We start from the raw sequence: 57671 nt of genomic DNA on the forward strand, positions 1-57671 counted from the left end.
ATGCTTTGGACAGACTGCTTAAATCGCTTGCGACAAGAGCTCTCTGGAAATGTCTTTACAATGTGGATTCGCCCGTTGGTTGCGGAAGAGCTGGACGATACCCTGCGTCTTTATGCACCTAATCCGTATTGGACGCGCTACATTCAAGAGCATCATCTGGAACTGATTTCAATTTTGGCCGAACAGCTGTCTGAAGGTCGCGTACGTAAAGTTGAAATTCTGGTGGATTCGCGTCCAGGTGCAATTTTATCTGCCAGTGAACAGCCAGCGACGACAACAGCGGCTTTGGAATCTGCGCCTGTGGTTGCGCCAGCGCCGCGTCCTAAGAAAGAAAAAGAAGATTCAGGCAAAAATAGCCGTAAACGTCAGCTGAACCCTTTATTTACCTTCTCGTTATTTGTTGAAGGCCGTTCTAACCAGATGGCGGCTGAAACCTGCCGTAAGGTGTTAACCCAACTTGGGGCTTCACAGCATAACCCGCTATTTTTATATGGTCCGACTGGTCTGGGTAAAACCCACTTGATGCAGGCCGTCGGAAATGCATTATTACAGGCAAAACCCAATGCCCGCGTGATGTATATGACTGCAGAAAGCTTTGTGCAGGATTTTGTCAGTTCCCTACAACAGGGCAAGGTTGAAGAGTTTAAGAAAAACTGCCGTTCACTGGATCTTTTGCTAGTCGATGATATTCATTTGCTCGCAGGTAAAGAAGCCAGTCTGGTTGAGTTTTTCTATACCTTTAACGCGTTGCTGGATGAATCGAAGCAAATTATCCTCACCTCGGATCGTTACCCTAAAGAATTGACAGAACTGGATCCACGTCTGGTTTCACGTTTTTCCTGGGGGCTTTCTGTGGGGGTGGAACCACCGGATATCGAAACCCGAATTGAAATCTTGCTGAAAAAAGCCGAAAACACCGGTGTAGATTTACCACGTAACTGTGCGCTATTTATCGCCCAACAAGTGGTAGCGAACGTCCGTGAACTAGAAGGTGCGCTCAACAAAGTGGTGGCGATCTCGCGTTTTAAAGGAACGCCGATTGATTTGGATGTGGTGCGTGAGTCTTTGAAAGATGTCCTCGCAATTCGTGCCCGTACCATCAGTACTGAAAATATTCAGCGTGTAGTGAGCGAATATTTCCGCATCCCGCTTAAAGAGCTAGTAGGCCCAAAACGTACCCGTATTTATGCCCGTCCGCGTCAGCTCGCAATGGGTCTGGCACGTGAACTGACCGGGGATAGTTTCCCTGAAATTGGTATGGCTTTTGGTGGTCGAGATCACAGTACAGTCATGCATGCCTGCGAAAAAGTGCAGAGCTTGCGTGAAGAAGATCCGATCTTCAATGAGGACTATAAAAACCTGCAACGCCTGTTGCAGAGTTGACCTAAAACGCTCAAATTCTGTTCTTGCTATGCGGCCTGTTTTGCCGCATAGTTAACTGCTAAAAATTCAACTTTTATCTTATTAATCTTCAGCTTTAGAGGAATGTACCGTGCGTTTAAAAATCGCGAAAGAAAGCTTACTGAATGTTCTCTCACATGTCGTAGGAGCGGTTGAACGTCGCCATACCTTAAATATTCTTTCAAACCTGAAAATCCAGGTGACTGCTGAAGCTTTAACCGTCACTGGTTCGGATCTGGAAGTGGAACTGGTTGCCAGCACACAATTGGCTGAAGGTGCATGCTTGCAAGCGGGTGAAACCACTGTTCCAGCACGTAAGATGATTGATATCTGTAAATCTCTGCCATCAGCAGCCCTGATTGATCTGCAAATTACCGATGACCAGCGTTGTATCCTGAAATCTGGAAATAGTCGTTTTGTGCTCGGTACTTTGCCTGCGGATGACTATCCATTATTGAATACTGAAAATACCCAAGGCACGCAAGTGACTGTGACTCAGCGCGAATTAAAGCGTCTGTTTGAAAAAACGGCTTTCGCCATGGCAGTGCAGGACGTACGTTTCTACCTGACTGGTACTTTACTTGAAATTGATGCCAATCAGCTTCGTGCGGTAACGACAGATGGTCACCGTCTGGCACTATGTGAAACAGCAGCACAATCGACAGCAACTCAACCGATTCAAGCTATTGTTCCACGTAAGGCAGTCGCTGAATTGCAACGTTTATTAAGCGTTGAAGATGAGCAGCTTTCTCTGCTGATTGGCCGTGAATTATTGAATGTGACTATTCGTATGGCCAGCCGTGATAAAGAACAGGCTGATATCACAGTTCGTTTCACCACGAAACTGATTGACGGTAAATTCCCGGACTACCGCCGTGTGATTCCACGTGGTGGCGACAAGAATGTGATTATTGCGCATGACGTGTTTAAGCAATCTTTACAACGTGTGGCTATTTTGAGTAATGAAAAACTACGTGGCGTATTCCTGAACTTTAATGCTGGTTCATTACAACTTCGTGCCAATAACCCGGAACAGGATGAGGCGATTGAGGATCTAGCCATCCAGTATGCAGATGCACCACTGGAAATGTCATTCAATGCGCAATACCTGATTGAAGTCCTAGGTGTGCTAGATGGTGAAGATGTATCAATGACCATGACTGAAGCGAATCAGTCTGTACTGGTTCAGGATCCATCTCATATCGATCAGACTTATGTCGTGATGCCAATGCGTGTCTAAGCGACAGCTGAGCTAAGCCAACGCTATGCATATTACGCGTCTTCATATTGAACGTGTACGAAACTTAAAAACGGTTGCACTCCAGGGATTGCAACCGTTTAATGTTTTTTATGGCCAGAATGGTTCAGGCAAGACTTCAGTACTGGAAGCTATTCATTTACTGGCCACAGGACGTTCCTTTCGTACCCATATCCCGAAAAATTACATTCAGCATGGCGCCTCGGATGCGATTGTGTTCGCCCAATCGGAAACTGAAAAAGTCGGCATGCAAAAAATGGCAAGCGGGGAACAGCTGATTAAGGTCAATGGCGATGCGATTGCAACCCAGGGTCAGCTTGCCAAGATGTTGCCCTTACAACTGCTTGATCCACAAAGTACCGATATTATCGATCATGGTGCCAAACCACGTCGTCAACTATTGGACTGGTTAATGTTCCACGTGGAACCAGAGTTTTATCATGCCTGGCAATATTATTCACGCGCCCTAAAACAGCGGAACACTCTGCTTAAATCCAAGCGTTTCTTGAGCCTGTCAGATCTGGAACCATGGAACCAGATGCTAAGTGAATATGGCGAGATTTTGCACTCCCAGCGTGTCGGCATCGTGGAACAGTGGAAGCCATTTTTTGAGGATGATCTCAAGCATCTACTGCCGGATCTGGAGATCTCTCTGGAATACAGTCCTGGCTTTCACAGTGAAAACGGCCTGCTGAATGACCTGACCAATCACCATGACAAAGATGTAGAACGACGCTATACCGAATATGGTCCACATCGCGCAGATTTGCGCCTCAAGACCCCTTTGGGGGATGCTGATGTGATCCTGTCCCGTGGACAAAAAAAGCTTTTAATGATGGCACTTAAACTGTCGCAAATCGCAATGCTGCATTCTTGTAATAAGGAAACTGTGGTATTATTAGATGATGTGACAGCAGAATTAGATTTAACCGCACAACAACGTTTAATTGAGCGATTGAGCCAGCTTGGTAGTCAAGTTTTTATTACCACTTTAGACCATGAATCAGTACAAAAGCACCTACATGATCTGTCTATCTCATATCAGTTATTCAATGTTGAAAACGGTACAGTTCAAGTTGTTGTGCAATAGTTTTTAAATTTTTACCTATCTTTGGATAAACCTATATTTCACTAGGGAGAAACCATGAGTTCAGAAGATCAAGCTGCTTCTCAAACAGAACAAACCACTGAAAAAGCTTATGATTCCTCTAGCATCAAGGTATTACGTGGTTTAGACGCAGTACGTAAGCGTCCAGGCATGTACATTGGTGATACAGACGATGGTACCGGCTTACACCACATGGTCTTCGAGGTCGTAGATAACTCGATTGATGAGGCGCTGGCAGGTCACTGTGATGAAATTTTAGTGACTATTCATGAAGATGAATCAGTTTCAGTATCAGATAATGGCCGTGGTATTCCGACCGACATTCATCCTGAAGAAGGTGTGTCTGCTGCAGAAGTAATTCTAACCATTCTGCATGCTGGCGGTAAGTTTGATGATAACAGCTATAAAGTTTCTGGCGGTCTGCACGGTGTAGGTGTATCCGTAGTAAATGCGTTGTCAGAAAAACTGGAATTAACTATTCATCGTGCCGGTAAAATCCATGAACAGGAATACCGTCATGGTGATCCACAATTCCCGTTAAAAGTAGTAGGTGAGACCGATAAGACCGGTACTCGCGTGCGTTTCTGGCCAAGTGCTGAAACCTTTAGCCAGACCATTTTTAATGTCGACATTCTGGCACGTCGTTTACGTGAACTGTCCTTCCTGAATGCAGGTGTACGAATCGTATTACGTGATGAACGTATCAATGCCGAATACATTTTTGACTATGAAGGCGGTTTGGCTGAGTTTGTTAAGTACATTAATCAGGGTAAAACCCACCTGAATGACATTTTCCATTTCACCACTCAGGCAGAAAACGGCATTGGTGTGGAAGTTGCACTGCAATGGAATGATTCTTATCAGGAAAATGTACGCTGCTTTACCAACAACATCCCGCAAAAGGATGGTGGTACTCACTTAGCCGGTTTCCGTGCAGCTCTGACCCGTGGTTTAAATAACTACATGGACAGTGAAAATATCCTGAAAAAAGAAAAAGTTGTGGTATCAGGGGATGATGCGCGTGAAGGTCTGACTGCAATTGTGTCAGTAAAAGTGCCTGATCCGAAATTCTCTTCACAAACCAAAGAAAAGCTGGTGTCGAGTGAAGTGAAATCTGCCGTTGAGCAGGCCATGAACAAAGCCTTCTCTGAATATCTGTTAGAGAATCCACAGGCGGCTAAATCAATTGCTGGCAAGATCATTGATGCAGCGCGTGCCCGTGATGCGGCGCGTAAAGCGCGTGAAATGACACGTCGTAAGAGCGCGCTCGATATCGCCGGCCTTCCAGGTAAACTGGCGGATTGCCAAGAGAAAGATCCAGCTTTATCTGAACTGTACCTGGTCGAAGGTGACTCTGCGGGCGGTTCTGCAAAACAGGGCCGTAACCGTAAGATGCAGGCAATTCTACCGCTAAAAGGTAAAATCCTGAACGTGGAACGCGCCCGTTTTGACCGTATGATTTCTTCTGCAGAAGTGGGCACGCTGATTACGGCACTCGGCTGTGGTATTGGTCGTGAAGAATATAACCCGGACAAGCTGCGTTATCACAAAATCATCATCATGACCGATGCTGATGTGGATGGTTCACATATTCGTACGTTGCTGTTGACCTTCTTCTTCCGTCAAATGCCGGAACTGGTCGAGCGTGGTCATATCTATATCGCACAGCCGCCATTGTACAAGCTGAAAAAAGGTAAACAGGAACAGTACATCAAGGACAATGATGCACTGGAAACTTACCTGATTTCCAACGCGATTGATGAGCTGGAACTGCATATCAGTGCCGATGCCCCTGCGATTCGTGGTGAAGCTCTGGCCAATGTGATTACAGATTATCAAACTTCACAAAAGAGTCTGGCACGTTTAACTGTACGTTATCCTGCAAGCTTGCTGGATGCGTTGATTTCACTGGAAGCCTTCAAGCTGGATCAGCTGGAAGATAAGGCTTATGTAGAAACTTGGGGTGAATATCTGCGTGCTGCGATTGAAAAAATCCAGCCAAGTTTACGTCCTGAATTGAGTCTGGAACGTTTTGAAAAAGATGTGGATGGCCAGATCGTAGAAAGCTGGTTGCCGCGGATTACGATTTATGTGCATAACCTGCCGCATCACTATCTGCTAGATGCTAGCTTGCTCAGCTCAAGTGAATATGCGCGTTTACTGAAAAATTCGAAAAGCTGGTTCACGCTGCTTGAAGAGGGTGCTTATTTACAGAAAGGTGAGCGCAAGATTCAGGTCAGCAGTTTCCATCAGGTTTGGCAGCACATTCTGCAAGACTCTCGTCGCGGTATGATGATCCAGCGTTATAAAGGTCTGGGTGAGATGAATGCGGACCAGCTGTGGGAAACCACGATGGATCCGGAAAACCGTAACATGCTACAAGTGACGGTACAGGATGCGATTGAAGCAGACCGCATGTTCTCTTGCCTGATGGGAGATGATGTGGAACCACGTCGTGCCTTCATTGAAGAAAATGCCTTGAATGCTGATATTGATACCTGATCTATCGGAATAAATCGAAACGAAAAAGCGCCTTTTAAGGCATTGCTGTCCCACAATTTTTCACAAGAGGAAGCTCATTTGAGCTTCCTCTTGTTTTATGGGTATTTTATCGGGTGAAAATAAAGCTTTTAAAGTTCTTCTTTCAAACAAATTCACTTGAATTATTCTGAGTAAACGTTGAACTGTCCAACCTGTTTTTCCTAAATGTTGAGCGAAACTCACCAATAAATAGGCGATCATCGCAATCCAGATTTGTGTCTGAATTGCGTTCCTGCTGCGGCCTAGAAACGCTTTTAATTTGAGATTCTGCTTAATCGCCTTAAAGAACAGCTCAACTTTCCAACGATCTTTATAAATCGCCGCAATGGTAGAGGCGGCTAAATGAAAGTTATTGCTGAGAAAGCTAAAGTGCTTGCCACTTTGCTGATCTCTATATTCAATTCTTCTTAACACTGGGGCTTTTCTTTTTAGGGCATGTGCGCTATTCAGCTGAATGGTTTCATCTTTTAGAATACCTTTGGATTCAAGCACTGGATGTTGCTGGATCACCTGATACACAGATTTAGGCCTAAAACGTGTGACAAATCCAATGTTTTGAGCAGTCAGATTTGCATACCATTGGTAATCGACATAGCCTTTATCAAAAACTACAATGCTGCCAGCAGGAAACTGGAATTTGCGGCCTTGTACCATGTCATTTTCTTTGCCATTTTCAACTGCAACAAACTCAGGAATATCATTGCTGTGATTCAATCCTATACTGAGTTTCATGCTGGCTTTTGAGTCGTGAACTTTGGCCCATTCACATAAGGAAAGCGACAGGTCAATATGACTGGCATCCAAGGAATACAAGGGATTCTTAAAGCGAAATTTATGAGCTACTTTTGAGTGTTCATAGTATTTAAGCAACTTGTAAAATAGCTGTTGATACAAGGCAGCAGGCTGCTGCTCATTGATTCGTGCCAGCGTGCTTCGGGGAATAGACTTTGCTCCGAGATGACTTAGCTTTTCCTGTTGGCACTCCAAATTGGATTGAATATCTCTCAGACTTTGCCTACAAGAGAATTGAGACATCAATATGGCAATAAACTGATCCCACCGGGAAGCCGCTCTAAATTTCTGTCCAACATGGTGTACTTTAGCAAGTTGTTCAAAATCCTGTCGCACAACAGGTTTAATTAGCTCATGAAATACGGTATTCTGATGTGACAAAACCTGAGTCCTGGTCGTTAAAGTGTTTGTATGCACTCATATTTTAACTGTTAGGACTCAGGTTTTTTTATTTAAAGCAAACTATGGGACAGCAGTGCCTTTTAAGGCGCTTTTTTTACGTAAATTTTCTATTAATGCCAGATGAACTGTTTAGAATAATTTTAATCTAAGCAGTTTTTAGACCAATGATCCGCTGATGCTAGGTTCTAAAAAAGCCTGGTTCAGTAGAATCAAGTCTTATTTATAAAGAGGTTTATCCATGGATAGCCAGCTTGAAGAAATACGTGAGATCTGGGCCAATGCATTCTACAGTGGCGACTATGATGTGCTGCGCCACTACGAACATCAGGACTTTCAGGTGGTTTTTGAACAGGAAGGCCGCGTAGAAGGAAGTTATCTGCGTTATGACCGGATTGCTCATGCGGTACAAAACGGCGTATGGAAACCGCTGAAGCCAGAAATAGAATATGAAGAATACGAGTACAATGAAGACCAGACCGAATGCCGGATCTTGATTGGACTGGAACATAATAAACAGCGTCTTCAGGAGGTCTGGAAGCTAGAGGATAAATGGAAAATTCTTGAACTTAGATTTTTGAAATCCTAAAGTTTCAATGATTTATCAAGTTAATTCGAAATTTTCTAAAAATATTTGAATAGTGTTGTTTAAATCTTACTTAAACCCTGATCAATCGTGTGGATAACTACAAAGTTATCCATATTTTTTTATGTGAATAAGATAGTATTTATCCACAAGTTATATGGCCTTTTTTATATCTCATTTTTTAAATTCAAATTTAATTTCTATATCTTGTGGGTAAGTTTTTTTAAATCTAAAATAGGGTTTTGAATTTAAAAGACTAGCTGGAGCCTATCTTCTCTGTTTTTAAAATTGACCAGTTCAGGTGATTTTTTATCTGTTTTTAATGGAAAAATTATATAAATAACTTAAAAATTAATAGCTTATATTAATATTGTAGATTTAATTAACAATCAGCGTGGAACATGTTTTAATTGTACAAATCTTCACTGTAGCTAAACTACATAATTAATTTAATAATCAAGTGAACTTTCATTTTTTATCAATGAATCATAGGGTTATAGATTTTTCTAACTTTTACTTCTATAGCTTAATACTTTTTTAAGTTTAGTGATCACGTGACCTAGAGCCAGTTCATTTGATAAACAGACAATAGATCTGAGCTTTTAGAAACTGAAAATAGAAAAAATACGGTTTATAAAATGGTGATCAAAAATAAAAAAAGCGCCTAACGGCGCTTTTTATTTTTTTAGTACATTTACGGTGTCAGAATGACTTTACGACAGTCTTCTTCCTTCTTATCAAAAATACGGTAACCTTCCGCAGCATCTTCCAGTTTCATGCGATGGGTAATAATCACATCTGGAGACAGATCTCCATTTTCAATATGTTCGAGCAACTGCGGCAAGTATTTATGCACATGGGTTTGTCCCATTTTAAAAGTCAAACCTTTGTCAAAGGCATCACCAAACAGGAAGCCATGAATTGGACCGGCATAAACCCCCGGTACACTCACCACACCGCCGCGTCGGACTGCTGCAATACATTGTCTGAGCGCTGAACCACTCGAACCTTCTAATTTCAGGTTGGTCATTACGGTTTCCAGAACACTGCCTTTGGCTTCGAAACCAACGGCATCAATAACCGCGTCAACACCACGATAACCTGCTGTATTTTGAATAATAAATTCAGCTGCATCGACTTCATCAAAGTTGACCGGAATGACCCCATAGGTTTGATGAGCAAATCGCAAGCGATAAGGGTGATGGTCTACCATGAAGATTTGTTCGGCACCGAGCATTCGTGCACAAGCTGCAGATAACAGACCGACTGGACCTGCACCATAAATCGCCACTGTAGAACCACGGGTGACTTGAGCATTGGTTACCGCCTGCCAAGCTGTTGGCAAAATATCGGTCAGGAATAATACTTTTTCATCAGGTAGGGACCCGGGAACCTTAAACGGTCCGACATTGCCTTTGGGAATTCGCACATATTCAGCCTGACCACCCGGAACACCACCATACAGATGGCTAAAGCCAAACAAGGCCGCTCCTGGTGGAATCTGTTTTTTATTCAGGATCGCACCACGACCCGTATTGGTATTTTCACAGGCAGCCATGAGTTCATGTTCACAGAAAAAACAGTGACCGCATGCAATGACAAAGGGAATGATCACCCGGTCACCTTTTTTGACTTCTGTCACTGCAGGGCCGACTTCTTCTACAACTCCCATAAATTCATGGCCGAAAATATCACCGTCTTCAGTGGCCGGGATTTTACCCCGGTATAGATGTAGATCTGAGCCACAGATAGCGGTGGCTGTCACCCTTAAAATAACGTCATCTGGTTCCTGAATCACTGGATCTGGAACAGATTCAACTCGTACATCCCGAGCACCATGATAGGTAAGAGCACGCATGCGGATTTCCTCTCTAGTTCAACATAAATAGTCTCAAATAAGGCTGCTGATTATTAAAAAGCCTTTTTATTAGAGCCTTATAACCTGACCTAAAGCTGTAAATTAATGTATGAAATAAGGAAGCCGAGTGTTTAAAAAATAAACTTATATAGGATTTGCGTAATTCACTACAAAATATGTCAAAAAATGGTTTCGACGAAGAAATGAGGGAAAAGACGGACAGAGCAATATATAAAAAGTATAAAAAAAGAGATTAGCTCCAGTTGCAGCTAATCTCTAAGATTTGAATCCGAGTTTAAAACTTAACCTTCCTGAAAAGATTGCTCCAAGCTTTCCAGCTCCATCATCAGTTCTAGCATTTGCTCTTCGGCAGTTTCCAGTTTCTGCTTCAGTTCAGTCTGCTCGTTCATGAGTTTCAGCAAGTCATCTTTACGTGCAGCTTCATATAAAGCACTATCTGCCAGCAATTCTTCAATTTCTGCCAGACGTGGTTGTAACTTGTCGATTTGCCCTTCGCATTTTTCGATATTCTTGCGAATCGGACGAGTCTGCTCACGACGCTGGGCAGCCAGTTTACGCTGTGCTTCCTTATCTACTTTGGCTACAACCACAGGTTTAGCTTCTGTCTCTACTACCTGTGCTTTGGCCAAGGCGTTCTGCGCATTGATCTGCTGTTGACGCGCTTCACGTAACCATTTGGCATAGTCCTGCAGATCGCCTTCAAATTCGGTACAACTTCCGGCATGTACTAACAACAATTCATCACATACTGTCGCAATCAATTGACGTTCATGCGAAACGAGTACCACCGCACCTTCAAAATCCTGCAAAGCCATAGTCAGGGCATGGCGCATATCCAGGTCCAGGTGGTTCGTCGGTTCATCCAGAATCAGTACATTTGGACGCTGCCAAACAATTAAAGCCAAAGCCAAACGTGCACGTTCACCCCCAGAGAAACTCTCACATGGAGTATCCATGCGCTCACCGCTAAAACCGAAACTGCCGAGGAAAGAACGTAAAGAAGCTTCACTGATTTTTGGATCGGCGATGCGCGCCAGTTGTAGCATTGGGCTGGCATTAGCATCCAAAGCATCCATCTGATGCTGAGCAAAATAACCAATATTGAGTAATTCTGAGGCCTTGCGTTGACCATTTAATAACGGCAAATCTCCGACTAAGGTTTTGATCAGGGTTGATTTACCCGCACCATTCATCCCCAATAAACCGATACGTGAATTTGGAGTGATTTGCAGATTAATTTTGCTGGCAATCGATTTATCGCCATAACCAATTTCCGCCTGTTCCAAGGCCAGAAGTGGTGAACTCATTTTGGTCGGTTCACGGAAACTGAAGGTAAAAGGTGTATCCACATGAGCAGGGGCGAGATCCTGCATGCGCTCCAGCATTTTGATCCGACTTTGGGCCTGACGTGCTTTGGTCGCTTTGGCTTTAAAACGGTCAATAAATTTTTGTAAATGTGCCCGGGCTTCCTGCTGTTTCTCAAAGGCCTGTTGCTGTTGCGCCAGACGCTCGCTACGGGTCACTTCAAAAGTTGAATAATTGCCGGTATAGAGAGTCAGTTCCTGATTTTCGATATGCAGAATATGATCTGTCACGGCATCCAGAAAATCACGGTCATGCGAAATCAGTACTAAAGTGCCTTCATAGGCCTTTAACCAGTCTTCGAGCCACAAGATCGCATCCAGATCCAAGTGGTTGGTTGGTTCATCGAGTAATAGCAGGTCTGAACGGCTCATCAGGGTACGGGCCAGATTCAGACGCATCCGCCAACCACCTGAAAAGCTGGAAACATCTAGACGGATCTGATGATCCATAAAGCCTAAACCGGCCATCAACTGAGCTGCTTTAGAGGGAGCGGAATAGCCATGAATCTCGTCAAAACGGCCATGTAGCTGTGCCAGTTCTATATCGGATAGCTGCTCCGGATGTGCCAGTTTGGCCTGTATATCCCAATACTCTTCATCGCCTGACAGAACAAAATCAATGGCCGGCATATCTAGCGCTTTAATTTCCTGAGCCATATGCGCCACAGTCCAAACGGATGGACGAGTCAGCGAACCTTCATCTGCACTGAGCTCACCTAAAAGAGCTGCAAACAGAGTGGATTTTCCTGCGCCATTCACGCCAGTTAAACCAATTTTCCAGCCGGGATGAAGCTGCATGGAGGCTTTTTGAAATAACACTCGCCCACCACGGCGTAACGAAACTTGGTCTAACTGAATCATTGAACTTACTAACAAGGGCAAAAGAGAATGCCGCTATTCTAATGGAAAGCCCGGAGAAAACAAAAAATCTTCGTTGCAGTTTATCCTGTTCAGGCTTTAAAAATTTATAGATTCATATATGATGAACTGTGTTTTGAGTAAATACTCTATTTTATTTAAAAACCGAAAGATAGAGCTATCAAGGTTCATAATAATATTGAGTAGAATAAAAATGAAAAAAGGATTTTTAATTTTATCTGCACTGGGCCTATGGGCTTCGAGTGCACATGCTGCCCCAGTCAATGTCTGTGTATTTGATTTACTGGGAAAATCGGGTGAATCCTTCAAGCTGCTGGAAGAGTGGGCATTGGCCAGCAAGCAGTGGGGGGCTACGGTTCAATTGATTGCTTATCAGGATGAAGCTAAAGTCGATCAGGATGCCAAAGCCGGAAAATGCGATGGCTTCTATATGACGTCCATGCGTGCGCGAGCTTATAACAAATTTGCCGGCTCCATTGATGCGATTGGCGGCGTTCCTAATAATGACATTGCCATGAAAGCGGTGAGTTATGTGCTGGATAAACGTAATACCAAGCACATGACCACTCAGATCGGCAAGGAAAAATTTGAAGTAGCCGGTATTGGCCAGATTGGTCCTGCTTATATCTTTGTCCGTGATCGTAATATGGATAAGTTGGAACATATTAAAGGCAAGAAGTTTGCGGTTCTACATTATGATTATGCCCAAACGATTATGGTGAACCGGGTAGAAGCCGTACCGGTGAATTCGGAAATTTCCAATTTCATCCGTAAATTTAATCAGGGTGAAGTGGATATTGTGGCAGCGCCCGCTTATGCCTTTAAACCTCTTGAAGTGACTAAAGGACTGGGGCAGAAAGGAGCCATGATTAACTTTCCGGTGGTCAATGTCACAGCAGATCTGATTATTCGACCGGATAAATTTCCGGAACAGTTTGCAGCCAATTCCCGACAATGGTTTGTTAAGCAGTTACCACGCAGTTTTTCCATGGTAAAACGGATGGAAGCAGAAATCCCGCGGAAATATATTCTGAACCTGAGTCGTGAGGAACAGGTCAGTTATCAGAAAATTTTGCGTGAAGGACGCATGGACCTAACCAAACAGGGCATCTATGACGCTGGCATGATGACAGTATTAAAACGGGCACGTTGTACTGTAGAAAGAACTAATTTCGAATGCTCAATCAGTGGTGAATAGTTTTAAAATCATGTATATCTTTGTAACTACAGCGAATGAAATGTAATTCAAAGTAGTCAAGTTAAAATATTAAGATACTGATATATTTGTAAAAAAATAAGATGAAAGAAATCAGAAAAAGCTGATTTATCTTTATAGGCCAAAAAGCCGCTTTTATCTGGAGTAAATGCTCTATTTTTTTAAAATAAATTTGCTTAATATTTGACGCGTGTACGGACACTCAGCTAACAACAAGATTTCAAAGGATAACTAAAATGAAAAAAACACTCTTATCATTGGCTGCATTTTCTGCATTTGGTTTTGCAGGTGTGGCACATGCAGAAAAGGTCGATATCTGTGTGTTTGACCTACTTGGTAAATCTGGCGAGTCTTTCCAGATGGCTCAGGAATGGGCGCTGGCAGCAAAAGGCTGGGGCGCAGATATCAATCTGATCGCCCGTCAGGATGAAGCCGTCGCTGACAATGACTTCAAGGCTGGCAAATGTGATGGTGTATTCATGACTGCCATGCGTGCCCGTCAATACAACAAGTTTGCTGGTTCAATCGATGCCTTAGGTGGCGCACCAAGTAATGCCATTGCGCAGCGTGCGATTAGCTTCGCTTTGGATAAGCGTAATGCGGCTAAAATGGTCACGACCATGGGCGGTAAAAAATATGAGGTGGCCGGGATTGCGCCACTGGGTTCAGCTTTTATCTTTGTGCGTGACAAAAATATCAACTCTATTGAAAAAGCGGCAGGCAAGAAGTTCGCCGTTCTTGGCTATGATGATGCGCAAAAAATCATGGTTCAACGTGTAGGTGCTCAGGCTGTAGTGTCTGATGTATCCAACTTCGTGGCCAAGTTTAATAATGGTCAGGTCGATATGGTGGGCGCACCGGCGTATGCGTACAAGCCACTCGAAATCTATAAAGGTTTGGGCAATAGCGGTGCGATGTTTAACTTCCCGGTACTGCATGTTACCTCTGACTTTGTGATCCGTCCGGAGAAATTCCCGGCTGGTTTTGGCCAGAAGTCTCGTGACTGGTTCATTAAAAATCTGCCTAAGAGCATGGCGATGATTAATCGTCTAGAAGCAGGTATTCCAGCGAAATATAAGCTGAATCTGAGCGCGGAAGACAAAACCAAGTACCAGAAGTTATTGCGTGAAGGGCGCATGGATATGACCAAGCGTGGAATTTATGATGCCAGCATGATGTCAGTACTGAAACGTGCGCGTTGCTCTGTCGATAAAGCCAACTTTGAATGTTCGCTTTCTGGCGAATAATTTGATTTTTAAGGAAAAAAGCTTAGATTTATCTAAGCTTTTTTTATATTAAACAAAGTCAGATCTGCCATTGCAGATCATAGCAAAGCAGTTAAGCTGATTAAAAATAATGCTTTCATGTTTGGTATAAAAAACAATAACATGTAGCACTTAAAGCAGATAACAAAAACAAGGCAATCAAGGAAAGCAAAATGATGCAGAGAGGATGGAAAGCCCTGGCTGTAGGTGCAGCACTCGCGGCAGTCTCAGGCCTGGCTCAGGCTAAACAGGTAGTATGTGTATTCGATCTGGTCGGCAAAAATGGCGACGTCTATGCTGTAATGAAAGACTATCAACTGGCCGCAAAAAACTGGGGTGCTGATATCGAGCTTAGGGTAAATACCAATGAAGCTGTCGTCGCAGAAGATTTTAAAGCTGGTAAATGTGATGGGATCAGTGTTACCGGTATGCGCGGCCGTCAGTTCAACCGCTTTACCGGTTCACTCGATGCGATTGGCGCGATTCCAGATTTGAACCTTGCAGTTAAAGTGATGCAAGGCCTGGCGAGTCCGACCTTTGCCAAGCTCATGGTTCAAGGCAAGTATGAAGTCGCAGGGGTGATTCCGGTAGGTGATGCCTTCCTGATGGTCAATGACCGGAGCATTAATACGGTTGCGAAAGCAGCAGGTAAAAAAATTGCTGTACTTGACTATGATGAAGCACAAAAAATAATGGTTCAGCAAGTGGGTGCACAGGCAGTCAGCGCCGATGTGACCAACTTTGGCTCTAAATTTAACAATGGTCAGGTCGATATTATTGGCGCGCCAGCTGCTGTATTTAAACCACTCGAGCTGCATAAAGGTTTGGGCAGTAAGGGCGCCATTGTGAATTATCCGGTGTTGCAGGTCACTGGTAATATCATTATTCGTCCGGATAAATTCCCGGTCGGATATGGACAAAAATCACGTGAATGGGTGAAAAGCCAGTTACCACGTGCTTTTGGGATTTTGGGTAAAATGAAGGCAGATATTCCCTCTAAATACTGGATGGATATTCCGGAGGCAGATAAGCCAGGTTACCAAAAGCTGATGCGTGATTCGCGGATTGATCTGACCAAACGGGGTATTTATGACAAACGCATGATGAAGTTACTCTGGCAATTCCGCTGCAAGCAGAATCCGAAAAACTTCGAATGTGCATTACAGGATGAGAACTATAAACAATCCTGATAAAATTACTCTGATTTGACTTTTAATCTGTACAGACTGACCATATATTGAGTGTGTTATACTTGAAATATGGTCTTTTCTTTTTAAAGACATTCCATTCAACAGAGGAATCCGCCATGAATGCTCAAGCGCTTGTGCTCACCGACAATGCCGCAAATAAAGTACGCCAGTTGCGTGACAGTGAAGGTAACCAAGACTTAATGCTCCGTGTGTATGTCACCGGTGGCGGCTGTTCAGGTTTCTCTTATGGCTTTAACTTTGCGGAAAGCCAAAATGAAGATGATGCAGAATTCGTCAATGGCGATGTCAAAATGCTGGTCGATTCTCTAAGCTATCAATATCTGGTTGGTTCAGTGGTTGACTATGTTGAAGGTCTGGAAGGTTCACGTTTTGTGGTACAAAACCCGAATGCGACCACGACCTGCGGTTGTGGATCTTCATTCTCGATCTAATACATATCAAGTTGAATAAAAAAGTCCTCGTATGAGGACTTTTTTATATCTGAAGAAAGCTTAGCTTTCTAATTTGACTGCTTCAAGCAGGTCAAAAATCACTGTAGTGACATCCTGACTCAGTTCGCGGTTATTAAATATCTCGTAGGCTGTAATAGTAATGTCCGTATCGCTCGGCAATAGACGCTGTTCCTCTTCAATCAAGTCATTGATCGGCAATAAGGTTTGTTTCACTTGCAGATGCAAAATATCCTTAAATTCAAGATTTTCATCATCTAGCTCGATCAGCTGTTCATTGAAATAAGGCAGCAAAATTGAATGAAGATAAGGTTGAATATCCTCGATATCAAAGATCTCGATATCACGGGTTTCATCAATCGTACTAATGTGGTCATTTACTTCAATTAAAATATGGTAGTAACTCACATGAATCTCCAAGAAAGTTGGCCTAAGACGTCCTACTGTTCTTCACAATAACATGAAATGAAACCGCATTGTATTTTTACTAGCCTAAACACATAAATAATTTAGGGAATTAAAACCTGAATTTTATCGGGTATATAACAGGGTCTTGTCTGCTGGACGCAGTTTGAAATCTTGCAGATTCTGTTCACCCAATACCGGATACATCAAGGCTTCCGGATCATTATGATGATAGAGGCCCAAGGCATGGCCCAGCTCATGTGCCAAAGTTAAACGTAAATCATCTTTGGCATCAAACTGGTAAATCTGGATCTTATCTCCCATAAAAATACCCTTATGAAACTGGCGTGGGGGAAAGCGCTGCTGGGCCTGCTGAATATTTCGCTGATGACTTTGCACACTGTTTTGATGAACAGAAACCTGCTGGTTAAATGAGGATAGCTGTTCCTGAAGATAGGCATATTCGCGTTTAAAATTTTCCAGTTTAGGCTTGAGCATTTCCATCTCATACTGAAGCTGTTCACGCTCGGCAGATGAGCTGGCCTGTTGAAGGCGTTGCAATAGGGTTTGAAATTCAAATTCCAGCTGACTTTTTTGCTGAATCAGTCGTTGCTGCTGATCTTCCAGATTTTTCTGCGAAACTTGCAGATTGCTGACTTCACGCTGATATCTGGCTTCATCGGCAAGTAACTTTTTTTCGACCTTTTTAAAGGCTTCATAGTCCTGTTGGCGTTGATCATAGATCAGTTGAATAGCCAGCTGAGCATTCTCATCATAAACCATCAGATCATCACGATTGGTTCCTTCATGCCAGATCTGAATTGCTTCCTGACTTAATTGAATGACTTCATCACGAGTCAGACCAAAACCCGGATCGACCTGATCAATCCGGAAACGTAGGCGCGTATCAAAAGGATGGGTTAAACGATCAGCCAGTGAATTAAATTTTAATTGTGGATGGGTCTTGGTTTGTAGATGCAAAAACAATGACACAATGAAAACGACAATCCCCAGAAAGCTTAAAAGACGCATAGTGTTTTTTAAAATATTGTTTGGCTCAATGTAGCTAAAAAAACAGCAAAATCCTAGCGTCAGAGTGATAAAAACCGTGCTTATGCACGGTTCTGCTCAGGTTAGATTATGATTTTTTACCTTTCCACTGCTCAACCTGTCTTGGCATATTGGAATGATAGATAAAGCCAAGGCCTATACCATTCAATAAGAAGATCATAAATTCAATTAAATATTTCAGGTTATAGGAATGTCTGGTTTGGTGATTAAAGGCATACAGCGTGATTTCAGATTTAAAGATCTGGAAAATAATATAGCTCAGCAATCCAATACCTAGAATGATAAAACCTTTTCCGGAAGGATAGCGCTGAGGTACAGCCAGGATCAGCAACACAATGATGGCAATCAGAAAGCCTAAGGAAAAAGAAGCTTCAATTCCGAAGGTTTGCAGGTAATTAAAAGGCGCCAGTACCACATTCGGCGGTAAGATCAGAAGCAGATTACCCATCGGGTAGAGCAGCATGATCGCAAGCCCGGAAGCCAGAAGAAAAAGCTTAATAAAATTCTGCATACATTTTTATTTTTAAGTTATTTATTTCATTATAGTTTAATTAAAAAACATTTTATTGCCTATGCATTGAGCAAAAAAAAGACCGCATAAAATGCGGTCTTTTTCTCAAAGTGACAAATTATTTTTTGTCATCTTTTACTTCAGTGAATTCAGCATCAACTACGCCGTCATCTGCTTTTTGAGCTTGACTTTCGCCGCCTTGGAATGCATTAGGATCGAAACCTTGTGCACCGCCTTGGCCTTGAGCTGCTTCATAAGCACGTTGGGTGATCGGCATAATAATGTTTTGCAATGCTTCAGTTTTCGCTTTGATTGCTTCAACATCATTTTCTTTCGTAGATGCTTCTAACTCGGAAACCGCAGTTTCGATTGCAGTTTTTTCGTCAGCAGTCACTTGTTCGCCAAGATCTTTTACTGCTTTTTGAGCAGAAGAAACTAGCGCATCCGCTTCGTTACGTGCTTTTGCAAGCTCTTCAAACTTACGGTCTTCTTCAGCATTCGCTTCAGCATCTCTGATCATTGCTTCGATTTCAGCATCAGACAAACCTGAGTTTGCTTTGATCTGGATAGATTGCTCTTTACCAGTGCTCTTATCTTTTGCAGATACTTTCAAGATACCATCCGCGTTGATGTCGAACGATACTTCAATTTGTGGCACACCACGTGGAGCAGGTGGGATGTCGCCTAACTGGAAGTTACCCAACAATTTGTTTTGTTGAGCCATTTTACGTTCACCTTGGTAAACTGAAATATCTACAGCAGGCTGGTTGTCCGCAGCAGTTGAGAACACTTGAGATTTCTTCGCAGGAATCGTCGTGTTTTTCTCAATGATTGGAGTCAATACGCCACCCATGGTTTCAATACCAAGAGTTAGTGGAGTTACGTCAAGAAGAAGTACGTCAGTTTTGTCACCAGACAATACTGCACCTTGAATCGCAGCACCCATTGCGACTGCTTCGTCCGGGTTCACGTCTTTACGTGGCTCACGACCGAAGAATTCTTGTACTTTTTGTTGTACAAGTGGCATACGAGACTGACCACCAACCAGAATCACGTCAGAGATGTCAGAAGTTGAAAGACCTGCATCTTTCAGCGCAATCTTACAAGGCTCGATGGTACGAGCTACAAGATCTGCAACTAAACCTTCAAGTTTTGCACGAGTCACGTTAATCACTAAGTGTTTAGGGCCAGTCGCATCTGCAGTGATGTATGGAAGGTTGATTTCAGTTGCGTTAGAAGAAGAAAGCTCGATTTTTGCTTTTTCAGCTGCTTCTTTCAGACGTTGTAACGCAAGTGGATCGTTTTTCAAGTTCACGTTTTGTTCTTTCTTGAACTCTTCAACCAGGTAGTCAATCAATGCATTATCGAAGTCTTCACCACCAAGGAATGTATCACCGTTGGTAGATAACACTTCAATTTGCTGGTCGCCATCAAGATCAGCGATTTCGATGATGGATACGTCGAAAGTACCACCACCCAAGTCGTATACAGCAACTTTACGGTCACCTTCTTTCTTGTCCATACCGAACGCAAGAGCAGCAGCAGTTGGTTCGTTGATGATACGTTTAACTTCTAGGCCTGCGATTTTACCTGCATCCTTAGTTGCTTGACGTTGTGCATCGTTGAAGTAAGCAGGAACAGTAATCACCGCTTCAGTGACTGTTTCACCCAGGTAGTCTTCTGCAGTTTTCTTCATTTTTTTCAGAACTTCTGCAGAGATCTGTTGTGGAGCAAGTTTCTTGTCGTTTACTTCAACCCAAGCATCGCCATTGTCTGCTTTGATGATTTTGTATGGCACCAGACCGATATCTTTTTGTACTGCCTGGTCTTCATAACGACGACCGATCAGACGTTTAATCGCGAATAATGTGTTTTTAGGGTTCGTTACCGCTTGGCGTTTAGCTGATTGACCAACAAGGATCTCGCCATCTTTGTACGCAATAATAGATGGAGTTGTACGTGCGCCTTCAGCGTTTTCGATAACTTTAACTTTGTCGCCTTCAAGTACTGCAACACATGAGTTTGTAGTACCTAAGTCAATACCAATGATTTTAGCCATTTGGATGTTTCCTCAAAAATTTTTTTGTGATTTACACTTGTTATCCGATATGAGAGCCGTTCAATTTTTTTCAAGTAAATTTTTAGAAAAAATTTCACAAACTCCCGATTTATTTCGCTTAAGCGCCAACCATGACCATTGCAGGACGTAATAAACGACCATTAAGGGCATAGCCTTTTTGCAAGACTGTACCGATTTCATTAGATTTGGCATTTGGATCAATGCCGACTGCTTGATGCAATTCAGCATTAAAACCATTTGCGGTATCAACTGCGACTACACCAAATTTCTCTAGTGTATTGAGCAACGCTTTCAGCGTCAGTTCTACGCCTTCCCGTAACGGGCCTTGTTCTTCACCCGCAGCGAGAATTGCACGTTCCAGGTTATCTACAGTTTCTAACAGCTCCTTAGAGAACTTTTCCAAAACAGTATCTTTATGCTTTTCTGATTCGCGCTGAATGCGTTCTACACTTTTTTGTGCCTCATATACGGCATTTGCAGTACGTGCTTTTTCCAGTTTTAAATCGCCTTCAAGCTGTGCGATTTGTTCCTGTAAAGACTCAACGGTAACTTCAGCTTGTTCAGGTTCAGCTTGAGCTGTTTGTTGTTCCGTTTGCTCTTGCTCAAGTTCTTGAGCTTGATCGTTTTGCTCAGTCGCCATTGATTTACTCCGTTTAAATGGGTTCTTAAACATGTACAGTCCTTGGGCGTCAGAGTTAACTGCGTTAATACTGAACTGCCATGATTGAAATTTTTAATTATTTAAAGAAATCGGGGCAGGGGCAAAAAATTCAAGCACAAGTACAGATTAATTTTAAGATTTATTTGGATTTAATGACTTTAATAAAAGCAGCATCGTATTTTTAGATAGAAATAATAATTTTTATCTGTTTTAAATATTTTTAAGACAGGTGCATCATAGCGTCATTAACAGCGACCTTGTTCTGAGGAGAGAGCTGAACCAGGTTGCTGTTGCCTTATTTTTTAAACTGTTTTTCCAGTCAGATCCCTCACACAGGGTCCGGCTTTTTTTTGTCCAGATTATTTTTTAGACATAAAAGCGATTAATAACTAAGCAATAAAGTATTACACAAAAAATGAGTAACGCTATATTATTCATTTCAGATTCTATCGCTGTAGTTTCTTCTCTTTTTTAGAAATGTGTTTTCGTGGCTTATCTTTTCTCTAGATAAGCCTTTTTTTGCCTGAAATTTGCTACGGTTTTCGACTTATAAAATGGGATCATCTTCATCAAGACTATGCTGATTGAAAACATTTCTTCTATTCAAAGAAAATAGCTTGGATGAGATCAAAATAATAAAACTGCGCCTATAAAAAAGCTCCGATTTAAATCAGAGCCTCTCTTTTTATTTATATTCTACCTAATCGCGACGATTACGTGGTCGCTGCTGTTCCTGTTTACGTCGCTGATCATTCCAGCGTGGATTATTGGAGCGGTTTTGCTGAACCTGTTTACGCTGCTGTTCTGCCACTTTTTTACGTTGTTCCAACTGCTGGCGACGTTTACGCTCGGCCTGAGCCTGTTTCTGACGCTGATTACTCAGATTCTTGCGTTGCTGTTCCAGACGTTGTCGTTCCAGCTGAGTTTTACGACGATCCAGTTCTATTTGCCGACGCCGTTCCTGTTCCCAGTTACGCTGCTGAATATTTTTGCGACGTTCCAGTTCCAGTCTCTTACGCTGCTGTTCGTATTCCCAGCGCTGCCGGTCATAGCGGCGGTCTTGATCATAACGATAGTCATAACCTCGATCGTGACGGTCATAACGTCCGTCATAATAACCATCATCAGGAAAAGCCACACAGCCTACGGCTAAAGCTAAAAATGCAGTGGCTAAGGATACCGTTATTATTTTTATCGCCATAAGCTATCTCCTTTTATACAGACTTCTACATCAAAGTCGCAAAAGTGCTGTAAAAATCTCACTTAAACTATCAATGACATCTGATTAAATTCAGGTTAGCGTATTTGGCAGATGAGCTATGTACATTGATATTAAGACTTATATAAGAATATGGTCACTAAAACCCTGATCATGTAGAAAAAATGAAGAATTATGGGAAAAGGATGAAAACTCATGGGTGCGAATAATCCGGTCACGAAATTTGTAATGGATAAGGGGCAGGGTGCTGCAGCACGTTTGCTGGATTGCCTGCCGAGCTTTGCACAAGAACGTCTGGTAAAAGCATTGGATTATCCTTATGACTATCCTGATTTGGATCCTTATATAAAATGCTTGATGGCGACTCAGATCAAACAGGGACAGCACAGTTTTATTAGTGAAGATGCGGTGCAATCACGTCAACTGTTTGATGAACGCATGAAAGCTATTCAGGCAAAACCGACACCGGTCAAGGCAGTCGAGGATCTGCGTCTGCCATTGCAAAATGGCACTATCTTTGCCCGACATTATCATCCGGCACCACAGAAAAAATTGCCGATGGTCATTTTCTATCATGGCGGTGCATTTATAGTGGGTGGTCTGGATACACATGATGAGTTCTGCCGTTTATTGGCGGTGCATGCCAAGGTGCAAGTGCTCAGCGTGGCTTATCCGCTAACGCCAGAATACAGTCCTTTGCAGATGGTACAGGTCTGTGAAGATGCTCTGGCTTGGGTACATCAAAACATCAAGCAGTTGAAAATCTATAAAAACCAGATTGTAGTGGCAGGGGATAGTGCAGGTGGAAATCTGGCGGCAGTGGTTGCGCAGCGGAGTGCCGATAAAATCTATGCGCCTCGCGCACAGTTATTGCTTTACCCGGCTGTCGATTTTAAAAGCCGTCATCCTTCTTTTTATGCATACAATCAAGGCTTGGTACTTTCAGCTCAGGATATTGATCTGGTGACCAAGCTATATGCTGAAACACATCAAGTCGAACTGGACGATCCGCTGATTTCACCGACCTATGGTGAACTGAAAAATCTGCCACCTGCCTATGTGATCACTGCCCGTCATGATGTGTTACATGATGAGGGTTCAATCTATGCACTGAAGTTACGTGAGAATGGGGTACGAGTGTATTATCAGGAATATACGGATCAGGCACATGGTTTTATCAATCTGACCCCAATTCATAAACGTTCGAAAAAGCAGGTCATCGAACTCAGCAAGAATTTCCGTAAATTTCTAGACAAAAAGATCTGATTCAAAAATAGATGTAAAAAAGGTGTTTCACGTGAAACACCTTTTTTATTTTTTATGGATCTTGGCTTCTGGAAAGACCAGATTAAATTTAGGCACATAAAAGCTTTGTAAATATTTAGCCTTAGAAAAATCCGGAAATATATTCTGAGTATCTTGCCACTCTGCCTGAGTAAGCTTGGATAAATAACCGCGGAATTGAGGGCTAAACTGATAATGTTGGGATTTCCAGGTTTGCCGGATTTTTAGCATGGAGCTTGGAAGATGATGACTATTTAAATAGAAGGAACGAGGAGATTTAGGTTTTTTAAGACGAAGCGTCATGCTTTGCCCACGATAAGTAATGCGGCAAATCGTTTCCTGTCCCTGTTCTTGCCAGTCAAACTCTGCATATTCTTTAGGAATGCCCCACAAGTGCTGACCATGCACAATAGATTCATGAGTAGAGACATAAATTTTCGGAATAGTCGAAAGACGCCGTCTGCTAATTAAAGGATGATCCATAATGAGCAATTCATCATAAGGGCCCACAGGAGAATGATGATAGCGCACCAATAGAACCTGAACGACACGGCCGAGTGGAGATGGCGCAATCCGAAAACCTTGAAATTCACGAATGAAATGAGGGGTAATCCAGTAATTCAGAATAAAACCCTCTCCCTGCAAATGCCAAGGCGGAAATTGATGGATACTTTTCTCCTGTAGTAATGCATGGCTCATTATTATTCTCTTGTCTTTAGTCGGCAGGTCACTGCATTATTAGTCATGAAAGATTAATATGTTGTGAATCTCAACCTTTCTTTATCAGTAGATGAGTTAAAAAAATGTTAAAAAAATCATTATCTGCTATCGCGTTGATCGCATTTAGCTTGCCAAGTTTTGCTGCCAATACCCTGATTGAGATGAAAACCTCATCCGGTAATATCGAAATTGAACTCTTTAATGACAAAGCACCAATTACGGTGAAAAACTTTGAAGAATATGTCAAAAACAACTTCTATACAGGAACCATTTTCCATCGGGTCATTCCAGGCTTCATGATTCAGGGCGGAGGCTTTGATCTCAACATGCAGGAAAAAGCCAATAATAAAGCTTCAATCAAGAATGAATCAGATAATGGTTTGCAAAACAAACGTGGCACTTTGGCTATGGCACGTACTAATGATCCTAATTCGGCTAAAGCGCAGTTCTTTATTAACCTGGTAGATAACAGTTTTCTGGACCGTTCACCAAGAAATGCTGGATATGCGGTATTTGGGCGGGTTACTAAAGGTATGGAGGTAGTCGATAAGATCGCTCAAGTACCTACTAAGAACTATGGCATGCATCAGGACGTCCCGAAAACAGCAGTAAAAATTAACAGTGTGACCATTAAAGCACCAAGCGTGAAAAAGTAAGTGAAAAATAAAACATAAATGTTTTGTTCGTATTTTCTTTGGAATATTATGAACTTATGTGACAAATGGTAGAAAAATGAACCAATTTGGTGCATAAAAATGAAACAGTCATGATTGGTGTGCGTTAAAAGCACTTGCTTGTGTAGGAAATTGCCCTATAATGAGCTCATACCGACGAGATAGACGGAAACGAGCGAAACGCGAAGCGTTGAGTTTATCGAAGTCCAGCTTCTGGCATTGACGAGATGTTAGAAAGATCATTAAGAGATTATGAAGAACAACTTGTGTGGATTTTTACTGGTTGATTGATCGAAATTATTTTCATTGATTGATTGGTTTAAATTACTCGAAGTTTATTTGAGCGAAATTTAAGTCAGAAAATTGATGAGCCAAGTTTAAGAACTTTACTTATAAAGTTTGAAATGATTTTAACTGAAGAGTTTGATCATGGCTCAGATTGAACGCTGGCGGCAGGCTTAACACATGCAAGTCGAGCGGGGATAGGGTGCTTGCACCTGATTCCTAGCGGCGGACGGGTGAGTAATGCTTAGGAATCTGCCTATTAGTGGGGGACAACGTTCCGAAAGGGACGCTAATACCGCATACGTCCTACGGGAGAAAGCAGGGGATCTTCGGACCTTGCGCTAATAGATGAGCCTAAGTCGGATTAGCTAGTTGGTGGGGTAAAGGCCTACCAAGGCGACGATCTGTAGCGGGTCTGAGAGGATGATCCGCCACACTGGGACTGAGACACGGCCCAGACTCCTACGGGAGGCAGCAGTGGGGAATATTGGACAATGGGGGGAACCCTGATCCAGCCATGCCGCGTGTGTGAAGAAGGCCTTTTGGTTGTAAAGCACTTTAAGCGAGGAGGAGGCTTACCTGGTTAATACCTGGGATAAGTGGACGTTACTCGCAGAATAAGCACCGGCTAACTCTGTGCCAGCAGCCGCGGTAATACAGAGGGTGCAAGCGTTAATCGGATTTACTGGGCGTAAAGCGCGCGTAGGTGGCTAATTAAGTCAAATGTGAAATCCCCGAGCTTAACTTGGGAATTGCATTCGATACTGGTTAGCTAGAGTATGGGAGAGGATGGTAGAATTCCAGGTGTAGCGGTGAAATGCGTAGAGATCTGGAGGAATACCGATGGCGAAGGCAGCCATCTGGCCTAATACTGACACTGAGGTGCGAAAGCATGGGGAGCAAACAGGATTAGATACCCTGGTAGTCCATGCCGTAAACGATGTCTACTAGCCGTTGGGGCCCTTGAGGCTTTAGTGGCGCAGCTAACGCGATAAGTAGACCGCCTGGGGAGTACGGTCGCAAGACTAAAACTCAAATGAATTGACGGGGGCCCGCACAAGCGGTGGAGCATGTGGTTTAATTCGATGCAACGCGAAGAACCTTACCTGGCCTTGACATACAGAGAACTTTCCAGAGATGGATTGGTGCCTTCGGGAACTCTGATACAGGTGCTGCATGGCTGTCGTCAGCTCGTGTCGTGAGATGTTGGGTTAAGTCCCGCAACGAGCGCAACCCTTTTCCTTATTTGCCAGCACTTTGGGTGGGAACTTTAAGGATACTGCCAGTGACAAACTGGAGGAAGGCGGGGACGACGTCAAGTCATCATGGCCCTTACGGCCAGGGCTACACACGTGCTACAATGGTCGGTACAAAGGGTTGCTACTGCGCGAGCAGATGCTAATCTCAAAAAGCCGATCGTAGTCCGGATCGCAGTCTGCAACTCGACTGCGTGAAGTCGGAATCGCTAGTAATCGCGGATCAGAATGCCGCGGTGAATACGTTCCCGGGCCTTGTACACACCGCCCGTCACACCATGGGAGTTTGTTGCACCAGAAGTAGCTAGCCTAACTGCAAAGAGGGCGGTTACCACGGTGTGGCCGATGACTGGGGTGAAGTCGTAACAAGGTAGCCGTAGGGGAACCTGCGGCTGGATCACCTCCTTAACGAAAGATTGACGATTGGTAAGAATCCACAACAAGTTGTTCTTCATGACGATGTATCTGAGGGTCTGTAGCTCAGTTGGTTAGAGCACACGCTTGATAAGCGTGGGGTCACAAGTTCAAGTCTTGTCAGACCCACCACTAACGACAAGCAAGCAATTGCAGAGTGAAGAAATCAGAGACATTGACTTATTGATAAGCTGGGGACTTAGCTTAGTTGGTAGAGCGCCTGCTTTGCACGCAGGAGGTCAGGAGTTCGACTCTCCTAGTCTCCACCACTCATTGCGATGCAATGAGTTAAACATTAAGCAAACGGTTTGATAGCTTATAGAGCTTAGTAAGAAAGCGGCGTATAATGCGCGGCATTGTTATTAATCTCTGTGATTTATCACAGTAATGCAGTCCGACGAGGATGCATTAAATCATTAACAGAATATATTTGAGTTGAAATAATTTGTTCATACTCATGCAAGAGCGGAAACAAGAGATCGCAAGATTGATTGTTGAAGTGATTGAATGAGAACTAGCGAAATTAACTGAATCAAGCGTTTTGGTATATGAATCTAATTGAAGCTGTACAGTGATTAAGTTCACAAGATCGCAAACAACTACGTTGCTACACTGACTTGTAGGTGTAACGACTGTTTGGGGTTGTATAGTCAAGTAATTAAGTGCATGTGGTGGATGCCTTGGCAGTCAGAGGCGAAGAAAGACGTGATAGCCTGCGAAAAGCTCCGGGGAGGCGGCAAATATCCTGTGATCCGGAGATGTCTGAATGGGGAAACCCACCGGCTATAAGGTCGGTATCATAAACTGAATACATAGGTTTATGAGGCGAACGCGGAGAAGTGAAACATCTCAGTATCCGTAGGAAAAGAAATCAATTGAGATTCCCTCAGTAGCGGCGAGCGAAAGGGGAACAGCCCATTAAGTCATATCAGTTTTAGTGGAATGCTCTGGGAAGTGCAACCATAGTGGGTGATAGTCCTGTACACGAAAGGGCTGATATGATGATGTCGAGTAGGGCGAGGCACGTGAAACCTTGTCTGAATATAGGGGGACCATCCTCTAAGGCTAAATACTCCTGACTGACCGATAGTGAACCAGTACCGTGAGGGAAAGGCGAAAAGAACCCCTGTGAGGGGAGTGAAATAGATCCTGAAACCGCATGCATACAAGCAGTGGGAGCCACTTTGTGTGGTGACTGCGTACCTTTTGTATAATGGGTCAGCGACTTATATTCAGTAGCGAGGTTAACCGAATAGGGGAGCCGTAGAGAAATCGAGTCTTAATAGGGCGTATAGTTGCTGGGTATAGACCCGAAACCGGGTGATCTATCCATGAGCAGGTTGAAGGTTGGGTAACACTAACTGGAGGACCGAACCCACTGTCGTTGAAAAGCCAGGGGATGACTTGTGGATAGGGGTGAAAGGCTAATCAAACTCGGTGATAGCTGGTTCTCCCCGAAAGCTATTTAGGTAGCGCCTCGGACGAATACCATTGGGGGTAGAGCACTGTTTCGGCTAGGGGGTCATCCCGACTTACCAAACCGATGCAAACTCCGAATACCAATGAGTACTATCCGGGAGACAGACTGCGGGTGCTAACGTCCGTAGTCAAGAGGAAAACAATCCAGACCGCCAGCTAAGGTCCCTAAATCATAGTTAAGTGGGAAACGATGTGGGAAGGCATAGACAGCTAGGAGGTTGGCTTAGAAGCAGCCACCCTTTAAAGAAAGCGTAATAGCTCACTAGTCGAGTCGGCCTGCGCGGAAGATGTAACGGGGCTAAAACTATGTACCGAAGCTGCGGATTTGCAATTTATTGCAAGTGGTAGGGGAGCGTTCTGTAAGCCGATGAAGGTGGATTGAGAAGTCTGCTGGAGGTATCAGAAGTGCGAATGCTGACGTGAGTAACGACAAAACGGGTGAAAAACCCGTTCGCTGAAAGACCAAGGGTTCCAGTCCAACGTTAATCGGGGCTGGGTGAGTCGACCCCTAAGGCGAGGCCGAGAGGCGTAGTCGATGGGAAATTGGTTAATATTCCAATACTTCAGTGTAATGCGATGAGAGGACGGAGAAGGTTAAGTCAGCCTGGCGTTGGTTGTCCAGGTGGAAGACAGTAGGCATGCATCTTAGGCAAATCCGGGGTGCTCTATGCTGAGAGTTGATAGCAAGCCAGTTTACTGGTGAAGTGGCTGATACCATACTTCCAGGAAAAGTCTCTAAGCTTCAGTTACACTGGAATCGTACCCGAAACCGACACAGGTGGTCAGGTCGAGTAGACCAAAGCGCTTGAGAGAACTCTGCTGAAGGAACTAGGCAAAATGGTACCGTAACTTCGGGAGAAGGTACGCTGCCGGCGGTGATAGGACTTGCTCCTTGAGCTGTTGGCAGCCTCAGAAACCAGGCCGCTGCAACTGTTTATTAAAAACATAGCACTCTGCAAACACGAAAGTGGACGTATAGGGTGTGATGCCTGCCCGGTGCTGGAAGGTTAATTGATGGGGTTAGCGTAAGCGAAGCTCTTGATCGAAGCCCCAGTAAACGGCGGCCGTAACTATAACGGTCCTAAGGTAGCGAAATTCCTTGTCGGGTAAGTTCCGACCTGCACGAATGGCATAATGATGGCGGCGCTGTCTCCAGCAGAGGCTCAGTGAAATCGAATTCGCCGTGAAGATGCGGTGTACCCGCGGCTAGACGGAAAGACCCCGTGAACCTTTACTGCAGCTTGACATTGAACTTTGATCTTACTTGTGTAGGATAGGTGGGAGGCTTTGAAGTGGTGACGCTAGTTGCCATGGAGCCGTCCTTGAAATACCACCCTGGTAATATTGAGGTTCTAACTCTGCTCCCTGATCGGGAGCGAGGACCATGTCTGGTGGGTAGTTTGACTGGGGCGGTCTCCTCCTAAAGAGTAACGGAGGAGTACGAAGGTGCGCTCAGCGTGGTCGGAAATCACGCGTAGAGTATAAAGGCAAAAGCGCGCTTAACTGCGAGACCCACAAGTCGAGCAGGTACGAAAGTAGGTCTTAGTGATCCGGTGGTTCTGTATGGAAGGGCCATCGCTCAACGGATAAAAGGTACTCTGGGGATAACAGGCTGATACCGCCCAAGAGTTCATATCGACGGCGGTGTTTGGCACCTCGATGTCGGCTCATCTCATCCTGGGGCTGAAGCAGGTCCCAAGGGTATGGCTGTTCGCCATTTAAAGAGGTACGCGAGCTGGGTTTAGAACGTCGTGAGACAGTTCGGTCCCTATCTACCGTGGGCGCTGGAAATTTGAGAGGATCTGCTCCTAGTACGAGAGGACCAGAGTGGACGAACCTCTGGTGTACCGGTTGTGACGCCAGTCGCATCGCCGGGTAGCTATGTTCGGAAGGGATAACCGCTGAAAGCATCTAAGCGGGAAGCCTACCTCAAGATAAGATTTCCCCGAGACTTTATGTCTCCTAAAGAGCCGTTGAAGACTACGACGTTGATAGGTTGGATGTGGAAGCATAGCGATATGTGAAGCTGACCAATACTAATTGCTCGTGAGGCTTGACTATACAACACCCAAGCAGTTGTATATAAAGCGTCAATTGATTTCATATTGATCTAACGATCAGACGAAAACTTGATTTAGTTAAGCTAATCGAACAAATGAGAGTATAATTAAGCACTGCTTAGTTCTACTCGCAAGAACTCAGATATTCTGTTAATAACTCATTTGGAAAAAGCATTGGCATACACTGAAAAGTGAGACATAAGACCAAAGCAAGTATCCATAAACAGTTGTGCTGGCGACCATAGCAAGAGTGAACCACCTGATCCCTTCCCGAACTCAGAAGTGAAACCTCTTAGCGCTGATGGTAGTGTGGGGTCTCCCATGTGAGAGTAAGTCATCGCCAGCTCATTATTCCAAAAGCCCTCTGCTCATGCAGGGGGCTTTTTTTTGTGCGTGGGTTTCTAGGAAAAGAAGTAAATAACCTCCTAATCATGCCTAGATAATAAAAATATAAATAACGTGAAAAATATAATTAATTAACTTCGCCTTATTTTCTTATTGGTCTGTCTAAAAAATATTCGATCTACGACTTTAGCCTAAATTTTATTAAAAACATCTAACTTGGTAAGTTTTGCAGTAGACAAGGTTTAAAGAATCATCCATTTTATATACAAAAGTGAATGAACGTTCATTTTTTCATAGAATAAAAAAGCTCACAATTGGAGGTGAGGAAAAATGACAGCAACAACAGTGAATGTGAATGCTGTAGTGGATGAAGCAAAGTTTAAACCTTTTCATTTAAAGATCGTACTTTGGTGCGTATTTGTCGTTATTTTTGACGGTTATGATCTGGCAATCAACGGTGTTGCTTTACCCCTACTGATGCAAGAATGGAATATGACGGCAGTTCAGGCCGGAATGCTTGCAAGTACCGCTCTGGCGGGCATGATGTTTGGTGCCATGCTCTTCGGTATGCTGGCAGATAAAATTGGACGAAAAAATGTCATCCTGATTTGTGTGACTTTATTCAGTGGGTTTACGTTCTGGGGCGGTTTTGCCTCTGGTCCGACTGAATTTGGTATCCTGCGTTTTATTGCGGGCTTAGGTATTGGCGGTGTTTTACCGAATCTGGTCGCGCTCACTTCTGAATATGCGCCACAAAAAATGCGCAGCACTTTAGTGACCACCATGTTTAGTGGTTATGCAGTCGGCGGGATTATGGCTGCGTTATTAGGTGCCTGGTTTACCCCAAGTTTTGGTTGGGAAATCATGTTCTATATCGCAGGTATTCCATTATTGGTGCTACCTATACTGTATTTGTATTTACCAGAATCTTTAACTTTCCTGGTAAAAAAACAGCAAAATGAGAAGGCCAGTAAAATTGTTCAGCAGATCAGTCCTGAGCAAAATGTCACTGCAAGTACCCAGTTTGTACTGAATGAAGTGCATGCGCCAGATGCTTCAATTGCCGCTTTATTTAAGCAGGGCCGTAGCATGAGTACTTTATTATTCTGGTGCTGCTTCTTTATGTGTCTGCTTATGGTCTACGCATTGGGTAGCTGGTTACCAAAACTGATGATGGCAGCGGGTTATTCTTTGGGTAACAGCTTAATGTTCCTGATGGCCATGAATATTGGTGCAGTGGTCGGAACCATTGGTGGTGGTATTCTGGCAGATCGTTTCCATCTGAAACCCGTCATTATTGGCATGTTCCTGTTAGGTGCAGTTTCACTGGTTGGATTAGGCTTTAACTCTCCACAGGCTGTGATCTATCTGTTAGTCGCTGCTGCAGGTGCTTCGGCAATTGGTAGTAGTATTCTGCTCTATAGTTTCGTGGCTCAGTACTATCCATTGGCAATCCGCTCTACTGGTATTGGTTGTGCGTCCGCAGTCGGTCGGGTAGGGGCAATCGTTGGTCCAATTATTATTGGATTCCTGTTGGGTATGGAGCTGCCACACAAAATGAACTTCCTGGCAGTTGCGATTCCAGCCATTATTGGCGCGATTTCAGTGGCTATGATTGTACGTAAAGATCTGAATGCAGAACGAAATGCTGAGACCTTATTGGCGAAACAGAAGCTGAATTCTATTAAAACCTAGTCACTTTTTGCCAATCAACTTGCTATAAATCTAAATTGAGTCAAAAGATCCCTTTCATAAGAAAGGGATTTTTTGTTTAAAGTATAAAAATCATTCATAAAAAATCGAATAAATCAAAAAATCATTGGTCTATAGACTATTTATATAGGCATTTTAATAGGAATAATAAATGTCTAAATATTCAATTATTTAGCTTTAAGAAAATGTGATAAATCACACAAATAGCCGCTATTTTATGGTTGAAATTGCTCCATCATTTGGTCTTATTGTGCGCTAAATCTCACTTGCGTATATTGCTAAAACTTGAATATTCCCCCGGATATTCAAAAAGATTTTATGGACAAGTACTCATGGGAGATGAGAACGATGACAACGGAAACAGTAGATATAAATTCTGTAGTCGATAATGCGAAATTTACGCCTTTTCACTTCAATGTAGTTGCTTGGTGTTTACTCATTATCTTGTTTGACGGCTACGATTTAGCAATCAATGGTGTTGTTTTACCTTTATTAATGCAGGACTGGGGCTTAAGTGCCGTTCAAGCGGGAATGCTTGCCAGTACTGCGCTTGCCGGCATGATGTTTGGCGCGATGATCTTTGGTTCTCTGGCAGATAAAATTGGCCGTAAAAAAGTCATCATGATCTGTATCGTATTATTCAGTGGCCTGACCTTTGCTGGCGGTTTTGCTTCAAACCCGACTGAGTTTGGTATTTTACGCTTCCTTGCCGGCCTGGGCATTGGTGGTGTAATGCCAAACCTGGTGGCACTGACCTCTGAATATGCACCACAAAAAATGCGTAGTACTCTAGTGACGACCATGTTTAGTGGTTATGCGGTAGGTGGTGTAATGGCTGCCTTATTAGGTTCATGGTTTACCCCAAGTTTTGGTTGGCAAATCATGTTCTTTATCGCAGGTATTCCATTATTCTTATTACCAGTGATCTGGAAATTCCTGCCAGAATCTTTAGCCTTTATCGTCAAAGACAACAAACAGGAAAAAGCACGTCAAATTGTACGTCGTTTGGCTCCAAATCTAAGCGTTACAGACACTACCACCTTTAAACTGCCACAGGAAAATGTACCTGAAGCAGCAAACGTGGTGAGCCTGTTCCGTCGTGGCCGTGCCGTAAATACGTTATTGTTCTGGGTTGCTTTCTTCACTTGCCTACTAACCATGTATGCGCTGAGCAGCTGGTTACCGAAGCTGATGATGGCAGCGGGTTACTCAATGGACAATAGCCTGATGTTTATGATGGCGATGAACGTGGGTGCAGTAGTTGGTATTGTCGGTGGTGGTATTTTGGCTGACCGTTTCCACCTGAAACCGGTATTGATGTTCCTCGGTATGATGGGTGCGATTGTGATGAGCTCAATGGGCTTTGCATCTAACCAGTTCCTGCTTTACATCCTGGTGTTCCTGGCTGGTGCAGCATCAATCGGTTCGCAAATGTTGCTATACAGCTATGTTGCACAATTCTACCCGTTGGCAGTACGTTCGACAGGTATTGGCTGGTCATCTGCGATTGGTCGTATGGGTGCGATTGTTGGCCCGATCCTGATTGGTGGCTTACTGGGTATGAACCTGCCTGCACACTTTAACTTTATGGCGGTCGGTTTACCGGTATTGATTACAGCGATTGCAGTTGCTCTGATCATGCATGATGATGAATCTGAAAAGATTGGCTCAGCAGATACCGTTCTTGCAAAAGCTTAAAATCAAGTTTGAAATAAGAAGCCTCCGAAAGGGGGCTTTTTTTGTTCACATCTATAGTATTATGTCTAAAATTTAATCAAAAAATACTATTTATGTTTAATTCAAATTTAACTTCGAATGATACTCAGATAGAGACTAATAAACTTATCTTGGAATTAAAAAGAGTAATAGAAAAAGAATTCAATGCTAGTGATTGGAGTGAAATTGCTCTTTTAGTTAATGCGGATCAAATAGTCCATAATCATCCTAGGCTGCTAAGAAGTTTGAGTTTTGGGGATGATGATTATGGTGCTAATATTATTGATGTTTTAAGGGCAATTAGTTTAAAAAACCCTCATTACTTACAAACAATTAAAGACTATCTAGATCACAAATACCATGATGAAAATACTCTATATGTATCGCATCAAGTAGCTACAAATAAAATTACATTTTCTCCTTCAGTATTTAGTGTACCCAGTGTAGATTTAGAAAATGATTTAATAGCTGTAATGATGCCTTTTTCAGGTTTTGATGGTGTCTATTCTTCTATTAAAGAGGCTGCTAAAGGATCCAATTTTAGATGTTTAAGAGCGGATGATATTTGGGATAACAGTACGATCATTCAGGATATATTTGATTTAATATTTAGGGCTCGAGTAGTAATTGTCGATTTCAGTGGTAAAAATCCAAATGTCATGTATGAAACAGGAATTGCACATACTTTAGGTAAACTAGTTATTCCAATTGCTCAAAGTGTAAGTGATATTCCATCTGATATGATTCATCATAGATCTCTAATCTATTTAAAGAATGGGGAAGGGTTAAAAAATTTAGAAAGTGAACTGTGTAAAAAGCTAACTCAACTAAATTACCATTAGGAAATGACTATGGAATTCAATTCTATCTCCCCAATCCCTGAAGATGATGAAGAACTGCATCTTCCTGAACTGGTGTACTGGGCTTCAGTCGGCGACGTTGAACAGGTCGAGCAGGGCTTACAAGAAGGTCTGGACGTCAATTCTGCCGATGAAGAAGGCTATAGCGCTTTGCAGGCAGCTGCTGAAAATGATCATCTGGAAGTAGTGAAACTACTGGTGAGCAAAGGCGCAGATGTCGATCATCGCAGTACCTATACCGCTTTGGAACTGGCAGAAATGGCCGGCAATAAAGATGTAGTGGCTTATCTGAAAAGCCTGAAAGGTGGCATTTAAATAAAATAAGATCAAGAAAATAAAAAAGCCTCCCGATGGAGGCTTTTTATAGTGTGAACTTAGGCAGCATCGCCTTCCAGCTCTTTTAAGATGGCATCATTGAAAGCAGGAATATCATCCGGATTACGTGAAGTAATCAGCACCCAGTCGCCAGTATTGCAACGATGAACCTGTTCATCGACCCATTTACCACCGGCATTTTCCAGATCCAGTTTGATGCTCTTATACGAGGTCAGGTTTTTATCCTTAATTCGCTGTGCATCAATCAGAACCCATGGCCCATGACAGATTACGGCAATCGGTTTTTGCTGATCAGCAAAATGCTGTACGATTTTCTGGGCAGATTCATTGATTCTTAGCGTATCTGCATTCACAGTGCCACCAGGAACAACTAAGAGATCATAATCATCTAGCGTGACATGATCAAAACTGGTATCAGGCGTATATGAGGTAGCAGCTTTAGTATCGCCTTTTACAGTCGCCACCTCTTCATTTTTTTCTGCCGCATGAATCACTTCAAATCCTTTGGATTTTAGAAAATTTAAAGGCTCGACCAGTTCATCATGTTCAACGCCTTGGTTTGAAGTAATAAAGAGGACCTTTTTTACCATGATTGCTGTTCCCAAAAAATGTGAGGATTTTCAGATTAACAACAAAGTGATTCTTACAATGTTGGATTTTTAGCTCGGAACTGTTAAACAATGCGAAGAATTTATAGATAAAAAAAGCCCCAACATCCTGTTGGGGCTTTTTTCGTATCTCGTGTCTAGGTATAACTCCTGTCGTACCTCACGTCCTGGTGCACTACTTTATTCTTCTTGTTTTTAGGTATTTGAGCTTCCTGCTCTGGATATTTGTAGAATAGTCTGAACCTGAAAGCTGGCATAGACGTCGATGACATCTATCTTTGTACGTCTGGGCTTACAGGGTGAAGACCAATTTTCATAAGTCATTATATTCCTTAGAAGTGTATATCTAAGCCGATATAAGGGCCTTTAAATTCCAGTTCCAAATCTGGCGCATTATTTTGTTCGGCATCAATATTCATGATGCGATAGCCGACTTTAGCCCCTACATCGACCAGCAGGTTATCAATAAAGTCATATTGCAGTTCAGCCTGAACATCAGTCTTTTTAATATCGCTACCATGACTGTAAACCGCTTCAGCTTTAGCACTCATGCCAGTAAATGGCAGTTTTACCCCAGCTGTAGCATAGAGTAATGGACTGTATTCATCTAGATCGTACTGAGTCAGGGCACCTGCATTCAGATTTCTGACTGTACCATCCAGATTGGTCAGACCAGCACCGATATCAGCATGCACAATGGTATCCAGCAGTTCGTAATACAGAATATAGTCGATATTATTAAGTTCGATATCGGCAGCATTCAGCGGGGTGCTTTGTTCGCTATTGCTGTCCAGATTCACATATTTGATTTTGGCATTTGGCAGTAGTGGTACTGGATGTTCAAATGCGACAGAGAGTTGTGCCGTGCCTTGGCGATCCAGGTCCTGTTTGCCGGCATTGGCAGACTGGCTATAACCGTCAAAATTCCAGTAGCTGGCATCTACTTTAAGACCAATCACATCCGCATGGCCTATGCTGCTCAGTCCTAATCCTAGTAATAATGCAGTGAATAATTGTGTACGCATTTCTAATTTTCCTTACGCTTTCTTTAAATTGAGCGATTTTGTTACCTAAATACATCTTCTTAAACGTAATCAGTAAGTGCATGATATAGGTAATTTCTAAAATGTATATGCTAATGTGAAGGGCAGAGTAATGGGATCGACAGCAGCACAACATCATCAAGACTATCCATTATATGTGGCAGGACAGCCGGTACAAACGGGTGAATGGCTGGAGGTGAAACATAAATATAGTCAGGAGCTTTATGCACGTGTCGCGCTGGCAGATGCTGAAACTTTAGAAAAGGCAATTCAGTCTGCGACTCAGGCAGAAGCAGAAATGGCAGCATTGGAACCTTTCCAGAAACAGAAAATTCTGCTGCATTGTGTGAAGCGGTTTAATGAAATCCGTGAAGAACTGACTGAAATCCTGATTGCCGAAGGTGGCAAGCCACGTAAAGCAGCCGGTGCAGAAGTAGAGCGTTTGATCAATACTTTCCAGATTGCGGCAGATGCGGTCACCCAGATGGATCAGGGCCGTATTTTGCCTCTGGCAGTCACCGCTGCAGCTTCAGGCTATCAGGGCATGGTGAAACAGGTACCGATTGGTGCTGTATCCCTGATTAGTCCGTTTAACTTTCCATTAAATCTGACTGCACATAAAATTGCGCCGGCAATTGCTGCAGGTTGTCCATTCGTGTTGAAACCGGCGAGCCTGACTCCAGTTTCAGCCTTAAAAATTGCCGAGATTCTGGCAGAAACTGATTTACCGAAGAATGCCTTCTCAGTTCTGCCATGTCCACGTGATCTGGCGGATGTACTGGTTACAGATGACCGTTTTAAATTGCTAAGCTTTACCGGTTCCGATGTCGTGGGCTGGGATATGAAAGCTCGTGCCGGCCGCAAAAAAGTCACACTGGAACTCGGTGGCAATGCCGCAGTGATGATTGAGCCAGATACTGAACTTAGTGAACAGCTGATTGACCGTCTGATTGGTGGCGCTTATGGTCATGCAGGGCAGGTGTGTATCAGTGTGCAACGTATTCTGGTGCATCAGGATATTTTTGAAGAACTGAAAGACAAGCTGGTTCAGAAACTGCAACATCTGAAAGCCGGTGATCCGGATCTGGAAACGACTTTGCTGGGGCCAATGATCAAGGAAGCTGAAGCTAAACGTTTGTATCGCTGGATGGAAGATGCCGTAGCGCAAGGTGCCAATGTACTGACTGGTGGTGAAGTGAAGGGTGCGATGTTTGAACCGATTCTGTTGGAAAAGGTAGATCATCAACTGGAAATTTACCGTAATGAAGTTTTCGGTCCGGTCGCCATTATTGAAGCTTATAGCGATTTTGAATCAGGAATTGCCTGTATTAATAGCAGTCGTTTTGGTCTGCAAGCCGGCATCTATACCCAGAATCTGCAGAAGATGATGTATGCCTGGGATCATCTGCATGTCGGCGGTGTCATCATTAATGATATTCCGTCATTCCGTGTTGATAATATGCCTTATGGCGGTGTCAAGGATTCCGGTCTGGGTCGTGAAGGTATTCAGTCTGCCATCCGTGATATGCAGGAAGAACGTATGCTTGTCATCAAATGTTAAGCTGACCGAATCAATCAGTACAGTTCCATAATCGGCATAAGGCAGGCCGGTTGTGGAATTTTGCTTTTTATTGCTTAAAAAGGTAGCAGAGTAAGCAGAAAATATAGACTGAACAAATTAAGACACAGCTCTGTTTTTATTCAGAAGAAAATAAGTGAAGAAGGTATAAAAATACTTTTTCAATCTCTATTTAACACTTGATGAGTTAAGAGCGAAAAATTGCTTGAAAACTGTAGTAAAACTTAAAAACAATACATTCCAAAAAGTTTGTATACATATAACTAATAAAAGCAAGAGCTCAGCGTAGAATTATTGAGCATTTGATAAGAATAGATTATAGAAAAAGAATGTTTTAAGCAGAAATTACAGAAAAAATTTGAAAAAGTCAGTATTGTTGAACCATCTACAAGGTCGGCCTTCTGCTCAGACTTTAAGCAAGCTGTCCGGCTAGCTGACCTGTTTGTATATTAGAGTTCGATGCCCAAAAGGTATAACTCTAATTCAAACACCCGAAATAATTGAAATGCTTCTTCAGTGCTCGCGACATAACCATAACAAGCAGTATTGAATGAAGTTTAAAGTTTAGGTGTTCTATGACAGATACTCGAGAGAATTGGTCGGCACGATCAGGATTTATTATTGCAGCCATTGGCTCTGCCGTTGGTTTGGGGAATATTTGGCGCTTTCCATACGTTGCCTATGAAAACGGCGGCGGGGCATTCTTGATTCCTTATCTGATTGCGATTTTTGCAGCAGGTTTACCTCTATTATTTTTAGATTATGCAGTCGGACATAAGTTCCGCAAAGCACCACCGATGGCCTATAAAAAACTCATGAATGCAGAATCTCTGGGTTGGTGGCAGGTCATGGTGACCCTGATCATCGGGATTTATTATGCCAGCGTCCTGTCTTGGGCCGGCAGCTATATGATTTATTCCTTTGGGCAGCAATGGGGCACAGATACTCAAGCCTTTTTCTTCAATAGCTACCTGCAAAATGGTGAGGGCCTGACCTTCGGTTTCGTCCCTGTACTGTTCTTTGGTCTGGTGATCGTTTGGGCAGCCGTGATGCTGATTCTTTACGGTGGGGTACGCCGTGGGGTGGAACTGGCGAATAAAATCTTTATGCCTTTGCTGGTAATTTTATTCACGATTCTGGTGATTCAGGCGGTACGTTTACCGGGTGCAATCGATGGCTTAAATGCCTTCTTTACCCCAAACTGGGAAGCCATGACCAATTATAAAGTCTGGCTGGCTGCTTTTGGTCACATCTTCTTCTCACTCTCAGTGGGCTTCGGGATTATGTTGACCTATGCCTCTTACCTGAAACGTAAAACAAACCTGACCGGTTCAGGTGTCGTGGTGGCATTAGCTAACTCGTCTTTTGAAATCCTGGCAGGTATTGGGGTTTTTGCAGCACTTGGTTTTATGGCGTTCAGTTCAGGTGCAAAGGTTGAAGATGTAGTCTCTGGTGGTATCGGTCTGGCCTTTATTGCCTTCCCGAAAATCATTTCCAGCTTAGGTGCAGGTGGTGATCTGTTTGGCTTCCTGTTCTTTGGTTCATTGACTGTAGCCGGTATTACTTCCATGGTGAGTATCCTGCAGGTGCCAATTGCGGCATTCCAGGACAAACTTGGCTGGTCGAAGAACAAGTCAGTGACGATTATTGCGGGTGGTTCAGCAGTTGTATCCACCTTAATGTTCTCGACTCATAGTGCCATTACCTTTGTCGATATCATTGACTACTTCGCTAATAACATTGGTATTGTGGGTGGTGGTCTGTTCTCGATTATTTTATTGTCCTGGTTCCGTCGTCCATTGATGAAACAGCTGGAAACACATGTGAACGAGTTTGCCAGTCTGAAACTGGGTGGCAGCTGGAAATTCATGCTGACTGTGATCACGCCCTTATCTTTATTATCGGCATTAGGTTTAACCCTGAAATCAATCATGGCAGAAGGTTATGGTGACTATCCTGCAAGTACACTATGGATGATTGGTGGGGGCACGATTGCATTCTTTATTCTGGGCGCCATTCTGTTCAGCCTAGTTAAAGATCGTCATAGTTAGGAGAACGAATATGAATACATCTGCATTAATTATGATGATTTTCTCCATGGTTTTATTATGGGGTGGTCTGGCACTGGCTGTCATGCATCTGGCAAAAAATCCAGAAGAACCAGAAGACTAAAAATCTTCACATAAACACATTGTTGCTGTAAATGAAAGTCATTATCATCTTTGGTGATAATGACTTTTTTTATGGGCAGACTTATGGGAATTGCTCCCGTTACTGATGCACAAGTCTATACTGCTTTTGCAGTGACATTTTTAGCAGGTCTGGCTACCCTGGTAGGTGGGGGATTGGTGCTGTTCTTGAAAAAACCGAATTACCGGGTTTTAGCCTTCGGACTGGCCTTTGCTGCGGGAGCAATGATCTATGTCTCGCTCACAGAAATTTTAAATAAATCTATTAGTTCTTTTAGCCTGGCTTTTGATGAAAAATCCGGTTTTGCTTATGGCACCTTTGCCTTTTTATTGGGTGTGGTACTGGTCTTATTGCTGGATCGATTCGTTCCTAATCCGCATGAAACCATTGAGGCACAATCGAAACAGGATCTGAGTCAGCCGCAATTACTAAGAACAGGACTACTGACGTTATTTGCGATTAGTGCACATAACCTGCCAGAAGGATTGGCGACTTTTTTTGCGACGCTGGAAAGTCCTGCACTGGGTGCACCATTGGCGGTTGCCATTGCGATTCATAATGTGCCTGAAGGTGTTGCGATTGCATTACCGGTTTATGGTGCAACAGGCCGTAAAGACTATGCACTTGTGGCCAGTCTGGTTTCAGGCCTTGCTGAACCTCTGGGCGCTGCGCTGGGTTATTTCATTCTGGCGCCGTATATGAGTCATACCATTTATGGCATGGTGTTTGGGATTATCGGTGGGGTGATGGTTTATCTGGCACTGGATGAACTCTTGCCGACTGCAAAACGTTTTTCTAAAGGTCATGAAACCGTTTATGGTCTGGTCAGTGGGATGGCGGCACTGGCGACCAGTCTAGTGATTTTTAAATTTGTACAATAAAAATTTCAAATCAAAACAATAAAAAAGGCAGCCGAAGCTACCTTTTCTTTTAGCAACTTAATTTAAGCTGTCTTTTCAATCCGGCAATAGAAGAAGCCATCGCCTTGACCGGTTTTAGGGAGAAGCTGACGACCATGGATCTGTTCAATGCCCCAATCGGCTTCGATTTTGATTTCCTTAGCATCTGCATGTTTGCTAAAGAAATCGACCATCTGCTGTTCATTTTCGGCTTTGAGAATTGAGCAGGTGATATAGAGCAGGGTGCCGCCAACTTTCAGTTGCTGCCACATATTTTCCAGAATCTGCTTTTGTAACTCCACCGTCTGGGTAATATCAGTTGAATGACGTAACAGGCGAATATCTGGATGGCGACGCATTACACCGATAGCTGAACACGGCGCATCCAGTACGATACAGTCCGGCTGTTCCGGTGCCTGCCAAGTGATGGCATCTGCGGCTTTAATTTCAACGTGTTCGCCTTCCAGTAACAGACGTTCAAGATTTTCAGTGACACGTGTTAAACGCTTGGCATCCTGATCAAGAGCAATCAGTTTACGCGGCTGATATTTTTCTAGAATATGCGCCGTTTTACCACCCGGTGCTGCACAGGCATCAATCACAAACTTGTCATCGATATCTGGCAACAAGGTAGCGCAAAGCTGGGCATGTTCATCCTGTACCGAAAAACCGCCGACATCAAAACCAGGTAAGTCAGGTACCTGTACATTGGCATCGAGAATAATACCGACTTTGGAAACAGCACAGGCATGGGCAGGAATTTCGTGCTCTTCCAGAATTTCCAGATAGTCTTCACGGCTAACCTGACGTTCATTTACGCGCAAGGTGAGTGGAGCAATCTGCTTTAACTCATGACTCAGTTCAGTGAGCTGTTCTGGCCAATCTTTTTTCAGACGTTTAAAGAGCCAGCTTGGCAGGCCATGAGCCTGATCCAGTGCTGCCTGAAATTCAGATGTTTCACGTGAAACACGGCGCAGGATAGCATTGACTACACCACTTAAAGCCTGATAACCAAGTTGCTTTACTGCAGTCACGGTTTCAGAAATGGCAGCATGCGGCGCAATCCGGGTTTCCAGTAACTGGTATAGGCCGACATAGAGACAGGTTTCAACCGTGTCATTATTTAAAGGTTTGACCAGCAGAGGCAAGGTAATACTTTTAAGTGCATACCATTGACGCAAAGTACCCAATACCAGTTCATGGAACAGGGCACGGTCACGGTCGGCCACTTTCCTTAAATGCAGGGGCAAGATGCTAGCCAGAGATTGTCCTTGCTGTACAGCAAGTAAGGTACGAATCACTTGGGCACGCAAGTTAAGGTGAGATGTGCCTGATTCAGAATGACTCATGCCAATAATTGTCCTACATGTAATTTTTGGGTCTGGTTAATTTGTACCGGATTGAGCGGTTTACCGCCCGGCCATTGCAGTGAAGTTAAACACACTGCTTTCTCATCACCACAGGCTACATGCACACCCTGTTTATCAATCGCCAGAATCGTACCAGCGGCATGACAGTGCGCATTTTTTTCTGAAAGTATCGAACCCCAAACCCGCAGGTTGTTATTTTCATCCAGAGGAATAAAAGCGACTGGCCAAGGATTAAAGGCACGGATATTACGGTCAATATTAGAGGCAGTACAGCTCCAGTCAATTCGGGCTTCTGCCTTAGACAGCTTATGAGCATAGACGGTAAGTTCTTCGTCCTGCACTTCCCGGGCAGCTAAATACTGTTGTAATTTTTCTTCAGATTCCAGTACCGCTACAATTGCTTCAGCACCTTGAGCAGCCAGTTTATCATGCAGGCTGGCTGAGGTATCTTCTGCAGTAATTGGACATAAGGTTTTATACATCATGTCACCAGTATCCAGCCCTGCAGCCATTTTCATGATGGTCACGCCAGTTTCGTGATCACCTGTTGCAATTGCACGTTGGATCGGCGCAGCACCACGCCAGCGTGGCAGCAGTGAACCATGAATATTCAGGCAACCATATTTGGGCGTATCCAGAACCACTTGCGGCAAAATCAGACCATAGGCAGCTACAACCATCACATCAGCATTCAACGCTTTCAGCTCAGCCTGAGCTGCCAGACCTTCTTCAGTTGAAGACTTAAAATGAAGTGGCTGATACACCGGAATGTCATGTTCAAGCGCCAGCTGTTTCACAGCAGAAGCAGTAAGTTTCTGACCACGGCCGGCTTTACGGTCCGGCTGAGTATAGACCGCCACAATTTCATGATCGGTTTTGAGAAGCGCAGCCAATGCAGTTGCTGCAAATTCTGGTGTGCCTGCAAATATGATTTTCACACATGAAATTCCAAATAAACTTGGCAGCTATTATAAGCTAAAAGCCAAATGGCCGCCTAATCTACAATGCACTTAACTGTTACAGCGATTATAGATTCCTACTTTTAATTAAATTTTATATAAAAAAAACTCATGCAAATTCTAAAAATTATTCATGAAAGTTTTGTATTGTCCGATCCATGATGGCGGTATAGTAGCTTTATTAAGAGATTTTTATTGTCAGCTCACCGAGACCTCTCTATAGACATTTTTGTCTGCATCTACAACGAATAGGTCATCTTGTAAAACAATGGCTTGTAGTATGATAGGTCTAACATTCGACTGATTTAAGCTCATTGTCAGTATGATCTAGCCAGAGTGAACCTTTTTCGGTTCATTCCAAGCTCAAACTTTGTTGGAAATATAAAATGCCTGACTATCGTTCAAAAACATCGACACACGGAAGAAACATGGCGGGTGCGCGTGGCTTATGGCGCGCAACTGGGATGAAGGATGAAGACTTCGGTAAACCGATTATTGCCGTGGTGAACTCATTCACCCAGTTTGTACCGGGTCATGTTCACCTTAAAGATCTAGGCCAGCTCGTGGCACGTCAGATTGAACAGGCAGGCGGTGTAGCAAAAGAATTCAATACCATTGCTGTTGATGACGGCATTGCGATGGGTCATGACGGTATGTTGTATTCACTGCCTTCACGCGACCTGATTGCTGACTCGGTGGAATATATGGTCAGCGCACACTGTGCCGATGCCATGGTGTGTATCTCGAACTGTGACAAGATCACTCCGGGGATGTTGATGGCGGCAATGCGTCTGAACATTCCGGTGGTATTCGTGTCTGGCGGTCCGATGGAAGCGGGTAAAGTGAAAATCCGTGGTAATGACAAAGCGATCGACCTGATCGATGCGATGATCGTTGCGGCAGATGATAACTATACTGACGAAGAAGTTGCGGAATACGAACGTTCTGCATGTCCAACCTGTGGTTCATGTTCAGGCATGTTCACTGCGAACTCAATGAACTGTTTGACTGAAGCATTGGGTCTATCGCTTCCAGGTAATGGTTCAACTTTGGCAACTCATGCGAACCGTAAAAAACTGTTCGAACGTGCAGGTTCTCTCATTGTTGAACTGGCAAAACGCCATTATGAACAGGACGATTACAGCGTATTGCCACGTTCAATGGTGACCAAAGCATCGTACGAAAATGCCATGACTTTGGACATCGCAATGGGCGGTTCAACCAATACCGTTCTGCATTTATTGGCTGCTGCAAACGAAGCGGGTGTGGACTTCACCATGGATGACATCGACCGTCTGTCTCGTAAAGTACCAGTGCTTTGTAAAGTTGCTCCTGCGAAAAATGACGTGCATATGGAAGATGTACACCGTGCCGGCGGTATTATGTCGATTCTCGGCGAACTGGATCGTGCAGGCCTGTTAGATACCTCTGTCGGTACAGTTCACGAAGCAACATTAAAAGATGCTTTGGACAAGTGGGACATCATCCGTACTGAAGATGAAGAAGTGTATAAATTCTTTAAATCAGCACCAGGTGGTGTACCGACTCAGACTGCATTCTCACAAGATCGTTACTACTCACGTCTGGACGGCGACCGTGAAAATGGTGTGATCCGTAATGCAGAACATGCCTTCTCTAAAGACGGTGGTCTGGCTGTGCTTTATGGTAATATCGCACTCGATGGCTGTATCGTAAAAACGGCTGGTGTAGATGAATCGATCCTGAAATTTAATGGGACTGCACGTGTATTTGAAAGCCAGGATTCTGCTGTAGATGCGATTTTGGGTGGCAAAATCACAGCAGGTGATGTAGTCGTCATTCGTTACGAAGGTCCACGTGGTGGCCCTGGTATGCAGGAAATGCTATACCCAACCAGCTACCTGAAATCTAAAGGTCTTGGTAAAGAGTGCGCACTTCTGACTGACGGCCGTTTCTCTGGTGGTTCTTCAGGTCTGTCGATTGGTCACGTTTCTCCAGAAGCTGCTGAAGGTGGTGCGATTGGTCTGGTTGAAGATGGCGACCGTATCGAAATCGATATTCCAAACCGTACCATTCACCTAGCTGTTGATGATGCGACTATGGCCGCTCGTCGTGCAGCGCAGGATGAAAAAGGATGGCATCCAGTGGAAGACCGTCCACGTAAGATTTCTAAAGCATTAAAGGCCTATGCAATGCATACCACAAGCGCTGCAAAAGGTGCAGTACGTGAAATCTAAGCTGTAAATTTTTATAGCGCAAAAAAGCACTCCAGAGGGGTGCTTTTTTTATTTTTGATAATTGCACTACCTCAAATAACTGAATCAGATACACAGAGTCTTACTTTTATCTAAAGATCGCTTTCTATACAATCGAATAAAACCTAGACAGCTTTTAGGCTTCACAAGAATTACATCCAGGACGAATAAAATGAGTAAAGACAATATCCGAGAACATTCTGCTCCCGTCTATGAAGGCATCGAAAATGCACCGGCCCGTTCCATGATGCGTGCCACCGGTTTTCAAGATGAAGACTTTACTCGTCCGTTTATCGGGATCGCGTCAACCTGGGCCAATGTGACCCCTTGCAATATGCATATTGATGGCCTGGCACGTACAGTCGAGCAGGGCGTGAATGCTGCCGGTGGTAAGGGCATTATCTTCAATACCATCACTATTTCTGATGGGATTTCCAACGGGACTGAAGGGATGAAATACTCCTTGCTGTCGCGAGAAATTATTGCCGATTCGATTGAAGCAGTAGTTGGTTGTCAGGCCTATGATGGCGTGATTGCCATTGGCGGTTGTGACAAAAACATGCCGGGCTGCATCATGGGCTTGGCACGCTTAAACCGTCCGGGTCTGTTTATTTATGGCGGTACCATCAAGCCGGGTGAAGGCCATACTGACATGATTTCTGTATTTGAAGCGGTCGGTCAGCATGCCAAAGGCGAAATTAATGCGATTCAGGTGAAACACATTGAAGAAGTGTCGTTGCCGGGCCCAGGTTCTTGTGGCGGGATGTACACCGCGAACTCCATGGCCTCTGCGATTGAAGCCCTCGGTATGAGCCTACCGGGTTCATCAGCACAGGAAGCGGTGTCTGAAGACAAACAGATCGATTGTGCCCGTGCTGGTGAAGCAGTGATGAACCTACTTCGTCTGGACATCAAGCCACGCGACATCATGACCAAAGCGGCTTTTGAAAATTCAATTAAAGTATTGATTGCATTAGGTGGATCAACCAATGGGGTGCTACATCTGTTAGCCATGGCGCATACGGCGGGTGTGGAGCTGAGCCTGGATGACTTTGTACGAATTGGAAAAGAAATTCCTGTCGTGGCTGATGTCCGCCCATCCGGTAAATACCTGATGTCAGAACTGATTGCTATTGGCGGGATTCAACCATTGATGAAACGTATGCTGGATGCCGGTATGCTGGATGGTTCGTGCCTGACTGTGACTGGTAAAACTCTGGCAGAAAACCTGGCGGATGTTGAAGATTATCCAGAAGGTCAGCAGATTATCTTGCCATTCGACAAGCCGGTGAAAAAAGACTCGCATCTGATCATTATGAAAGGCAACCTGTCACCGAATGGGGCTGTGGCCAAAATTACCGGTAAAGAAGGTCTATATTTCAAAGGACCGGTACGGGTGTTTGAAGGCGAACAGGGCGCGATGCGCGGGATTCTGGATGGCGAAGTTCAACCAGGTGAAGTAGTTGTCATTCGCGGTGTCGGGCCTAAAGGTGGGCCGGGCATGCCGGAAATGTTAAAACCGACTTCTGCTATTATTGGTAAAGGTTTGGGGGATTCAGTCGCACTGATTACTGATGGCCGTTTCTCAGGCGGAAGTCATGGTTTTGTGATTGGTCATGTCACACCGGAAGCCTATGAGGGTGGCCCGATTGGTCTGGTACAAAATGGCGATGAAATTTCCATTAATGCGGAAACCCGTGAAATGACCTGGCATATTTCGGATGAAGAGCTTGCTGCACGTCAGGCGGCCTGGGTGAAACCGAAACCGAATTACACTCACGGGGCACTGGCGAAATTCGCCAAACTAACCTCTGGGGCGGAGACCGGGGCCGTGACTGACCTAAATCTTGAAATCTAAAGTCCTAGAAAACATTGAACATTTGTTGCTGACTTGATATAAGTTTTGCACAAGACTTATATCAGGTCATAAACATCCTCATAATAGGATGTTGAATAAAACGATCCTGCTGGCAAGGGCTGGCATGACAAAATCTTTTCGAGGCACCTCTCATGTCCCTGCTACGCCGTTGGTTTGATCCAATCCGATCGAGTTGGTTTTACCAGAAACCAGTTCGTCAAACGGTGTTATCTATTGAAGATGGCTTGAGCATCCATTTAAGACTGGATGATGTTTATAGTTATCTGGCGGTACAACAGTTACCGCAACTAGAAGAAATTCTCAGTCCGGAACTGAAGCCACTCAAAGTCATCATTTCAGATCAGCGGGCTGAACCGCCTAATCAAATGTCTTTTGATGAATGGCAGCACTATTGCCTGAATGATGCCAAAATTTTATCTAAACAGCATCGTTTCAGCTTTCATGAGACCCCAGAATTACCGACAGCTGACGCCTTAAAGCAGGCAGAAACTATCCTGAGAAATACACCGTTACGCGGACAGGATTTTCTATATTTGCTAGAAGATGTATTCCATATGCTCTGGCAAAAACAGAACGGAAAATTGCGCACCTTATATGCGATGGCTAGCCGTCATCATGCGCCGCAGAATTTTCCGGAACGAATTTTTGAGCATAGTCCGATTCTGGCCAGCTATTTCCAGTTTGGCGGACGCCAGTATCAGGCGGTAGATGACTTGTTACGTCTGACCCGTCGCCTGAAACAGCAGAGATTACTGACCGGCAACCCGATTTTCCTGATCAATCATATTGAATGGCGCGAGCATCTAATCAGTGATGCCGAAGAGCTGAATGAAATCCAGTCCATGGATCCAGAGCTAGACCTGTATATCGCTCTGGAAGATCCGATTTCCTGGTTATTGTTGGCCTATATTAAAGAAGAGCTGGCTGATTTTTATAATATCCAGTTGAATGTCTATCCGCTGTCTTATCAGGGACGGGACTGGTTTGACTGGAGTCTGGCGACGCGCTTATCCAAGCGAACTGAAGTCAAATTTACCCCATTCTGCCGGCCAACCGAGCAGGCTGTGATGCCGATGGCGCAGTTGTTTTATAGCTGTCCGGAAGAGCAGCGGATTGAAGCCATGTACCAGATTCTGGAAGCGGTCTGGACTCGTGGTTATGATCTGTCTTATGCAGCGCATTTCAAGCGTATGCAGCAGGAACTGAATATTACTGAACTGACCCAGGAAGACGTTCTGGCCAAGTTGCAGGAAAATGACACCTTATGTGAAATGAAGTCCCAGCCGAATTTACCGGTCCTAGAACTGCGTATTGATGGGCAAAGTTATACATTTAATAGCTTATATCGTGTCTGGATGATTGAAAGTATTTTCAGTAATGTGTTAGAAGAAAAGTATAAGAGTGATAACTAAACTGAAAGTGACTGAATAAACATGGAAAAAATCAAAGCTGAATCATTACAACATGCACGTCAACAGATCGATGCCATTGATACAGCTTTAGTCGAGCTGATCGCTGCGCGTCAATTTTATGTTGATCAAACCACCCGTTTTAAAAAAACTGAAACTGATCTGCAATCACCGGAGCGTATGGAGCAGATCGTGGAAAATGTCAAAGCCTTGGCACAACAGCAGGGTGTGGATCAGGCGTTTATTGAGCATCTGTACCGGGAAATGTTCCAGTATTTCATTCAGCGTGAACTGAAAGAGTTTCGTCCTTAAACAATTTTCATATCCGATTTTTGCTGATGCATCTGATGAGTTTCAGCACGTCCATCTGAAGCCTCAAGATTTACTTGAGGCTTCCTTCTTAAAACCCTGATTTTACTCTATTCGTGATTTCTATAGCATGGGCTTAAATCAATTTAGGGTCATCAGATGACTGCTTTTGTTATTGCTATTTTTGCTCTGGCTGGTCTGATTAAAGGCACCATTGGATTAGGTTTGCCGGCTGTGTCCATGGGTTTGCTGACCATATTTATGAGCCCATTCCAGGCAGCAACTTTACTGATTGTGCCTTCGATGCTGACCAATTTCTGGCAACTCTTTGCCGAAGGTCATGTGCTGAAACTGATTCGCCGTTTCTGGCTTCTGCTGGCAGGCATTATTGTGGGTTCGGTCTGGAGTATTTTCCCGACTTTAGGCCATTCTGAATTTCATAGTGAAGCCTTACTAGGCGGGATGCTTGCTCTATATGGCCTATATGGTTTACTGGCAAAACGGATGCCAGATTTAAGCCAGCATGAAAAGTGGCTTTCTCCGATTATGGGATATCTCGGGGGTGCCTTGACCGTGGCGACTGGGGTAGTGGTAATTCCAGTCGTGCCTTATTTGCAAACCCTGCATTTAAAACGTGATGATCTGGTTCAGGCCTTAGGGTTGGTATTTACCACCTCAACGGTGTGTTTGGCAATTTTCCTGCACCAAAACCCGGTGGAAGATATGCCGATTGATTATACCATGTCGGCCATTGCACTGATTCCGGCCTTGATCGGGATGTGGTGCGGCAAAAAAATCCGTTCCCGTATCCCTGAACAGAAATTCCGGACAGTATTTTTTATCGGCCTGATCGCCTTAGGCAGCTATATGATGCTGCATCAATTCGGCTGGATTTAATTCAGGATTTTTTGTACATCCGCAGAAATGAGGAACTGGCTAAAGTGCTGATAGGCCGTGCTTAGTTCATCAAAGTTCTTTGCAGCTAACAATAACTTGCGGTTGGCCCAATCTCCCGTCAGTTGGATTTGCTGAAATGCATAGAGCTTCGACAAACGTTGTGCAGCACGTTTTGGCATGATCGCGATACCTACACCATTGGCCACAACCTGGGCAATGGCGGCAAAATTTGGTAAGCGTAAGCGGTATTGAATTTCACAGTTCAGCAAGCGAGCCTGAGTTTCGATGGATTGCTGCAAAGAGTGATATTGCATCAGACCAACAAAAGGATAACTCAGACAGTCTGCTAATTTTAATGCCTGATTCGTTGCCAGACCATGCGGTTCAGGGCAGATCAGCACCAGAGGATCATCTGAAAATTCCAGAGTCTGTAATTGAGGGGCAGGAAAAAAGCTGGAAATAAGTCCCAGCTTGGCAGTACCACTCGCCAAAGCCGCAATAATGTCATTGCTCTCTGCTTCTTTGAGGTCGATCTGGATATTTGGGTTATTTACCAGATACTGTGGCAATAATAGGGGAAGGTACTCACTTTGTGCTGAAGAGTTACACCATAAGCTGATATTAGAATGGAGTCCTTCACTAAAGCCGGCCATGGCTTGAGACAATTGTTGTCCCTGTTGCAACAGGGCTTGGGCATGCTCAGCAAAAACCTGACCTGCAAAAGTCATTTTTACCCCAGCAGAATGGCGGCTGAACAGACTGACCTGATATTGCTGTTCCAGCTTTTTAATCCGCTCACTGGCTGCCTGTAAGGAAATGGCAGAGCGTTCAGCACCTTTGGTCAGACTACCTGTGTCGACTATATTGAGAAAAAGACGTAAATCAAAAAAATCCAGACGCATCTGCAGGATGCTCATATAAAAGATCAGGCCTATTTAAACAATTCTTGCGATATAAAAAAAGCAGCCCGGAGGCTGCTTGAAAATTTAAGTCTTCGAATTATTTTTTATCGACCAGGCTAAAGAACCAGTTCAGGAATAACGCAGCAAAGGTCGCTGTACCAATTCCACCGAGGTTAAAGTTACCAAAGGTTAGAGCAAAGTCACCTGTACCCAAAATAATGGTCACTGCTGCCACCATCAGGTTTTTGTTCTGTGAAAAATCGACTTTATTTTCGATCCAGATTTTCGCACCGGCAATAGTAATCAAACCAAAGACTACAATAGAGGCGCCGGTTAAAATCGCCGTTGGAATGGTATGAATAATCGCACCAAATTTCGGTGATAAACCGAGGAATACCGCAAATACACCCGCAACAGCAAAGATAATCGTTGAATAGACACGGGTAACGGCCATCACACCAATATTTTCACCATAGGTGGTCATACCCGGTGCGCCCACACCACCTGCCAGGGTAGTCGCAATACCATCCGCTACAAAGGCTTTACCAATATGCGGATCCAGATTTTCACCGGTCATGGCACCTACGGCTTTAATATGTCCCAAGTTTTCTGCAATCAGAATCAGGGCAATAGGCGCAATGATCAGCATGGCATTGGTATCAAATACAGGCGCATGAAAGCTCGGAACACCAAACCAGCCAGCTTGCTGAATTGGCGCAAAATCAATTGCAGTACCATAGCCCATCACATTACTTAAAATGTAGTAAATGAAGTAAGCCAGCAATAAACCGATCAAGAGCAATAAACGCTGTACCAGACCTTTGGTAAACACTGCAATGGAACCCATACACAGTACGGTCACCAGTGACATCCACATATTAAAGGTATTACCCATGACGTTTTTCACGGTCACAGGGGCCAGGTTCAGACCAATAATCATCACCACCGCACCGGTCACGACAGGCGGCATCAGTTTTTCAATCCAGCGGGTTCCCGTTGCCATCACCAGAACACCCATTAAGGCATAAAGCACACCACAGGCAATAATCCCGCCAGCGGCGACACCAATATTTGGATTCAGTCCGCCAGCACCTGCATAACCGGTTGCCGCAATCACTACCCCAATGAACGCAAAGCTTGAACCCAGATAACTTGGTACACGACCACCCGTGATCAGGAAGAACAGGATGGTACAGATCCCCGACATTAAAATGGCCAGATTGGGATCAAAACCCATTAGAAATGGCGCCAGTACCGTCGCACCGAACATGGCAAAGGCATGTTGTACCCCCAAGATCAGGGTCTGGGCAGGCGGTAAATACTCTGCGGTACCTACTGGTCGTGCATCGATACTACCCTCATAAGGACGCCACTTGGGAAACCAATTGGACATAAAATGAGCACTCAAAAGATAAATTGTGCACATCATACTCTTGTTTTTTAGAAGATTTAATCACTGAAACAAAATTTTTGTTCAAATTAATTCTATGACTTTATTTGATATTTTACCGTGCGGTAAAAGTTTTTTAAATCAAAACTAAAGTTAAATCAGTGGATTAATTCCCGGAAAATTCATATTCAACTTCTATAAGTAATTTTAATTTGATATATAAATAAAGCTTTTTTTGGCTATTGACTGATCAATAAAAAAGCACATCGTGTAGATGTGCTTTAAATGGAAGAGAAAAAAATCAACCGGTATTTCGTAAACCAGCTGCGATCCCGGCAATACTCACCATCAGGGCATGATCGACCGGAGTGTGTTCAGCCTGCTGCTGTTCCAGATATAACCGACGACGTTTCATCAGTTCGGCTTGTAGTAAATGGAGCGGTAACAGATAAGGTTTACGCACCGTCATAGACTGGTCCAAGACGCCATTACTGCTGAGCAGTTTTGATTCACCTTTTAAAGTGAGTAGGGTCTGAATAGCATCCTGCAAGCGTTGACGTAGTTCCGTGCCGAGCTCTTTCAGGTCTTCATCCTGAGTCAGATGCGATTCGTAATAGAGCGCGACATTGCTGTCTGCTTTGGAGAGTACCATTTCCAGCATATCAATCAGGGTCTGGAAATAAGGCCATTCGGTTAGCATCTCATCTAGAATTGTACGTTGCCCTTGATCCAGTACCTCATTTAATGCGGCACCTGTACCCAGCCAAGCCGGTAACATCAAACGAATTTGAGTCCAGGCAAAAACCCAGGGAATAGCACGCAAGGATTCAATCCCGCCGCTGACCTTACGTTTGGCAGGACGTGAACCAAGCGGCAGCATTTGCAGTTCCAGTTCTGGGGTCACGGTACGCAGGTATTTCACGAAATGTGGATTTTCACGTACTGTCTGACGATAGACCTGTACCGACAGATCCGTCATTTTATGCATCAGATCACGCCATTCCGGTTTCGGTTCGGGTGGCGGTAATAAAGTCGCTTCCAAAGTCGCTGCAGTATAAATTTCTAGATTTTGTAGCGCGATTTCTTCCAGACCAAATTTAAAGCGAATCATCTCACCCTGTTCAGTCACCCGGATGGCGCCTGAAATCGAACCCGGCGGTTGTGAGAACAGCGCTTGCTGGGTTGGTGCACCACCACGGCTGATCGAGCCGCCACGACCATGGAACAGGGTCAGCTGAATACCATGCTGTTTGGCGACTGCGGTCAGTTCTTCCTGCGCACGGTACTGTGCCCAGTTGGCTGACATAAAGCCGGCGTCTTTGGCTGAATCCGAATAACCAATCATGACTTCATGCTTACCCTGAATATGCTGTTTGTACCAGTGCATATTAAAGAGTGTCGACATGGTATCAGCAGCGCCGTCGAGATCTTTTAAGGTTTCAAATAAAGGTACTACCCGTAAAGGCTGTTTAATTCCGGCTTCTTTTTGCAGCAGCAAGACAGCCAGCACATCACTTGGGTATTCGGCCATGGAAATAATATAGGCACCCAGAGATTCACTTGGCTGTTCAGCCAGCGTGCGCATAGTGGTAAACACTTCCTGCACATCCGGATGTTCAATCAGGCTACCCGCTGGTTCATTCAGGTGTTTAGGTAGTAGAGGCCGTTTACTTTGCAGTTCCTGCAGCAAGAAGTTTTGACGGGCCTGTTCGGTCCAGGTTTCAAAATTACCCAGACCCAGATATTCAGTAATGGCTGAAATGGCCTGACGATGACGACCAGATTCCTGACGGATATCCAGTTTGAGCAGTTCAATTCCGAAACAGTTTACCCGGTAAATCAGGTCCAGCAGACTGCTATTGGCAAGTTCTGCTAAATTGCACGCCATCAATGAGCGATAACAGGTCAGTAAAGGTTTTAATAACTCATCTTTACTTTTAATCACCCGGCTATCATCCGCATCTTTGCCATGCAGTTTTTCAGCCAGCCAGGCACGGGTGATTTTTAGACGTTCACGGATATCGCGTAAATATTCACGGTACGGTTCAGGATGTTGATGGCCTAACGCCTGTGTAATTTCATCACTGCATTGCTGAATAGAAAGTTCCCAGCGCAGGTTTTCAATATCACGCAGATACAGATCAGCTGCTTTCCAGCGCGACAACCACAATACTTCCTGAGTCACATTATGTGTCACATTCGGATTGCCATCCCGGTCGCCACCCATCCAGGAAGCGAAACGTACCGGAGCAACATCCAGTGGTAGGGTCTGTCCGCATTGCTCCTCAACCATGCCGTTCAGTTCACGAATGAATTTAGGTACAGCATTCCAGAGGGTCTGTTCAATTGTCGTAAAGCCCCATTTGGCTTCATCCACCGGGGTTGGGCGATGTTGACGGATTTCATCAGTTTGCCAGGCAGAACTGATGAGCTGTTTTAAGTCAGCCAAGACTGCCTGACGTTCACGCGGGGTCAGTTTCTGCTGGTCAAATTTGGACAGGGCATTATTGATGCCATCATATTTCTGGATCAGGGTGCGTCGGCTGACTTCTGTTGGATGTGCGGTCAGTACCAGTTCAATCTTTAATTCACAGATTTGCTGATATAAGGTTTCTGCAGAAATTTCTTGCTGTTTGAATTTCTCAAATAAAGGCACCAGAGGATTTGGAGATTCTGTACTTTCCTCAAATTCGCTTTGACGGCGACGACGTACCACATGGTACTGTTCGGCAATATTGGCAAAGTTTAAGAAATGAGTGAAGGCACGGGTCAATGGCAGGATTTCATGATCTTCTAAAGTCAGGAATAATTGTTCTAGCTGTTTTTCTGCTTCAACCTGTCCATCGCGAGCGCCTTTCGATAAGGCCCGAATTTGCTCGACCTGATTAAACAAATCTTGCCCCGCATGTAACTTCAGGGTTTCTCCCAGTAGATTACCCAGTAAACGTACGTCTTCGCGTAGAGGTGCATCAATCTGTTGAACCATTTTTTATATCCCTCCGATTCTTCCTTTGACTATACCCTGACTGCATGACAATCCAAGTCTTTTGCAGACAAAAGTTGAATATCATTTGTTGATAATTGGATGAATTTTAGTCCTTATGCTGTTGTAACGATCAGGTCAGATAGAAGAAATTTAACGGGAAATCGCATATTTCAGCATAAAGATCTCGATGGCCTGTTGAATGATTTGATGGCGTTGTTGCATGTCAGGTAACGGGCTTAAGCTCAGTAAGACTTTGTGATGCCGCATACCTAACAGTAAGGACACCATCAGTTCGGTCTGATGTTGCGGATCATCAGTCTGGATAAATTGATGTTGCTGCGCCTGCTCAAAGAAATCATGCTAGGCCTGATTCAGCTTGATATGTGAGGCTGTATAAAAACGTTCCGCCAACGGATTTTTTTCATAGGCCAGTTGCATGATGAGCAGGTCCAGTTTGAGAGCTTCTGGCAGATTGGCAATATTGAAAGAACGTAAACAGATCTGATATAGCTCCTGCTGAAAATCGCTATCAGGCTGCAGAACTTTAGGAGATTCCTGCAGAATTGCCTCACAGGTTTCTTCAACAGCACAGCTAAACAGCGTGGCCTTATCCTGAAAATGATTATAGACAGTGAGTTTGGTTACACCGGCTTCCAGCGCAATCTGGTTCATGCTGGAACCATGATAACCATGCTGTAAAAACAGCTGTTTCGCTGCGTTCAGAATACGCTGGCGTTTTTCCAGATCCTTGGGCCGTCCAACCGGTATTTGCACAATTTCATCCAAAAAAATTCAATATGGTCATTGTTTTAACTGCAGAATCCTAATTAGTGTACCGGGTGGTATATTAATTAAAAAATAAGCAATTTATATATCTACCTATTTTGCCCTAAAAATGATGATTAGATAAGAGCGAACAATAATGAGCACGATACAGAGCGCACTGGCTGGCATGATCGTCCTATGCAGTATGGCTTTCTCAGGATGTAGCAAGGACAGCGCTGCAGCAGAACAGGAAGTTCCATTTGTCATGGTGACCACACCGAAAACTTCATATCAGGAATTGAAAAGCTATGCCGGTGATGTCCAGGCACGTCAGCAAACGGCACTGGCATTCCGGGTAGGCGGGCAGGTCACCCAGCGTTTTGTCGATGTGGGAGATCAGGTAAAAGTGGGGCAGGTCTTGGCGACCCTAGATGTGAAAGATGCTCAACTTCAATTAAATGCAGCACGTGCCCAGCTGGAAAGTGCTCAATCGGCCAGTAAAATTGCTCAGGATGAATTACAGCGTTTCAAGCAGCTGTTACCCACCAATGCCGTGAGCCGTTCGCAATATGATGCGATTGAAAACCAATATAAGACAGCCGCGTCAAATCTGAAACAGGCCCAGTCTAATTATGATACGGCTAAAAACCAGACCGCTTATAACCAGCTCATTGCTAATAAAAATGGGGTGATTACTGCACGCAATATCGAAATTGGTCAGGTCGTTGCAGCAGGGCAGGCTGCCTTTGAACTGGCGATAGCTGGTGAGCGTGAAGTCGTGATTGGGGTTCCTGAACAGGCGATTTCCGAAATTA

At 44.0% G+C, this 57671-nt stretch carries 42 protein-coding genes, 2 tRNA genes, 3 rRNA genes and 1 pseudogene (1 of these 48 running past the window's edge); 30 read left to right on the forward strand and 18 right to left on the reverse strand.

The genetic code is table 11. The features are described from left to right. The 4 genes from dnaA (at nt 1) to gyrB (ending at nt 6269) form a co-directional block, all read left to right on the forward strand. Nucleotides 1-1383 carry a chromosomal replication initiator protein DnaA gene (gene dnaA / locus ACWM1W_RS00005; RefSeq protein WP_004780349.1) on the forward strand — a complete coding sequence of 461 codons (1383 nt, stop codon included), beginning with the start codon at nt 1-3 and terminating at the stop codon, nt 1381-1383. A 109-nt stretch (nt 1384-1492) separates the two neighbouring features. After that, nucleotides 1493-2641, forward strand: coding sequence for a DNA polymerase III subunit beta (dnaN, locus tag ACWM1W_RS00010; RefSeq protein ID WP_208462578.1), 1149 nt, complete (start codon nt 1493-1495; stop codon nt 2639-2641). A gap of 25 nt (nt 2642-2666) precedes the next feature. Further along, entirely contained in the window at nt 2667-3749 is a 1083-nt protein-coding gene (gene recF, locus ACWM1W_RS00015; RefSeq protein ID WP_208462579.1) for a DNA replication/repair protein RecF, read from the forward strand. Nucleotides 3750-3803: 54 nt separating this feature from the next. Next, a complete protein-coding gene (gyrB, locus tag ACWM1W_RS00020; RefSeq protein WP_208462580.1) occupies nt 3804-6269 on the forward strand; it encodes a DNA topoisomerase (ATP-hydrolyzing) subunit B in 2466 nt (821 codons plus the stop codon). A gap of 60 nt (nt 6270-6329) precedes the next feature. Here the strand turns inward: gyrB and ACWM1W_RS00025 are convergent, their stop codons facing one another. Then, nucleotides 6330-7481 carry an IS4-like element ISAbe18 family transposase gene (locus ACWM1W_RS00025; RefSeq protein WP_004646736.1) on the reverse strand — a complete coding sequence of 384 codons (1152 nt, stop codon included), beginning with the start codon at nt 7479-7481 and terminating at the stop codon, nt 6330-6332. A gap of 259 nt (nt 7482-7740) precedes the next feature. On the opposite strand from ACWM1W_RS00025, the gene ACWM1W_RS00030 reads away from it, so the two are divergent. Next, nucleotides 7741-8088, forward strand: a complete 348-nt coding sequence (locus tag ACWM1W_RS00030) for a hypothetical protein (protein ID WP_208462581.1) — start codon at nt 7741-7743, stop codon at nt 8086-8088. Nucleotides 8089-8779: 691 nt separating this feature from the next. On the opposite strand, the gene ACWM1W_RS00035 is transcribed toward ACWM1W_RS00030, so the two are convergent. Then, a complete protein-coding gene (locus ACWM1W_RS00035) occupies nt 8780-9943 on the reverse strand; it encodes a zinc-dependent alcohol dehydrogenase (protein ID WP_002045824.1) in 1164 nt (387 codons plus the stop codon). A gap of 302 nt (nt 9944-10245) precedes the next feature. After that, the gene (locus ACWM1W_RS00040; RefSeq protein ID WP_448765327.1) at nt 10246-12189 is read right to left on the reverse strand and encodes an ATP-binding cassette domain-containing protein; all 1944 of its coding nucleotides are present in this window, start codon (nt 12187-12189) and stop codon (nt 10246-10248) included. 211 nt (nt 12190-12400) lie between these two features. Between ACWM1W_RS00040 and ACWM1W_RS00045 the strand changes: the two genes are divergently transcribed. The 4 genes from ACWM1W_RS00045 to erpA all read left to right on the forward strand — a co-directional run bounded on the left by ACWM1W_RS00045 (nt 12401) and on the right by erpA (nt 16330). Then, entirely contained in the window at nt 12401-13405 is a 1005-nt protein-coding gene (locus tag ACWM1W_RS00045) for a putative solute-binding protein (protein ID WP_208462583.1), read from the forward strand. 254 nt (nt 13406-13659) lie between these two features. Next, entirely contained in the window at nt 13660-14670 is a 1011-nt protein-coding gene (locus ACWM1W_RS00050; protein WP_004780360.1) for a putative solute-binding protein, read from the forward strand. 194 nt (nt 14671-14864) lie between these two features. Next, complete coding sequence (locus tag ACWM1W_RS00055; protein WP_262736096.1) at nt 14865-15878, forward strand: putative solute-binding protein; 1014 nt, start codon at nt 14865-14867, stop codon at nt 15876-15878. A gap of 116 nt (nt 15879-15994) precedes the next feature. Beyond that, nucleotides 15995-16330, forward strand: a complete 336-nt coding sequence (erpA, locus tag ACWM1W_RS00060; RefSeq protein WP_004780362.1) for an iron-sulfur cluster insertion protein ErpA — start codon at nt 15995-15997, stop codon at nt 16328-16330. A gap of 60 nt (nt 16331-16390) precedes the next feature. Here erpA and ACWM1W_RS00065 read toward each other — a convergent pair whose 3' ends face one another. From ACWM1W_RS00065 to ACWM1W_RS00090, 6 genes are all read right to left on the reverse strand, one after another. After that, the gene (locus ACWM1W_RS00065; RefSeq protein WP_162835342.1) at nt 16391-16768 is read right to left on the reverse strand and encodes a hypothetical protein; all 378 of its coding nucleotides are present in this window, start codon (nt 16766-16768) and stop codon (nt 16391-16393) included. A gap of 111 nt (nt 16769-16879) precedes the next feature. Further along, nucleotides 16880-17785: a matrixin family metalloprotease gene (locus ACWM1W_RS00070; RefSeq protein WP_313584270.1), complete on the reverse strand. Its 906-nt coding sequence runs from the start codon at nt 17783-17785 to the stop codon at nt 16880-16882. Between the two features lie 106 nt (nt 17786-17891). Further along, nucleotides 17892-18335 carry a hypothetical protein gene (locus ACWM1W_RS00075; RefSeq protein WP_004780368.1) on the reverse strand — a complete coding sequence of 148 codons (444 nt, stop codon included), beginning with the start codon at nt 18333-18335 and terminating at the stop codon, nt 17892-17894. A 118-nt stretch (nt 18336-18453) separates the two neighbouring features. Then, complete coding sequence (gene dnaK, locus ACWM1W_RS00080) at nt 18454-20394, reverse strand: molecular chaperone DnaK (protein WP_313584272.1); 1941 nt, start codon at nt 20392-20394, stop codon at nt 18454-18456. A 118-nt stretch (nt 20395-20512) separates the two neighbouring features. After that, nucleotides 20513-21055, reverse strand: coding sequence for a nucleotide exchange factor GrpE (grpE, locus tag ACWM1W_RS00085; protein ID WP_448765328.1), 543 nt, complete (start codon nt 21053-21055; stop codon nt 20513-20515). Nucleotides 21056-21776: 721 nt separating this feature from the next. After that, nucleotides 21777-22277 (reverse strand): hypothetical protein, encoded by a 501-nt coding sequence (locus tag ACWM1W_RS00090; protein ID WP_448765326.1) that lies wholly within the window; start codon nt 22275-22277, stop codon nt 21777-21779. A gap of 213 nt (nt 22278-22490) precedes the next feature. Between ACWM1W_RS00090 and ACWM1W_RS00095 the strand changes: the two genes are divergently transcribed. After that, entirely contained in the window at nt 22491-23561 is a 1071-nt protein-coding gene (locus ACWM1W_RS00095) for an alpha/beta hydrolase (RefSeq protein ID WP_448765325.1), read from the forward strand. Between the two features lie 45 nt (nt 23562-23606). Here the strand turns inward: ACWM1W_RS00095 and ACWM1W_RS00100 are convergent, their stop codons facing one another. Next, a complete protein-coding gene (locus ACWM1W_RS00100) occupies nt 23607-24278 on the reverse strand; it encodes an acetoacetate decarboxylase family protein (protein ID WP_448765324.1) in 672 nt (223 codons plus the stop codon). A gap of 104 nt (nt 24279-24382) precedes the next feature. Between ACWM1W_RS00100 and ACWM1W_RS00105 the strand changes: the two genes are divergently transcribed. The 10 genes from ACWM1W_RS00105 (at nt 24383) to ACWM1W_RS00150 (ending at nt 35416) form a co-directional block, all read left to right on the forward strand. Further along, entirely contained in the window at nt 24383-24955 is a 573-nt protein-coding gene (locus tag ACWM1W_RS00105) for a peptidylprolyl isomerase (protein ID WP_448765323.1), read from the forward strand. 429 nt (nt 24956-25384) lie between these two features. Next, nucleotides 25385-26922, forward strand: a 16S ribosomal RNA gene (locus ACWM1W_RS00110). A 61-nt stretch (nt 26923-26983) separates the two neighbouring features. Then, nucleotides 26984-27060: transfer RNA gene (locus tag ACWM1W_RS00115), tRNA-Ile, on the forward strand. Nucleotides 27061-27121: 61 nt separating this feature from the next. Beyond that, a tRNA-Ala gene (locus ACWM1W_RS00120) sits at nt 27122-27197 on the forward strand. A gap of 379 nt (nt 27198-27576) precedes the next feature. Beyond that, a 23S ribosomal RNA gene (locus ACWM1W_RS00125) occupies nt 27577-30468 on the forward strand. A 230-nt stretch (nt 30469-30698) separates the two neighbouring features. Next, a 5S ribosomal RNA gene (gene rrf, locus ACWM1W_RS00130) occupies nt 30699-30813 on the forward strand. Together the 16S, 23S and 5S rRNA genes with 2 tRNA genes alongside form the textbook arrangement of a ribosomal RNA operon. A 329-nt stretch (nt 30814-31142) precedes the next feature. Continuing rightward, nucleotides 31143-32507 carry an MFS transporter gene (locus tag ACWM1W_RS00135; protein ID WP_166137440.1) on the forward strand — a complete coding sequence of 455 codons (1365 nt, stop codon included), beginning with the start codon at nt 31143-31145 and terminating at the stop codon, nt 32505-32507. 366 nt (nt 32508-32873) lie between these two features. Then, on the forward strand, nt 32874-34223 hold the full coding sequence (locus ACWM1W_RS00140) for an aromatic acid/H+ symport family MFS transporter (RefSeq protein WP_448765316.1): 1350 nt from the start codon (nt 32874-32876) through the stop codon (nt 34221-34223). A 41-nt stretch (nt 34224-34264) separates the two neighbouring features. Then, a complete protein-coding gene (locus ACWM1W_RS00145) occupies nt 34265-35083 on the forward strand; it encodes a hypothetical protein (RefSeq protein WP_257224672.1) in 819 nt (272 codons plus the stop codon). A gap of 9 nt (nt 35084-35092) precedes the next feature. Beyond that, nucleotides 35093-35416 carry an ankyrin repeat domain-containing protein gene (locus ACWM1W_RS00150; RefSeq protein WP_180105309.1) on the forward strand — a complete coding sequence of 108 codons (324 nt, stop codon included), beginning with the start codon at nt 35093-35095 and terminating at the stop codon, nt 35414-35416. 59 nt (nt 35417-35475) lie between these two features. On the opposite strand, the gene ACWM1W_RS00155 is transcribed toward ACWM1W_RS00150, so the two are convergent. Further along, nucleotides 35476-36027: a type 1 glutamine amidotransferase domain-containing protein gene (locus ACWM1W_RS00155; protein WP_175966493.1), complete on the reverse strand. Its 552-nt coding sequence runs from the start codon at nt 36025-36027 to the stop codon at nt 35476-35478. Between the two features lie 350 nt (nt 36028-36377). Continuing rightward, on the reverse strand, nt 36378-37070 hold the full coding sequence (locus ACWM1W_RS00160; RefSeq protein ID WP_448765315.1) for a TIGR04219 family outer membrane beta-barrel protein: 693 nt from the start codon (nt 37068-37070) through the stop codon (nt 36378-36380). A 130-nt stretch (nt 37071-37200) separates the two neighbouring features. Between ACWM1W_RS00160 and ACWM1W_RS00165 the strand changes: the two genes are divergently transcribed. The 4 genes from ACWM1W_RS00165 to zupT all read left to right on the forward strand — a co-directional run bounded on the left by ACWM1W_RS00165 (nt 37201) and on the right by zupT (nt 41738). After that, a complete protein-coding gene (locus tag ACWM1W_RS00165; RefSeq protein ID WP_448765314.1) occupies nt 37201-38649 on the forward strand; it encodes an aldehyde dehydrogenase family protein in 1449 nt (482 codons plus the stop codon). Between the two features lie 593 nt (nt 38650-39242). Next, a complete protein-coding gene (locus tag ACWM1W_RS00170) occupies nt 39243-40718 on the forward strand; it encodes a sodium-dependent transporter (protein WP_340835036.1) in 1476 nt (491 codons plus the stop codon). A gap of 10 nt (nt 40719-40728) precedes the next feature. After that, on the forward strand, nt 40729-40839 hold the full coding sequence (locus ACWM1W_RS00175; protein WP_004780392.1) for a methionine/alanine import family NSS transporter small subunit: 111 nt from the start codon (nt 40729-40731) through the stop codon (nt 40837-40839). Between the two features lie 83 nt (nt 40840-40922). Further along, on the forward strand, nt 40923-41738 hold the full coding sequence (gene zupT / locus ACWM1W_RS00180; protein WP_179992896.1) for a zinc transporter ZupT: 816 nt from the start codon (nt 40923-40925) through the stop codon (nt 41736-41738). A gap of 62 nt (nt 41739-41800) precedes the next feature. On the opposite strand, the gene rsmB is transcribed toward zupT, so the two are convergent. Next, a complete protein-coding gene (rsmB, locus tag ACWM1W_RS00185; RefSeq protein WP_448765313.1) occupies nt 41801-43105 on the reverse strand; it encodes a 16S rRNA (cytosine(967)-C(5))-methyltransferase RsmB in 1305 nt (434 codons plus the stop codon). After that, nucleotides 43102-44064, reverse strand: a complete 963-nt coding sequence (gene fmt, locus ACWM1W_RS00190; RefSeq protein ID WP_104426821.1) for a methionyl-tRNA formyltransferase — start codon at nt 44062-44064, stop codon at nt 43102-43104. The genes rsmB and fmt overlap by 4 nt, the downstream gene beginning before the upstream one ends. 407 nt (nt 44065-44471) lie before the next feature. Here fmt and ilvD (ACWM1W_RS00195) point away from each other — a divergent pair, with 407 nt between their 5' ends. From ilvD (ACWM1W_RS00195) to ACWM1W_RS00215, 5 genes are all read left to right on the forward strand, one after another. Next, nucleotides 44472-46301 carry a dihydroxy-acid dehydratase gene (gene ilvD / locus ACWM1W_RS00195; RefSeq protein ID WP_081402678.1) on the forward strand — a complete coding sequence of 610 codons (1830 nt, stop codon included), beginning with the start codon at nt 44472-44474 and terminating at the stop codon, nt 46299-46301. Nucleotides 46302-46491: 190 nt separating this feature from the next. Beyond that, nucleotides 46492-48177: a dihydroxy-acid dehydratase gene (gene ilvD, locus ACWM1W_RS00200; protein ID WP_448765312.1), complete on the forward strand. Its 1686-nt coding sequence runs from the start codon at nt 46492-46494 to the stop codon at nt 48175-48177. Nucleotides 48178-48329: 152 nt separating this feature from the next. Continuing rightward, a complete protein-coding gene (locus ACWM1W_RS00205; RefSeq protein WP_448765311.1) occupies nt 48330-49610 on the forward strand; it encodes a hypothetical protein in 1281 nt (426 codons plus the stop codon). Between the two features lie 21 nt (nt 49611-49631). Then, a complete protein-coding gene (locus ACWM1W_RS00210) occupies nt 49632-49919 on the forward strand; it encodes a chorismate mutase (protein ID WP_004780403.1) in 288 nt (95 codons plus the stop codon). A 156-nt stretch (nt 49920-50075) separates the two neighbouring features. Beyond that, complete coding sequence (locus ACWM1W_RS00215) at nt 50076-50813, forward strand: sulfite exporter TauE/SafE family protein (protein WP_461603281.1); 738 nt, start codon at nt 50076-50078, stop codon at nt 50811-50813. Here ACWM1W_RS00215 and ACWM1W_RS00220 read toward each other — a convergent pair. The 4 genes and pseudogenes from ACWM1W_RS00220 to ACWM1W_RS00235 form a co-directional block, all read right to left on the reverse strand. Further along, the gene (locus tag ACWM1W_RS00220; protein WP_005233182.1) at nt 50810-51715 is read right to left on the reverse strand and encodes a LysR family transcriptional regulator; all 906 of its coding nucleotides are present in this window, start codon (nt 51713-51715) and stop codon (nt 50810-50812) included. The genes ACWM1W_RS00215 and ACWM1W_RS00220 overlap by 4 nt on opposite strands. A gap of 97 nt (nt 51716-51812) precedes the next feature. Next, entirely contained in the window at nt 51813-53108 is a 1296-nt protein-coding gene (locus tag ACWM1W_RS00225) for a solute carrier family 23 protein (protein WP_005233183.1), read from the reverse strand. A gap of 298 nt (nt 53109-53406) precedes the next feature. After that, the gene (ppc, locus tag ACWM1W_RS00230; RefSeq protein WP_180053438.1) at nt 53407-56091 is read right to left on the reverse strand and encodes a phosphoenolpyruvate carboxylase; all 2685 of its coding nucleotides are present in this window, start codon (nt 56089-56091) and stop codon (nt 53407-53409) included. A gap of 150 nt (nt 56092-56241) precedes the next feature. Beyond that, nucleotides 56242-56865 (reverse strand): annotated as a pseudogene (locus tag ACWM1W_RS00235) (TetR/AcrR family transcriptional regulator). A gap of 148 nt (nt 56866-57013) precedes the next feature. Here ACWM1W_RS00235 and ACWM1W_RS00240 point away from each other — a divergent pair. After that, a protein-coding gene (locus ACWM1W_RS00240) for an efflux RND transporter periplasmic adaptor subunit (RefSeq protein ID WP_208462280.1) crosses the window boundary here: on the forward strand, nt 57014-57671 show its 5' portion. The gene runs 446 nt beyond the window's last position; only the first 658 of its 1104 coding nucleotides appear in the window; its start codon is at nt 57014-57016; its stop codon lies off the right edge, out of view.

Source organism: Acinetobacter sp. TW_SC_4 (assembly GCF_054861205.1).

What these genes read in the sequence shown, in the direction of transcription:
- ACWM1W_RS00090 (WP_448765326.1), bottom strand. Translation starts at nt 22,277, where the DNA reads ATGGCGATAAAAATAATAACGGTATCCTTAGCCACTGCATTTTTAGCT.
- ACWM1W_RS00175 (WP_004780392.1), top strand. Translation starts at nt 40,729, where the DNA reads ATGAATACATCTGCATTAATTATGATGATTTTCTCCATGGTTTTATTA.
- ACWM1W_RS00155 (WP_175966493.1), bottom strand. Translation starts at nt 36,027, where the DNA reads ATGGTAAAAAAGGTCCTCTTTATTACTTCAAACCAAGGCGTTGAACAT.
- erpA (WP_004780362.1), top strand. Translation starts at nt 15,995, where the DNA reads ATGAATGCTCAAGCGCTTGTGCTCACCGACAATGCCGCAAATAAAGTA.
- ACWM1W_RS00070 (WP_313584270.1), bottom strand. Translation starts at nt 17,785, where the DNA reads ATGCGTCTTTTAAGCTTTCTGGGGATTGTCGTTTTCATTGTGTCATTG.
- ACWM1W_RS00030 (WP_208462581.1), top strand. Translation starts at nt 7,741, where the DNA reads ATGGATAGCCAGCTTGAAGAAATACGTGAGATCTGGGCCAATGCATTC.
- ACWM1W_RS00220 (WP_005233182.1), bottom strand. Translation starts at nt 51,715, where the DNA reads ATGCGTCTGGATTTTTTTGATTTACGTCTTTTTCTCAATATAGTCGAC.
- ACWM1W_RS00165 (WP_448765314.1), top strand. Translation starts at nt 37,201, where the DNA reads ATGGGATCGACAGCAGCACAACATCATCAAGACTATCCATTATATGTG.
- ACWM1W_RS00135 (WP_166137440.1), top strand. Translation starts at nt 31,143, where the DNA reads ATGACAGCAACAACAGTGAATGTGAATGCTGTAGTGGATGAAGCAAAG.
- ACWM1W_RS00210 (WP_004780403.1), top strand. Translation starts at nt 49,632, where the DNA reads ATGGAAAAAATCAAAGCTGAATCATTACAACATGCACGTCAACAGATC.
- ACWM1W_RS00150 (WP_180105309.1), top strand. Translation starts at nt 35,093, where the DNA reads ATGGAATTCAATTCTATCTCCCCAATCCCTGAAGATGATGAAGAACTG.
- ACWM1W_RS00170 (WP_340835036.1), top strand. Translation starts at nt 39,243, where the DNA reads ATGACAGATACTCGAGAGAATTGGTCGGCACGATCAGGATTTATTATT.
- ppc (WP_180053438.1), bottom strand. Translation starts at nt 56,091, where the DNA reads ATGGTTCAACAGATTGATGCACCTCTACGCGAAGACGTACGTTTACTG.
- ACWM1W_RS00075 (WP_004780368.1), bottom strand. Translation starts at nt 18,335, where the DNA reads ATGCAGAATTTTATTAAGCTTTTTCTTCTGGCTTCCGGGCTTGCGATC.
- ACWM1W_RS00055 (WP_262736096.1), top strand. Translation starts at nt 14,865, where the DNA reads ATGCAGAGAGGATGGAAAGCCCTGGCTGTAGGTGCAGCACTCGCGGCA.
- ACWM1W_RS00050 (WP_004780360.1), top strand. Translation starts at nt 13,660, where the DNA reads ATGAAAAAAACACTCTTATCATTGGCTGCATTTTCTGCATTTGGTTTT.
- ACWM1W_RS00040 (WP_448765327.1), bottom strand. Translation starts at nt 12,189, where the DNA reads ATGATTCAGTTAGACCAAGTTTCGTTACGCCGTGGTGGGCGAGTGTTA.
- ACWM1W_RS00095 (WP_448765325.1), top strand. Translation starts at nt 22,491, where the DNA reads ATGGGTGCGAATAATCCGGTCACGAAATTTGTAATGGATAAGGGGCAG.
- recF (WP_208462579.1), top strand. Translation starts at nt 2,667, where the DNA reads ATGCATATTACGCGTCTTCATATTGAACGTGTACGAAACTTAAAAACG.
- ACWM1W_RS00160 (WP_448765315.1), bottom strand. Translation starts at nt 37,070, where the DNA reads ATGCGTACACAATTATTCACTGCATTATTACTAGGATTAGGACTGAGC.
- ACWM1W_RS00225 (WP_005233183.1), bottom strand. Translation starts at nt 53,108, where the DNA reads ATGTCCAATTGGTTTCCCAAGTGGCGTCCTTATGAGGGTAGTATCGAT.
- rsmB (WP_448765313.1), bottom strand. Translation starts at nt 43,105, where the DNA reads ATGAGTCATTCTGAATCAGGCACATCTCACCTTAACTTGCGTGCCCAA.
- ACWM1W_RS00205 (WP_448765311.1), top strand. Translation starts at nt 48,330, where the DNA reads ATGTCCCTGCTACGCCGTTGGTTTGATCCAATCCGATCGAGTTGGTTT.
- ACWM1W_RS00035 (WP_002045824.1), bottom strand. Translation starts at nt 9,943, where the DNA reads ATGCGTGCTCTTACCTATCATGGTGCTCGGGATGTACGAGTTGAATCT.
- ilvD (WP_081402678.1), top strand. Translation starts at nt 44,472, where the DNA reads ATGCCTGACTATCGTTCAAAAACATCGACACACGGAAGAAACATGGCG.
- ACWM1W_RS00140 (WP_448765316.1), top strand. Translation starts at nt 32,874, where the DNA reads ATGACAACGGAAACAGTAGATATAAATTCTGTAGTCGATAATGCGAAA.
- ilvD (WP_448765312.1), top strand. Translation starts at nt 46,492, where the DNA reads ATGAGTAAAGACAATATCCGAGAACATTCTGCTCCCGTCTATGAAGGC.
- dnaK (WP_313584272.1), bottom strand. Translation starts at nt 20,394, where the DNA reads ATGGCTAAAATCATTGGTATTGACTTAGGTACTACAAACTCATGTGTT.
- ACWM1W_RS00215 (WP_461603281.1), top strand. Translation starts at nt 50,076, where the DNA reads ATGACTGCTTTTGTTATTGCTATTTTTGCTCTGGCTGGTCTGATTAAA.
- ACWM1W_RS00045 (WP_208462583.1), top strand. Translation starts at nt 12,401, where the DNA reads ATGAAAAAAGGATTTTTAATTTTATCTGCACTGGGCCTATGGGCTTCG.
- ACWM1W_RS00100 (WP_448765324.1), bottom strand. Translation starts at nt 24,278, where the DNA reads ATGAGCCATGCATTACTACAGGAGAAAAGTATCCATCAATTTCCGCCT.
- ACWM1W_RS00105 (WP_448765323.1), top strand. Translation starts at nt 24,383, where the DNA reads ATGTTAAAAAAATCATTATCTGCTATCGCGTTGATCGCATTTAGCTTG.
- dnaA (WP_004780349.1), top strand. Translation starts at nt 1, where the DNA reads ATGCTTTGGACAGACTGCTTAAATCGCTTGCGACAAGAGCTCTCTGGA.
- grpE (WP_448765328.1), bottom strand. Translation starts at nt 21,055, where the DNA reads ATGGCGACTGAGCAAAACGATCAAGCTCAAGAACTTGAGCAAGAGCAA.
- zupT (WP_179992896.1), top strand. Translation starts at nt 40,923, where the DNA reads ATGGGAATTGCTCCCGTTACTGATGCACAAGTCTATACTGCTTTTGCA.
- gyrB (WP_208462580.1), top strand. Translation starts at nt 3,804, where the DNA reads ATGAGTTCAGAAGATCAAGCTGCTTCTCAAACAGAACAAACCACTGAA.